Origin of the sequence: Anaerosporobacter mobilis DSM 15930, assembly GCF_900142955.1 — a bacterium.
Lineage (GTDB): Bacteria > Bacillota > Clostridia > Lachnospirales > Lachnospiraceae > Anaerosporobacter > Anaerosporobacter mobilis.
In genome coordinates, this window is the sequence record NZ_FRCP01000018.1 from 115344 (window position 1) to 160500 (window position 45157).

The following is a 45157-nucleotide window of genomic DNA, read 5'->3' on the forward strand; positions in this document are numbered from 1 at the left end:
GGAGATAAACTACCAAAACTTTATTTACCACAACCAGATAAAGAAACAGGAATTATTCCTCAATTTGATGGATACTTTGACCTGAAATATATTGACCTTACTAAATACAAACAGTCTTCTATTGTTGGTACTATCTACAATGACTATAACATGGAACAGATTAATGAGTTCCAAGTATTAAAACAAGGTGACTTAGTAGTTCTTCTTTACTTATTAGATGATTTGTTTGATGCAGAAACAAAGAGAAAAAACTATATGTATTATGAAGAGAGAACATTACATGATTCTTCTTTAAGTAAATCAACTCACAGTGTATTGGCTAATGATTTAGGATTACATGAAGATGCTTATCACTTTTTTGTAGGGGCTTCTAGTATTGACCTTGGAGAAGAAATGAAATCTTCTGATGCTGGTATTCATAGTGCATCTATGGGAGGTATCTGGCAGTCAGCAGTATTAGGATTTGGTGGTGTTCGTGTTGTTGGACAACAGTTAAGAATTGCACCATCTCTTCCAAAAGAATGGAATAGTCTAAGCTTTAGAGTTGTTTGGAGAGGAACACCATTAAAAGTTACGGTAACAAAGGAAACTGTAAGCATTACAAATCTTTCACATGCAGTAGAGATATTAGTTTATGATGAAGTTGTAGACCTTGAGAAAAATGCTACCTTTACAACAAAAGTACGAGGTTAATAGCTATTAGGAGATAATGTGAAAGAGAAATCTTTCACGTGGAAATTGGTGTTTACGGCCCCAAGTTCGCAAGTTATGGAAAGGTATGGTTATTCATATGATTAGAAGACTTGTCAGTAATAATTATGATGAATATGGTGTAAAAGAGAGCTATGAGACTATTATAAATGATAGTGAAAATTCTGAGTTACTGGCAGGGTTTCAAATGGAAGTCAACATTCCTTACGAATCCAAACTTACCTTGGTCACCTATTATAAAGGTGGCTGGGGTAATGAGTTTGGTAAGTGTAACTTTAACATAGATAAAGAGAAGGAAGATTTCTATATTGAGAATACGAGAGGACGCTCAAGTCACGACTACCATCCTTTTCTAATCCTTGAATTTGAGGATGGCAATAAGGCTCTCTTGGGATATGCATGGTCAGGAAACTGGTATTTTCATATAAGTAAACAGGGAAGAATTCTTGTTGGACAAACAAAGAAAATGTTTACGAAGATGTTAGAACCTAAGCAAGAGCTTAAAACACCATCTGTTCTAATCGCATTTTGTAACAAGGAAGAAAAAAGATCTTTGGTTTCACATCTTCATCAGTTTTTAAGAAGATATTGGATTCCTAAGAATTCTGCCTCAAGAGAACTAATGGTAGAATGGAATCATTGGTGGACTTATGAAGATGTCGAAATCAATGAAGAAGTTTTTCTAAGAAACGTTGATGTGGCACACGAACTAGGCATTGAACTATGCACGTTAGATGCTGGTTGGTACGGTGATACAAAAACCCACTGGAGTAAACAACAAGGAGATTGGAAACTAGTTAACAAAGAAAAGTTTCCTAATGGACTTAGATATCTAGCAGATTATGTTTATGACAGGGGAATGAAATTTGGTATTTGGCTGGAGCCAGAGGCATTAGGATTCTATTCAAAGCTTCGAAAGGACAATCAAGTGATCGAAGCTCTCATAGATGGAAACGCCTATGAAAGTCCATATATCTGTCTTGGTAATCCAGATGGAGCAAGGTTAATTTATAAGTTCATAACAGAATTGGTTGAGGAAACAAATGCTGATTTTATAAAACTAGACTTTAATTTAGACCCCGAATATGGTTGTAACCGAATCGATCATGGACATGGGCAAGGAGATGGATTATTCCAGCATTATCGGGAGTACTATCGCATTTTGGATGCAGTTAGAGAACGTTTTCCTAATTTAATTATAGAGAATTGTGCTTCCGGTGGCCTCCGATGTGACTTTGGTATGCTACAACATGTACATACCACCTTTTTAAGCGATGTCGATGTTACGAAACATAGCCTTGAGTCATTCTATGAGTTATCTCATTTCGTACCGCCAACTGCCATACTACACTTCGCTTGGTCAGAAACGAGAGAGTATGAGGATGGAACGTATGTATTCCCTAGCTTTGTGCTTAAGGAAGGTACAGATGAGAATGCTATTAGATACACATTAAGGGCTGCTATGCTTCATCAAATGGGCATTTGCAGGAATTTACCGGATATGCAGGAAGAGTATAGGGATATTTTTAAAGAACAGATTGCGTTTTATAAATCAGAGGTTAGGCAGTATTTGTTAGAAGGTCAATTATTTCATCTAGTTAGAAAGGATGGAATGATATGTATTCAACTACAGTTGAAGGATAAGTCACTTGTATTCTGCTTCTATTATGGGGAGAATCCGATGAAACCATTCTGGTTAAAGCTTGTCGCACTGGATGAATCAGAACACTTTTGTTTAACCTTCACAGATAAGGGAAGTTCCATGTCAGGAAAAGGAAAACAATTTATGGAGCAAGGGGTTTACCTTGATGGATTCAGGGGGTTAACTTCTGAAATACTTGTTATCGAAAGGAAGAAAGGTTGAAAGAAGTTATGAAGAAAGGGAAAGCAGACTGCTCAATCTTTCAACCTATTTATTTGAGCAGTATTGCAAACAAGTTTGCAATATGCATGGGTATAAAGATGAAAGAATATAAAGGTATCATATTTGATTTAGATGGAGTTATCTGTTTTACAGATCATTTTCATTATTTAGCATGGAAGAAAATCGCTGACAAACTTGGCGTTTACTTTGATGAAGTAATCAACAATCGACTTCGTGGAGTAAGCCGTATGGAGAGTCTTGAAATTGTACTTGAAAATTATGATAAGCCACTTACAGAGGAAGAAAAAGTTAAACTTGCTGAAGAAAAGAACGATTACTATAAAGAACTTTTAAAGGATATGACTACAGCTGATTTATCAGAAGAAGTAAAGGAGACATTAGTTAAGCTTCGTGAAAAGGGATTAAAATTATCCATCGGTTCTTCCAGCAAGAATACCAAGTTTATTCTTGAAAGAATAGGGTTATCAGATTTCTTTGATGCAATTTCTGATGGTAATAATATCACAAAATCTAAGCCAGACCCAGAAGTTTTCCTAAAAGCAGCAGAATATCTTAACTTAAAACCGGAAGAATGCCTGGTAGTGGAAGATGCTTTTGCAGGTGTTGATGGAGCGATTGCAGGTGATTTTGATTGTGCAGCTCTTGGTGATGCTGCAAGATATGAAAAGGCAACTTACAAGTTAAACGGTTTTGATGATTTATTAACGGTTTGCTAAGAGGGGAATCAAATGTTAAAATATGAAATTAAAGACTTCCCTTTGGATCAAGATAACTTAATGTTAGCGGAAACGTTGTTCCATAATGCCAATGGTTATCTTGGAGTACGCTCGAACTTTGAGGAGGGGTACCCTAAGAACATGGACTCCATTCGCGGGGAATATATCAATGGATTTTATGATTTTGCTTCGTCACCTCAGGCAGAGAAATTATGTGGCCTTGTAGAAGAAAAACAGACCATGTTAAATGTCGCCGATACACAAGGTATAGAGATATATATTGAAGGTGAGCGTTTCTCAATGTTTGAGGGAGAAGTTCTAGGGCGAACTAGAACTCTTGACATGGAAGCAGGCACTACCCTAAGAGAGGTATTATGGAGATCACCGAAAGGGAAAACGGTCCGTATTGAAATTAAAAGAATGGCCTCCTTTGCACTGTTACCATTTTTCTTGATCGAATATAAAGTGACACCAGTTGATTTTTCAGGAGAAGTAAAGATTTGTTCGACACATATCGGTAAAGTGATGAACTACTTTAATCCTAATGACCCAAGGGTTGCGGGCGAGTCTTTCGAACATCTACTTGTCGAGAGTATAGAAGTTAATAATGATGTATCGTATATCTCTTCAAAGACTTCAAAATCTGACTTGTGTGTGTGTTCTGCTGTAAAGAATGTGTTTTCGAAAGAAGGAAAAACTGAAATAGTAAAGGAAGATGGAGCAGTCAAAGAAGAATATATAGGATTCATCTCGCAAGGGGAGGTGCTTACGCTTTATAAATATACAATTCTATGTGATAGTGTAAGATACCCTAATCTTTCTAATGAAACTAAAGAAAACATGGAACAGGCATTATCCACTGACATAAATGAGTGGTATGAGAAACAGAAAGCATATTTAGCAAGTTTTTGGGAAAACTGTGCAATTGATATTGTTGGTAAAAAAGATTTGAATGAAGCGGTTCATTATAATCTATATCAATTGATTCAATCAGTTGGTAAGGATCCATTTAGCAATATTACAGCGAAAGGACTTAGTGGTGAAGGCTATGAAGGACATTATTTTTGGGATACAGAGATGTACATGCAACCATTCTTTACGCTTACTGCGAGAGATATAGCAAAGAATCTTATTCGTTATCGATATACAATACTAGAGTATGCGAAAGAGAATGCTAGAATCTTAGGGCATAAAAAAGGAGCAGCTTATCCATGGAGAACCATAATGGGTAAGGAATGTTCTGGATTCTTCCCAGCTGGTTCCGCACAGTATCATATCAGCGGTGATGTTGCGTACTCCATCGTTTCTTATTATTTGGCTACAAAGGATTTGGAGCTTCTTAGAGGATGCGGTGCACAGGTATTAATAGAAACAGCAAGACTGTGGATGGATCTGGGTAATTATTATAGAGGTAAATTCCATATTAATGAAGTTACAGGTCCAGATGAATATACTTGTCTTGTAAATAACAACTATTATACCAACGTACTTGCTCAGTATAACTTAAGATGGGCGGTTAAGAGTTTTCACTTACTAAAAGAAGCTGGTCTTATAAGTGATTTGATAGAGAAGACACAGATTACAGAAGAAGAACTTAAAGAATTTGAAGAAGCCGCAGATAAGATGTATCTTCCATATGATGAAGAAACAGGAATCAATCCTCAAGATGACTCTTTCCTTCAAAAGAAGGTATGGGATCTAACGACTATACCAGAGGACAAAAAACCATTACTTCTGCATTATCATCCGATGTATATATATCGATACCAGGTTTGTAAGCAAGCAGATACGGTACTTGCGCATTTCATCTTAGAGGATGCGCAGGACCTTGAAACAATTCGTAAATCGTTTGCTTATTATGAAAAGGTTACAACGCATGACTCATCCCTTTCTACTTGTATCTATAGTATTGTTGCTTCAAGGCTTGGACTGGAAGACAAAGCCTATGAATATTTCGGTGAGTCTGCTAAGTTAGATCTATTCAATACACATAAGAATACGAAGGATGGTATTCATACGGCTAATATGGGTGGAACTTATATGGCAATCGTATATGGTTTTGGTGGACTTCGTATTAAAGAAGAAGGACTATTCTTAAATCCACATTTACCAAAACAATGGGAAGGATATCAATTCCGTATCTTATTCGAAGATGCTAAAATTAACGTAAAGCGCACGCAAGCAGAATGTAGAATTACACTCTTAGAAGGAAGTAAAAAGAACATTCATGTTTATGGAAAAGAATATTGTTTAGAGAAGGAATTAGTTATTTACTAAAACCGCACACGTAGTCATCACAGTTAACTTATTGTTTTATTAAATAGTCCGAGGAATCTATAGCTAGTAAACACTAGTAAGATTCTTCGGACTTTCGTTGTTCGAGATAGTATGGCGTTTAATAAATAAGTTAGTTGTTAATGGTTATCTGTAACTTGAAAATAAACGGTATAAGGTTCAAATCCGATTTGATACAGCGGTTTAAAACGAAAACCGGTTGGCTGATTAATAGTACGGTACGTATCTTGCCAGCTACACCAGATACGTTCATCATCTACAGTAAGCATTGTTTCAGGATGATTAAGATCACCGTAAAGCAAACGTTCTTCCCCCACTAATCCGGCCAGAGCTATTGGTCCATCTAGGAATGCAACGGTATCTGGTCTATCAGGGAGAGGATATGTAGTTAGTTTTTTTGGTAGTTTAATGATGATTGTATCTGTTGACCATACTCTAGTAATGGAACAGAATCCATTACCAGAATCAATTACTTCAATTTCATTACCGTTTATTGTGATTTCTGCTTTTTTAGCTAACCAGTTAGGTAAACGAAGTTGTAGTGTGAATTCACAAGGTTCACAGGTAATTTTAATATGGGATTCCATATGGTTCGGGCGTTCCTCATGTTTAATAGATTCTGGTTGAATACGGATAGTTTCACCTGTAGGTTCTCCAATGGTTTGTTCTAGGAAGACCTTTTTATTATCTATGTTAAATTCAGTTGTGGAAGGAAGATACTGTGCCACGTAGACACTGTTGTTCTCTTCGTTCCTATAATAAATCTGTGTATGATGGATGGCATTTGCTTGTAGTAAAGTACAATGACAACACCAAAAATCATCAGTCTTAGATCCCCATTTCTTAATAGAGCCGGCGGATAGTGGAAGGTAATATGTAACAAGACCACTCTGTGGTTCAACACCATCCAAACACTGAAAGATATTACGAGATTCATAATAGCCTTGTGCAAAGATACCATTATAGAGATTTTTCTCAATATAATCAGCATATTTACTATCTGTAGTAAAACGGAATAAAAAGTCTGCAAGTTGCATCATATGATAGACTACGCAGTGTTCTTGTGTCATCTTACCAATTCTTGCAGATTGCTTTAACATCGGTGTATAAACCTCGCCACTTCTTTGCCCACCAGTAACAAAAGAGCCTCGTTTGGTTACTGCAAGATCCCAATAATTCTTCACTATCGTAAGGTAGCGATCTTCGCCAGTGACTTCATAAGCTCGTGCAGCTCCAAGTATTTCAGATATGGTTGTGTTAACATGCATGTTCGTAAGAACATCTTCACCACGAGTGAGTGGCTCGAACAAAAGGGGGCGCTCATAGCGTCTCATCAGTTCTAAGTGCTTGTCTTCTTTCGTAACGGCATAAAGATTTGCAAAGTGCTGCATCATAGCGCCTGTTTCTTGTTTCTCCATCATTTCATCCATGACTTCTCTTGTGATATCATTCGTAAAGTTATAGAACCAGTCTGCGCATTTTAGCACAATATCCAGTGCTTCTTCATTACCTGTATTCACGTACATATCGAAAAGTCCCATCATATTTTTATGACAAACATATTGAGGTGCCCATGTGGATTTCCCATTTTTCAACCAATATAAATATTTTTCAGGTATTGGAAATGCCCATAAACCACCATTTTCTCTTTGACATTTAGCAATCTCCGATACAATAGTATCGGCTTTGTGCTTTAGGAGTGGGTCTTTGGTTTCAACATAAAGATTGGAGGCAGCACTTAACCAATGTCCCACGAATGTTCCACGAATCTCACTTAAAGGAGAATCCCACCCCCAGTGAATATCCTTAGGCTGATAAGGGAAAGATTTTAACCCTGCCTCAAAGTAATGAGATAACAATAAATTATCAATTTTTAGACTCATCATGTAATCTTTGTTACGGTTTCTTCGTAGTGCCTGTTCACCATCTAATAGGTGGGTAGATTTTTCTAATTTAGTAAGCATATCATAACCTCCAAAGTAATTTGCAAAAACGTTTTCGTTAGTTTAATTATATAGAATAAACTTGGATTAATCAATAGAAAACGTTTTTACTTTTGATGATGCAATTGCTATGTAATCTAGTGGAAGAAGAGGAAACGGAAATAGAAATAGAAACAAATCATCTTTCATTTACAATACAACCATATGAAATCAAGACATTTAAGATTAGACGCTAAAACAACGTAAACGAAAAATCCCAAAGAGGTTCACTCTTTGGGATTTTTTGATTCATAACAACGAATGTTCTTATGATTAAGCTCTTTTATAAGAAAGAGCTAATACTCTACAGGTAGAGGAAAATATTCAATAATAATAGAAAATTCGACAAAATAGTAGATAATACTACAATGAAATAGTAAAATAAGATTAAACGTATTTACATTTATCGAACAATCTCATCCTCTGGTAGTTCAATTTGTGATGAGCTAGCGTCTTCATCTAAAGAATCTTCATCAAGATTTGCTTCATAGCATTTAAATACTTTAACAAATTGAAAAGAGTTTAGGTAAGCAAAGAACGCGAAACCAAATAAAACAAAGAATATACCAGAGATTGGTAAAAAATAAGCCACAAGTACGATTAAAATATTTGTTATAGTTATAATTAGTGTTTGTTTTAGATTCTGTAAGGAGATGAAGAATGCATTCTTTATGGTTTGTTTTACTGTATTATCGAATCTGGATAAGAGGGGGAATACGTAAAATAGAGTAAATAAATATAGGAGCAATGCTACAGATACCAAAGTACCAAGTACATTTCCTATTGTTGATTTCATAGTAAACCAAAAGGAAACATTAAAAGTTAGTACAGCGCCGAGGAAAAACATAATCAACCATATAATAGTAGATTGTTTGAAGTTCTCCTTGAAGGAACGAAAGAAGCTCCTAGCTATATAGCCGTGTTCTTCTCTAGCTGTTTGCATGGTTACGTAGTATAGAGCAGTTGTTGAGGCTCCAATAGTAACAATTGGTATACAGCAGATTAACCATAAGAAGTTAAGCAAGATATATTCCGCTAAAGTATTCATGAATTGAAAAAAAGGACTGTTTATGTTTAGTTTCACTAAAGTACCTCCTGAAAATGAAATGTTAATATTATACAATTAAGTATGCAATCTTCATTTGTAATATCTATATAATAATCGAAAAAGTGCAATAATACAACTAGCATATACAGCTAAATTATACAGTAGAAATTAGAGGATTGAATTAGAATACAACTAATTAGTCTTGTATATTATGCACAAGAGAATTCCGCCAATGCTGAGAAAGCCTATGTTTATAGCAATAATATACGAATAACCACCTGACACATCTTATTTCTATTAGTAATTGTGATGTAAAATTTAGAAGTCTAATTTTTAATATAGTGCATCTTGAATTGTGATGGTATCAAGTTGCACAACTAAATGATAGAATCTAATCACAAGTTAATCATAATTACTGATGTGATTAAGACATTTACAGGGAGGCATGGACATGGGAAACACAGGGAAGTCCAGTACAGCAGTAGCAGTAGGGCAAAAGAAAAAAGCAGCAATACCAATGGGTGTAAAACTATTCCTTTTAGTATTACCATTCTTAGTACTAGTATTTTTGTTTTCATATTATCCACTTAATGGTTGGAGATATGCATTTTATGATTACAGAGCGCCACTAGATTTATCACAATGTGAATTTGTTGGATTTAAATGGTTCAAATTCTTATTCCAAAATCCAACACAGGTATCTCAATTGCTTAAAGTATTAAGAAATACATTCGCGATGAGTGCACTTACAATAGTAACTTCGTTCTTACCAGTTATATTTGCGATTTTCTTGAATGAAATTAAATGCAAATGGTTCAAAACTTTAGTACAAACATTAACAACCTTACCTAACTTCATCAGCTGGGTTTTAGTTTACTCAGTAGCATTTGCTTTATTCTCAGATACAGGTATGGTTAATACAGTACTTCAAAACATTGGAATCACAACAGATGTTGTAAAATTCCTTGATAGTGACGCACACACTTGGTTATGGATGCTTGCATGGTCAACTTGGAAAGGCTTAGGTTGGGGGTCAATCATGTATCTTGCGGGAATCGCTGGTACGGACCAAGAATTATATGAAGCAGCAAGAGTAGATGGTGCGGGAAGATTTAAATTAATGAGACATATTACATTGCCAGCATTAATGCCAACATTCTTTGTATTATTAATGATGTCATTGGCAAACTTCTTAACAAACGGTTTGGATCAATACTTCGTATTCAGTAACTCATTCAATATGGAACATATTCAAGTGCTAGATTTATATGTATACAAGTTAGGTATGAGTTCTAACTCCATTCCATTAGCAACAGCAGTTGGCATGCTTAAGAGTTTAATTAGTGTAATACTATTCTGTGTAGTAAACTTTGTATCTAAGAAAACTCGTGGCGAGTCAATTATGTAGTGAAAGGAGAGAGCAATTATGTCAACAAAGAAAGAAATGAAGAAAAAGAAGAGATTAACTAAGGGAGATGTAACGTTTCATGTTTTAAATTATGCAGTATTCCTTATATTAACTATAATTTGCGCGTATCCTTTCTATTATCTAATCATTAATACAATTAGTTCGAATGACTTATCCGCAAATGGATTTATAAACTTTTTACCAAAGCAAATCCATTTTGAGAACTATGTACAAGTAATCAAATTAAGAGGTCTTTCAACAGCAGTATTCGTGTCAATCGGTAGAGTGGTAATCGGTACAGCAGCAACCGTTTTAGCGTCAGCATTCTTAGGGTTTATGTTTACGCAAGAAAAGATGTGGGGAAGAAAATTCTGGTATAGATTTATTGTTATTACAATGTATTTCAACGCAGGTTTAATTCCAATGTACTTAACCATGCAGAACTTACATTTAACGAATTCATTCTGGGTTTATGTTATTCCAGGTATTGTTCAACCATTTAATATTATTCTTGTTAAAACATATGTTGAATCCATACCAAAATCATTACAAGAGGCAGCAGAAATTGATGGAGCTGGTGTATTAAAGATATTTAGAAGAGTAATCTTACCTACTTCAACACCAATTTTAGCAACCGTAGCAATTTTCTCAGCGGTTGGTCACTGGAATTCATTCCAAGATACATTAATGTATATTACTGACCAAAGCCTATGGACATTACAATATCTATTATATTCTTATATAAATCAAGCAAGTTCTCTTGCAATGTTAATTAAGAATAGTTTGGGTTCAGCACAGAATATGATGGCTCTTGCAACACAACAAACATCAACATCTGTACGTATGACAGTTTCAGTAATTGTAGTTTTACCAATCTTATGTATTTACCCTATGTTCCAAAAATACTTCGTAAAAGGTATTATGATTGGTTCAGTAAAAGGGTAAGGGGTTACAACAGCATTCATGGATAGTAGCAAAGATTGTTTTCTCTTGATATATAAGCAATTTACATTAGAGGAAACAATCCTGCACTAACCTTGAGTATATATTGTCTGGCAACACAGACAGTCACAAAAAAAGGAGGATATAGGTATGAAGAAAAAGGTAGCAAGAGTCTTATCGCTTGCATTAGTTGTAGCAATGCTTGGTACAACAATGGTTGGATGTGGTAAGAAAGACAACAAAAAAAATGATACGACAACAGGCAATGCAACAGAAACAACTGACAGCACAGGGGATACTGCTGGTACAGATTCTACTGCAGACGCAGATAAGAAATATGATAAATTCTTAACAGTTGACGTATTTGCAACACAAGCAAACTATCAAGGTATTCAATCTGGTTGGTTTGCAAAAGTAGTTAAAGAAAAATTCAACATGGAACTTAATATCATTGCTCCAAACGTAGCTGGTGGTGGAGATACTTTATTCCAAACACGTTCTGCAGCTGGTAACTTAGGAGATCTTATATTAATGGGATCTGAAAATGGTAGATTAGCTGATACTGCTGAGGCAGGTCTGTTAGTAGATATGACAGATATGGTAGCTAATACAAAATATGTATCACAATTCACTGGTGCTATTGATGTAGCTAAAGGACTTTCAAACGATGGTAAATTATATGGAATTCCTTCATCAGTATCTTCTCAGCCAGCAACGAATCCATCAGAAGGTCTTGATTTAACTTTCGGAACATATCTTCGTTGGGATTATTACAAAGAATTAGGATACCCAAAAGTTGGTACACTTGAAGATTTATTACCAATCTTAAAACAAATGCAAGATGCTCACCCAACTTCAGATTCAGGAAAGCAAACATATGCAATTTCCTTATTTAAGGATTGGGATGGTAACATGATGTGTATGGGTAAACAACCAGCGACAATCTACGGATTCGATGAACTTGGTTTCGTTTTCTCTAAAGCAGATGGTTCAGAAAATCAAAGTATTATAGATGATAATTCAGAATATATCAGAGTATTAAAATGGTACTTCGATGCAAATCAAATGGGATTAGTTGATCCAGAATCAACAACTCAAAACTATGATACAATGTATGCAAAATATCAAGACGGTGCTGTATTATATTCTCCATGGCCATGGTTAGGTCAAGCAGCTTATAACACAGTAGAACATAAAGAAGCAGGTAATGGATTTATGTTCGTACCAGTAGAAGATGAATCAGTATTCTCATATGGTGCTACACCAAACGGTTTAGCTAAATATGTTGTTGGTATTGGCTCTAAAGCACAAGATCCACAAAGAATGATGGATTTCATTGATTGGTTATATTCACCAGAAGGTGTTATGTATTCATGTGCACAAACAGCAAGTACTTGTGGTCCAGAAGGTTTAACTTGGGAAATGGTAGATGGTAGACCAGAATTAACTGAGTTCGGTAAAGAAGCTTTATTAAATGGTGATGGAACAGTACCAGAAGAATGGGGCGGTGGATCTTGGAAAGATGGTGTTTCACAACTTAACTTCCAAACTGTACTTGCATCTGATGAAAATCCAGAAACAGGATTCCCTTTCAACTATACATTATGGGAATCAGTAATTGAATTAAATTCAACTCCACTTGATAAAGATTGGCAAGAAACTAATGATGCGTTATCAACTGTTGAATACTTACAGAAGAACAATCAAATTCTTGTTGCTCCTGGTACTGACTTTGTTAGTCCACAAGAATCTTCAGAAATCACTACTTTACGTAGCCAATGTAAAGCAATCATCATTGAAAACTCTTGGAAGATGGTATTCGCTAAAGATGAAGCAGAATTCTATAGCATATTAAAGAATATGCAAGATACTGTAAAAGGTCTTGGTTATGATGATGTATTAGCTTTTGACCTTGATTGTGCTAAGCAACTAAACGAAATGCGTGACGCTGCTAGACAATAATAAGAAGATAAAATCGTTAGATAATTAAATCTTTTAACTTAGAGTCCTAGATGATTGATTCACACTTTGAGATAGCATATGTTATTTTTGTTAGTGTTGAATAAATCATCTGGGATTTTTACTGTGTTAGAGTTAGTACAGAAGGTTACATTAAGATATTTGATTTGTGAATAATTGCTATTTTTTGTCCGATTTGGTTGTAAATACTGGGAAAATATAATAAAATATATATAGATTGAATGCTTGTTAATAGTAACGGTAATGTAGTGATACAATCGAGTCTAACATGAATAAAGAGGGATCTGATGGTACGAAAAAAAATAAGGTACTTTCTAGGAGGTCGAAAGTATGAAAATTAAAAAAACAACCGAAATGGGAAAATTAACAAAGAAAAAAGCGAAGAATAGTAAAGAATTACAAACGGTTGACTTACAAAATGTAACAAAAAAAGTGATTTACGATACAAAACAAGCTAAGAAAGACGCAAAAAAAGAAGCAGAACGATTAAAGCGAGAAGCAAAAGCTTATAAAAGTGAAACAAAAGATATGAAGAAAAAATCAAGTATCGGTTTTAAATTAATAGTTGGTTTTTTAGTTCCAGTATTATTTGTAATCGCCTTAGGTGTTATTTCGTATAGGAAAGCATCAGATGGCATTATTACTAATTATGAAAATGCCAGTAAGCAGACGTTAGATTTAACAACACAATATATAGAGTTTGGTTTGAATTCTATTGAGTCGGCTGCAATTCAATTCGAATTTGAAGATACTACTACAAAGTATTTCTTAAATTATGTTGGAGCAGAGAAGGCTGAAATTCAGAGCATCTACACTACATTATTTAATCAAATGCATTCAAAGAAGGTATCTGATGAGTTTATTCAAGATATACATATGGTATCTGATGTTGTAACACCTATATCATCATCAGGTATAAAGGCTACAGACAGTTATTCGAATCTAATGAACTCTGAAGAAGGAAAACAGATGATGGAATCAACTCAAAAGAGTGGTTGGTTTGGATACTGTGATGGAATTGATACTACGTTTAAGATAAATAAAGATAATTATGCGATGCGATATATACGTAAATTTTCAACAGCAAATGCCGCAATTGTAATAGATGTAAAGGCAGATACAATTGATAGTATCTTGGGGAATCTTGATTTTGGCAAGGGTTCCTATGTAGCGTTGGTAACAGGAGATGGAAGAGAGATTCATCTTGATGATTCCATTACCGAGCCTGTATTTTTATATGAACAATTCTTTATTGATAACTTGGAATCAGGTGAGGTATCTGGCAATGAATATGTTACATTAAATGATGAAGAGTATATGTATATGTATTCTAAGATAGGAGAAACTGGTGCAACCATTTGTGCATTAATGCCAAAGCGTGTTATTACGGCACAAGCTGAGGGAATTAAGGATATTACAGTTGTTATTGTAGTTATCTCTTGTATTGTTGCATTGAGCCTTGGTTTACTTATAACATTAGGGATTAGTAAAGAAATTGCTAATATCATTAAGAATCTTAAATTAGTAGCGTCAGGTGATCTAACTGTAAAATTCCGTACAAGACGTAAAGACGAATTCTTGATTCTTGCAAAGAATATTCAAGAGATGACAGATAGTATGAAAGGTTTAATAAACAAAACGAAAGACCTAAGTACTACAGTTTCAGAGTCCTCTATGCAAGTAACAACTTCGGCAAATACATTCACGGAAGCAACAAGAGAAATATCTGCTGCTATTGATGAAATCGAACAAGGTGTTAACCAACAAGCGAATGATTCAGAGAATTGTCTTCAACAGATGGATAAATTATCGCAGAAAATTGAGAATGTTAGTCAGAATACACTTGAGATGGAAACAATCGCACAGGATACAAAAGTTGCAGTTGTATCAGGTGCTGATAAGATGAAAGAACTTGAAATTAAGACAGATTCAACGGATACTGTTATTAATCAGGTTGTAGAAGAGATTGTTACATTAGAGAAAAAATCAATAGCGATCGGTAATATCGTATCTGTTATTAATGATATTGCAGAGCAGACAAATCTATTGTCATTGAATGCTTCCATAGAAGCAGCTAGAGCAGGTGATGCAGGACGAGGATTTGCGGTTGTAGCCGACGAGATTCGTAAGTTAGCGGATCAATCTGCTAATTCTGTAGCTCAGATTCATAATATTATAAGTGAGATTCAAAACAGTGTTAAGACAACAGTACAACATGTACATGCTGCTGGTGAGAATATGAAGCAACAGAAGGTAGCTGTAGATGACACAGAGAAAACATTCGAGGATATCAATCATCGTGTGGAACAACTTGTTAATAATATTAAGACAATCACAATGAGTATAGCAGAGATAGAAGGAGCAAGAATTAATACATTACTTGCTATTGAAAGCATCTCAGCTGTTTCCGAAGAGAATGCAGCGGCATCAACTGCAGTTAATGAAACCTCTAAGGATCAGTTAAAACAAGTAGATATGCTTGATCAAGCGGCCAAAGCTCTTGACTGCAATGCCAAAGAGTTAGTGGATGCTGTACAACAATTTAGGGTAAACTAGTGTGAGTTGATAGTGAATTAGAGCTGCCGCATGAAGAAGGTTTCTAGTGGCAGCTTTATCTAACACTAAGAAGTTTTAAAGTGTTAGGCTATAAAAAGTTTTGTAGTAGGAAAGGAGTTAGTTACTTATATGGAAGAACAATTAAAGAAAATTGATGAAGTTATAGCAAAAGGAAGATTTAAAGAAAACTGGGATACGTTAATGGACTTTGAGGTACCTACGTGGTTTAAGAAGGCCAAGTTTGGTATATTCATTCACTGGGGGCTATACAGTGTTCCAGCGAATTCCAATGAATGGTATTCAAGAAACATGTATATCAAGGGAATGCCAGCATATGAACATCATGTAAAGACATATGGGCCACAGAACGAATTCGGTTATAAAGATTTCATTCCTATGTTTAAGGCTGAAAAGTTTGATCCAGATGAGTGGGCAAAGATCTTTAAAGACGCAGGAGCTAAATATATATTCCCTGTGGCAGAACATCATGATGGTTTCCAGATGTATAAGAGTGAGATATCACACTATAATTCATACGAGATGGGACCGAAGAGAGATATATTAGGAGAATTAAAGGAATCCTTTGAAAAAGAGGGACTTACGTTCTGTACTTCTTCTCACCGTGCGGAGCATTGGTTCTTCATGGGACATGGGAAAGAGTTTGATAGTGATATTAAAGATCCAATGGTTCGCGGGGATTTTTATTGGCCAGCAATGCCAGAACCAGATAATCAAGATTTATTCAGTACGCCTTATCCAACGAAGGAATTCCTTGATGATTGGTTAATTCGTACTTGCGAGATTATTGATAACTATAAACCAAAAGTATTGTACTTTGATTGGTGGATTCAACACGAATCCTTCAAGCCATATCTTAGAAAATTAGCAGCATATTATTATAACCGCGGTGAGGAATGGGATGAAGAAGTTGCTATTACTTACAAGCACGATGCTTTCATGTTTGGAAGTGGAATTGTAGAGATAGAAAGAGGAAAATTTGCAGATCAGAAACCATACTATTGGCAAACTGATACCGCTGTTGCTAGAAACACTTGGTGCTACACAGAAGAGAATGATTATAAGAGCTCTAGAGAAATCATTACGGACCTAGTTGATGTAGTTAGTAAGAATGGTAATATGCTACTCAACATTGGACCAAAAGCAGATGGAACAATTCCTGAAGGAGATGCTAAGATCCTTAGGGAAGTAGGTTCATGGCTAAAAGTTAATGGTGAAGCAATCTACGAAAGTAAAGTATGGAGAAAAGCGGGAGAAGGTCCTACAAGAGAAGAGGAAGGCCAATTCCAAGATGCGAATGTAACGGAATTCACGAAAGAAGATATTCGCTTTACTGTAAAGGGTGGTGCTCTCTATGCAACTTTTCTAAACTATCCAGATGATGGAGAAGTAATCATTCACTCTTTAGCAGAAGCGAAAGATCAAAACAAACCAGAATTTCATGGCATTATTCGTAATGTTGAAGTTTTGGGATTTGATGAAAAACCAGAATGGTCAGTTGATGAAAACGGTTTATCAATTAAGACTACAAATGTTCATAGTGAATATCCAGTTGTAGTTAAGATTATATTAGATTAAGATAAGAGCTCAAAAGTTCGTTTAATTTGATAACCATTTAGGGGCTTTTGACATCTAAACTAGAATAAAGAATTGTGAAACTATAACGGAAAAAACAACTTAAAAGACAATCCTCTTGGTTTGTATCAGGAGCCACAGATATACATATCTGTGACTCCACATACAACTTTGAAGATTGTCTTTTACTGTGCGTGAATACTTAGTTAATTACTCTTCATCTTTTATGTTATGGTGATTTCTATATTCAGCAGGGCTAATGCCAACATATTTTTTGAATTTCTTGTGGAAATAATCAACATTCTTATACCCAACATTCTTACTAATCTCATATACTTTTAGATTATCTTGCAATAACATTTCTTTGGCTTGTGCAATTCGAATCTGGTCAACGTAGGAGTTAAAGTTAGAACCTACTTTCTTGCTGAATACTTTACCAAGATAAGAGCTATTATAGCCAAACATAGGTGCTAGGGTATCCAATTTCAAATTGCTCTTATAATTATAACGAATATAATACAAGATATCATCGATTACACTATCGCTTGACGAATTACCGATTAATTTAATTACTTGGTCAAATTGTTCGTTAAAGTAATTAATAATCTCATATAGATAGCGAGCATGATGAATGAATTCAATAATCTCGGAATTACTTTGTAATTCAATGTCCTTATCATTATAGTTTTGTTCGATAAGGTGTTTCAGGTGAAGGAAGATCCCTGTTAAAAAGGATCGAATGGAATCAATAGATTCCTTTGAGTAGAAGAGATTGTTCTTCAATTCTTCAAGTGAAATCTCAATACCTTTACGATTATATGTCTGAATATATTGGTAGAAGATATTACAATAATGTTTGGAGTCATCTTCCGTGATTGCATAGGTTAATTGTTCAGCATTGGGCAGTTGTGTAGGTAATAGCATATGTTGATGCTTATCACAGAAGAATCTTCTGTTTAATAATGTCAAAGCATCATGATAGGAGAAGTAGATATCATTAATATTCGCTGTGATTCGTCCTGCTGCAATGAACAGATTGGAGAATTCAGGGGCTTTTGGATTTATCTCCATATTCGTTAGTACGGTTTCAAATTGTTTAAGAAGCATTTCTCCTTTAATTATAACTACATCTTGTCCTGTTATGCTTACCCGTTCAACGTTACGGCTCTTGACTGGAGATACACGCAACAGTTTACAGAAAGTATTGTAAAAATCCGTATCGCTTGGATAGTAACCATCAAGAATAACAGCACGATAACTGTCTGCAACTAAATTTAAGTCAGCCAGATTTAGATCAGTAGATTCCCGGCCAGAGGTATTTGAGGAAGTAGGAGTCTTGCCATCTCGAATCATATCACGTAATATGGTAGTTTTGGCTTTTTCGCGATATGTTTCCATATTAGAGGTACGTTGTCTTTCTTTCATTATAGTTGTCTGAATTGATTTAACCGCATCAAGAAGTTCGTCTTCATCAACGGGTTTTGTTAAGTAGAAGTCAACACCACAACGGATGGCTTCTTGTGCGTATTTAAAATCAGAATATCCACTAAGAATGATAAATCTACCTTGAAATCCTTCTTCTCTTGCACGACGGGCCACTTCTGTACCATGCATCTTAGGCATTCGTATGTCTAATAAAACTAAATCGGGATTATGTGCTAGAATGCCTTCTAAGGTATTGATACCATTAGTACCTTCGCCGCATAGATAAAAACCGAGGCTTTCCCAATCAAGAATATTCTTAAGGCCCTCTCTAACGGTAATTTCATCATCAGCTATAAAAAGTTTAAGCATGTTATAAGTCCTCCCACTTGTAATGTAAAGGTAATATAATACTCACGGTAGTGCCTTTATCTGGAACACTTGTTATAGTAAGACCATACTCTGTCCCGTAACATAGCTGTATACGTTGATAGATATTAAATAGTCCAATACTTGAATTTGGCCTTTTTTCGCGTGAGTGTATTTTATCTAATAATTTATCGTGTTCTTCTTCAGTAAGTCCGACGCCATTATCAGATACAGCAATAATAACAGTGTCGTTGGTGGAATCAGTTGAGACATTAATATGAATCATTCCATTGGATTCGATTTCTTCAAGCCCATGTATAATGGAATTTTCAACAATAGGCTGAATCAGTAGTGATAAAATATAATAATTGCTTGTACTGAATCCTGGTTCAATAGAGATTGCAAAGTTAATCTTATCTCCAAATCGTAATTTCTGAATGGTTAGATAGATTTCAATATATTCTAATTCTGTACGTAGGCTGATAGTAATACCAGTACTTTCTAAGTTGTGACGCATGTATTTGCCCAGTAATTTTACAGCAGTAGCAACGTCTTTATCTTGATTTGATAATGCTTTCATACGAATAGTTTCTAAGGTATTATATAAGAAATGAGGATTAATCTGACTTGAGAGCATTTCAAATTCTATCTTTTGTTGATGGTTTTTTAATCTTTGTTGATTGATTTTACCTTCATAAATCTCCTTATCCATCTCTTTAATACTGGTAATCATCGTAGTTAAATCTGAGTATACTTCACTTAATTCATCGTTACCAGTGAATCCATGTATAATGTTGTAATCGCCCTTACTAACCTTATGCATCTCTGAACGAAGGGTATTGATACGATTAGAAAAGTGGTTCGCGTAGAAGATTACAATTAGCAATGGTACAAAGACACTAAATAATAGTGTTCCTACGCAAATTAGTATGATTTGTTTGGTATCTTTCAAAGCTTCTGTATCAATTGTCACTATATATAATTTGTCTTGACTTTGTATAGGTATTAGTGTGGATAACTCTACAAGGGCTTCTTCTTCATTATAAAAGGCACTTCCTGAGTAAGTAAAATATTTTTGATCATAATCAATAGGAAGAGCAAGTGTTTCGGTTAATTTCTTTTCGTTACCATAGAAGATGAAATCTTTGTTTACCGTAATTATGGTTTTGAATGTATTATTATTAATGCGAGATCTCAAATAATTATTACTAATGTTCATAACAAGTAAAGCATAATCGCCCCTTTGCGTTATTGGGATTCGATAGGAAAAAGTCAATTCATTGGCGGGGTTAATTCCTTTGGAATCGGTTACAGTTCTTGTGTGCCAGAGATATCTGGCTGTATTAGAAGCTTCTTTATACCATTCCGTTCGTTGTATTTCAGGTGTGATTTTTTTGAAATTAGTATAATCTTGTATGGTATCATTCATGGTATATATTGTAATATTTGCTATTTCAGCATATCGTGATAAATATTTTTTGAATTTATCATAACTACCGATAGCTGCATTCGCTTCCTGCTTGGAACCATAGGTTGTTGATAGAATCTCCTGCAATTGATTATCCGAGAAAATCTCATCTGCTATGTTCTTAACGGAAGTAGTGACATCGAGAATAATACTTCGAACACGTATATTGTCAGAATTAATCTGAGCAGTATGATGCTTAATTAATAAGGAGCGTGTATTCAGTATTAAGTAGCAACCTACTATGGTAACAGGAATCAGAATTCCTAGTAAGTATACAGTGTATAGCTGGTTTTTAATTTTTAAAGTTATCTTTTTTTTAAAATTAACATGAAATGATAGCACGTATTAATCTCCTTATAGGCTCCTGTAGGTTAATCGTATAAGTAAAATATACCAAAAAAAGATGAATTGTAAAATTCATACCATATTAATAGAGGTTTTTTTAGTATATGTTATCTTAATTATACATAATTATTATACATTCAACATAATATTTTGTCAATTTTAGTGCTCGTTCTCTAAAAAAAAAGACAATTATATGGAATAATGATAGTATTTTTATATACAGGTATCATGTATGATACTTAAGTAAAAGTTTCGTAATTATATTTATAATAGCAACTATAGATATGGCTACATAAAAAACTCTGATTGAATTATATAAAGAAAAGGAATGCATACTATGAAAAAACTATCAATAGAACAGGAACATCACGTAAAATCACTGTTGGAACAATTAACACTAGAAGAAAAAATCGGAATGATTCATGGAAATGGTTTATTCAAAACAGCTGGGGTAGAGCGTCTTGGGATTCCAGCACTTAAGTTCGCTGATGGGCCTATGGGTGTCCGTAATGATTTTGAGAACGCCAAATGGAAAACAATTGGTCTATCCTATGACTTTGTATCCTATTTACCTAGTAATACATCTATAGCATCTACATGGAATAAAGAGGTAGCTTATCAAGTAGGACAAGTGTTAGGGGAAGAAGCAAGAGGACGTGGCAAGGACATGATCTTAGCACCTGGGATTAATGTGAAACGTAGTCCGCTATGTGGTAGGAATTTTGAATATATGAGTGAAGATCCATATCTAATCAAGGAATTAGCGGTTCCATTAATTAAAGGGGTGCAAGAAGCTGATGTAGCTGCCTGTGTGAAACATTTCGCCGCAAATAGTCAAGAAACAAAGCGACTTGAAGTAGAAGCTATCATTGATGACCGTGCTTTTCGTGAGTTATATCTTCCTGCCTTCAAAGCGGCGGTAGAAGAAGGTGAGTCCTATTCTATTATGGGAGCGTATAACCGCTATAAGGGTGAGCACTGTTGTCATAGCAAATGTTTGCTTGACGATATTCTTAGAGAAGAGTGGGATTATGATGGTGTGGTCATCTCTGATTGGGGCGGTGCACATGACACGGAACAAGCAGCCAATACAAGTCTTGATATTGAGATGTCGGTAACGGATAATTTTGATGAATATTTTATGGCAAATCCTTTAATAGAGGCAGTAAAGAGTGGTAAGGTTTTAGAAGAGCAGATAGATAAAAAGGTACGCAGAATTCTTACTATGATGGAACGTCTACACATGTTTAGCGAAGAGAGAAAATCGGGTTCTTATAATACGCCTGAACATAGGGCGGTGATTCGTAAAGCTTCGGAAGAGGGAGTTGTATTACTTAAGAATGAGGAGAATCGACTTCCGCTTAGTAAGAAAGTTAAAAAGCTTGCAGTCATTGGGCAGAACGGAGATATGATCCATAGTAATGGTGGTGGAAGTGCGGAAATCAAAGCACTTTATGAAATCTCACCATTATTAGGAATCAATATGTTACTTGGTGGTAACACAAAAATCCAGTACGCACCCGGGTACTATATTGAGCCTAAGAAGGAAGAAAGTGATGTGAATTGGCAGGAAAGTAGTCTTGAGGATATTGTAAATCGTAGTGGTAGCTCAGAAGGAGTTACACCTGAGAATACGAAGGATAATCAAGTCGATGAACATCTGATTGTAGAGCAGAAGAAACGTAAGGAATTACGAGAAGAAGCAGTCAAAGTGGCAAAAGAAGCAGACGAAGTTATTATAATCGGGGGATTAAACCACGATTACGATACGGAGGGAGCTGATCGTAATGATTTAATTCTTCCTTATGAGCAAGATGAATTGATTAAAGCAGTGTTAGAAGTGAAACCGGAAGCAGTTATTGTTATCATTTCTGGTTCACCTGTTGAGATGAGACAGTGGGAGAAGAATGCAAAGGCAATTGTTTGGACGTCTTATGCTGGTATGGAAGGGGGAACTGGGCTTGCTAGGGTATTGTTTGGTGATGTGAATCCTTCAGGTAAATTACCGGAGTCTTTCCCGATTACGATTACGGATTCGCCAGCACATTGCATCGGTGAATTCCCAGGAGATTTAGAGGTACATCATTCAGAAGGTATTAACATAGGATATCGATATTATAGTACCAAGAAGGTACCTACCCAGTTCTGCTTTGGTCATGGGTTATCATATACTACATTTGCATATGAGGATTTAGTAATTGACAATTCTTTAGTTGGTAGGATAGATGATAATACAGTGATAGATAGTGTGAAAATAACAGGTCAAGTACGTATTACCAATATTGGAAATCAAAGAGGTGCAGAAGTTGTTCAGATCTATGTATCACCTGTAGAAAGTAAGGTTGAACGTCCAGAAATTGAGATAAAAGGATTTGAAAAAGTTTCTCTTGAACCAGGTGAATCTAAGATTGTAACATTTTCACTTGATAGTAGTGCATTCTCCTACTATGACGCAGAAGAAAAAGCGTTCGTTGTAGAACCAGGAAAATATACGATACGTGTTGGTAGTTCCTGTGAAGATATTCGTGTAGAAGCAGATGTTATACTGTAGAGAATTATAGAAACGCGATAGAATTGTTTGTACTTCTTTTGTTTAGTTATAAATAACATAAGTAATTCTAAAGTATCATTACCCCTTAAATCCTTGACTGCGCTTTCTGGCAATAGTACAATTATCGTTAGAATAAAGAAGTCGATTACGTGGACTTTTATGACGTCTTAAGAGTTAATAAGTCGGAATATTGAATAGATACGATAAGGAAAGGCACAGGGATAAGTATGCATAGAATAGGTATAATTGGTGGCGGACAACTAGGTAAGATGATGATTCTTGATGCGAAGAGATTGGATTACTATTTCGTGATTCTAGATCCAACGAAGAATTGCCCTGCGGATAGCATTGCAGATGAACATATCGTTGCTAGCTTTGATGATGTTGAGGCAATTAAGCAATTGGCAGAATGTGTAGATGTAGTAACCTATGAATTTGAACATATTAATGCGAAAGCTTTGCAATTATTAGAAGAGCAAGGACACAAAGTCTATCCATCAAGTGAAACGTTACTTCATATTCAGAATAAACTGAATCAAAAGGATTGGCTACGTAAACATAAGATACCTGTACCAGATTATTTGGACGTTAATGGAATAGAGGAAATCCTACAAGCTGGAGATAAGTATGGATATCCAATAATCTTAAAGACATGTACCGGTGGCTATGATGGTAAGGGTAATGCAATCATCAGGGCACGGGAAGAAGTAGAAACTGCATATGACTGCCTTGGAGCAGGCAAATTTCCATTAATGGTAGAAGAATTCGTACCATTTCAGAAAGAAGTGTCGATTTTTGTATGTAGAAGTGCAAATGGAGATATTAAGGTATTCCCTGTTGCGGAGAATGTGCATGTGAATAGTATTCTTGATGAAACAACAGTTCCAGCTGTAATCTCTAAGGAGAGCACAGACGAGGCAATGGAGATTGCTAAGAAGACAATTGAAGTATTTGGTTGTTGTGGCATGCTTTGTATTGAATTGTTTGTCAAGAAAGATGGACATATCCTTGTTAATGAACTAGCACCAAGACCACATAACTCTGGTCATTATACAATCGAAGGTTGTTATACGTCGCAATATGAAAATCATATTCGTGCGATTCTTTCTCAACCACTTGGGGACACTTCTCTTATTCGTCCGACGGCTATGAAGAATATAATAGGACAGACAAATGGAGACGCTAACGTTCAAGGTCTTGAAGAGGCATATCAAAAACCAGGTGTGAAGATTCATCTATATGGTAAGGATAAGGTTGCCGTTGGTCGTAAGATGGGACATATAACAGCAACAGCAACAACGATAGAGGAAGCCTTAGAAGCTGTTCGCTTTGCACATGAGAAGATTAGTTTTTAATAATAAATAATAACGAAATGAGGATGATGGCATGGCTAAGATAGGTATTATCATGGGGAGTGATTCTGATCTTCCAGTAATGAGCAAGGCAGCAGAGATATTAGATGAGTTAAAGGTAGAATATGAATTAACAATTGTATCTGCACATCGTACTCCAGATCGTCTGTATGATTATGCAAAGAATGCGGAAGGAAGAGGAATTGAAGTAATTATAGCGGGTGCAGGTGGAGCAGCGCATCTACCAGGTATGACTGCCGCTATGACAGTTCTTCCTGTTATTGGTGTTCCTGTTCAGACAAAAGCTCTTGGTGGAGTAGATAGTTTATATTCAATCTGCCAGATGCCACCAGGTATTCCGGTTGCAACCGTTGCAATTAATGGAGCTTTGAATGCGGGATTATTAGCAGCGAAGATCCTTGCTACCACAGATTTAGATTTAAGAGAACGTTTGAAAACATATGCGAATGGATTGAATGATATGGTTCTTGAAAAGGCAGAAAAACTTGAGACGATTAAGTATCAAGCATATTTGAATCAATAGAGATTTAGGAAGGTTATAAAGTTGGTATCAATTTTGTAACCTTCCTATTATTTATGTGTGGATTTAAAAGTATTATCTAGTTTGATAGTTTAAATAGTCTGGTGTCAGTTTTTACGTATTCGGTATAGCTTAGCACCATGAGTAGGAACCGTTACAGTAGGAGTTGTACTATCGGAGAGAGAATTGAATTCTAGTATTTCATTTGACCATAATTCTGTAAACTCTACCGCTTCTAAGGATTCAAGATTTAACCATTCTGGTTGTAGTTCAATGTCTCCTTCTTCCTCTAGATTGAAGATAGCTAGGTATTGTACATCTTCATGTAGATCTTCAGAATACCAAACAGCTTGTTTATCGCTTCGCATAATTTGTCTTGCATTATGATTACCTGTTAATAGATGCAACACATTCCTGTTTGTAATAAGGTTTAGTGTCCATTCATCAAGTTTTGGAAGTTCTGCACCTAACATCATAGGAGAGCGGAATATGGACCAAAGTGTCATCATTGTAATCTGTTCTTCTTTGGTAAAGTTAGTCAATCGTTCTGCATGGAATCCCTTACCAACAAAGCCAACAGGTAACATATCACAATCAGGATAGCAACCAGTAGAGACATGGTTTTGCCAATGTTCACAACGTTCGAACATATTTAATAGAAGAGGCCAAGTATCCCAGAAATCATCTGTAATTCTCCACATGTTGGCATAACGTTCATAATGCCAAGCTTCCTCTAATTTAGCTGGCCCAGGGGATAGGCTTAATACCATCGGACGATTACAATTATTAATTGCCTCATGCAACATAACGATTTCTTCTTTGGCAGAAGCTGCGTCCATACGACAAATATCGTCACATTTGATAAAATCAACTCCCCACTCCGAGTATAGTTCAAAAATAGAATTGTAGTATTCCTTTGAACCAGATTTACTTGGAAATACTCCATACATGTCTGGATTCCAAGAACAGATGGAACTAGGATCAGCAATTTCATTTGCTGTTATAGTTGTCCCCTTAATTGGCGTATGCATATGTGCTGCTATACGAGGAATTCCTCTCATAATATGAATACCGAATTTGAGACCTAAACTATGGATATAGTCTGCTAATGGTTTGAAGCCATTTCCATTAGAAGCAGAGGGAAAACGGTCGGGACATGGAAGAAGGCGAGAGTATTCGTCCATGGCTACCTTTTCGAAGGGAATATACTGATATTGATCTCTTTTCGTACCTACGTTATAAGCGTACCACTGAATATCTACCACAACATATTCAAAACCATAAGGCTTAAGGTATTTCGCCATATAGTCGGCATTTCTTTTGATATCTTCCTCTGTAACGGAGGTGTCGTAATAATCATAACTGTTCCACCCCATCGGTGGAGTTGGTGCGAATGTGTTTTTATCCATAATATGTACTCCTTTATATATTTACTGTTTATAGTCAAATGACTAACTACTGTTTATTTCATTATACATATGGTACTCTTATATAGAAAAGAGGACTAATACTGCATAAGGGGGTAATATTTTGATATACGGTAATTATGGGTTTGCTAACATAGATTCATTTACTACGAACTTGCTACATATCTATGATTTTGGGGTGGAACATCGTAAAGATGAAAACTATGATTATAATAATGCAAAGCGAAAGGATTATGATGGTTATCTTCTACAATATACGTTAGGAGGCAAAGGATATATCGAGATGGATGGAATGACTACAGAATTAACATCTGGGAAAGCATTCTTGATACCATTTCCTCATGACAGTAGATATTATCTTGGCAAAGAAGAAGGTGAGGAATGGAGCTTTTGTTATGTTCATTTCAATGGTTTAATTGCGGACACGTATTATGATCACATAAGTAAAATGCAAGGAAATATAGTATCAGTAAGTGAGAATAGTCAATCGATTCAAACATTTATGAAAGAGTATCAAGCGGTACAAAACGGAAAGCAATATGGTCAATATAACAATAGCATCTTCTTGTACCAATTTTTGATGCTGTTATTGCAAGATATAGAAACTCCTACACACAGTATAAGAATCGGTTGTGTTGACAAAGCGGTAGATTGGATGGCACAGAATTTCTCTACTCAAAAGAACCTTTCGGAGATGTGTATGGAGATCGGAGTATCCTTAGCGCATCTAACAAGGCAATTTCACCAACAAAAGGGAATTACCCCTATGCACCACCTTAGAAACATTCGCTTGGAGCATTCTCTTGTATTATTATCATCCACTGTATTGACAGTAGAAGAAATCGCACAAGAATGCGGATTTTCTAGTGCAAATTATTATGCTAAAGTATTTCGCAAATCTTTTGGATTAACACCTACGGCATATCGAACGGCACATACAATAAGAAGGTAGTTCTTAACAAAAGTTAAAGTAGTTGAACTTATAGATAATTCAAATATTATTAATCACTCTAATAAGTAACATAAGAAATTAATACAGTGCAAAATAAGACAAAGATCGAAAAATGTGGTAAGATAACTTATGTGAAGCAATGATGTTGCTTCTATGGATTACACGAAAACGAGTAACTTTATAAAATCGTTGGAATTAACAGGAGGAAAGTAACATGGATTACAAAAAAGCTGGCGTTGATATTGAAGCAGGATATAAAGCAGTTGAACTTATGAAGAAACATATTGGACAAACAATGAGAAGCGAAGTTCTTACGAACATAGGTGGATTCTCAGGAGCTTTCTCACTTGCTAGTTTTAAAGATATGGAGGAACCAACTTTAGTATCTGGTACAGACGGAGTTGGAACAAAATTAAAACTAGCTTTTATCCTTGATAAACATGATACAATCGGTATTGACTGCGTTGCAATGTGTGTAAACGATATTGCATGTGCAGGTGGTGAACCATTATTCTTCCTTGACTATATAGCATGTGGCAAGAACGAACCAGAAAGGATTGCAACGATCGTTAGCGGTGTTGCTAATGGCTGTGTTCAATCAGGTGCCGCTTTAATCGGTGGTGAAACTGCAGAAATGCCTGGTTTTTATCCTGTTGATGAATATGATCTAGCAGGTTTTGCAGTAGGTATTGTCGATAAGAAAAAATTAATAACAGGACATAACATGAAAGATGGAGATGTTTTAATCGGTATCGCTTCATCTGGTATTCATAGTAACGGATATTCATTAGTAAGAAAAGTATTCAATATGAACCGTGATGCGTTAGAAACTTACTATGAATCACTTGGTGCAACTCTTGGCGAAACTTTATTAACTCCAACAAAGATTTACGTGAAGGCATTACGTTCTCTTAAAGACGGTGGAGTTACAGTGAAAGCTTGTAGCCATATTACTGGTGGTGGTTTCTACGAAAACATTCCAAGAATGCTTCCAGATGGAGTTCACGCATTTGTTAAGAAAAATAGTTATGAAATTCCACCAATCTTTAATATGCTTGCAAAAGATGGCGAAATCGCTGAACAGATGATGTACAACACGTATAACATGGGTCTTGGTATGATGGTTGCAGTTGACCCTACTCAGGTAGATGAAGCAATTCGTCTTATCGAAGCAACTGGTGAGAAAGCATATATTGTTGGTGAAGTTAAGAGTGGAGACAAAGGTGTAACTCTAGAATAGGGAATTCATAATTGACTAGTGATATAAGAATGCATGTAAGGAGAAATCGTATGAAGATTGCAGTTTTGGTTTCTGGAGGAGGTACAAACCTTCAGGCGATTATTGATAAGGTTGAAGATGGTACAATTCGAAATACAAGTATTGAAGTAGTAATAAGTAATAAAAAAGATGCGTATGCATTGACCAGAGCGACCAAGCATGGAATTGCATCGGAATGCATCTCTCCAAAAGATTTTGATAAGAGAGAAGATTTTAATAGGACTTTGGTAGAGAGAATTAATTCATATAAGGTAGATCTAATTGTCTTAGCAGGATATCTAGTTATTCTTCCTGAGATCCTTGTTAAGGAATATCCAAATCGTATTATTAACATACACCCATCATTGATTCCATCTTTTTGTGGGCCAGGAATGTATGGTCTGAAAGTACATGAGGCGGTTCTCGATAGAGGAGCGAAGGTTACTGGTGCAACAGTGCATTATGTAGATGCTGGTGTTGATAGTGGCCCTATTCTATTACAGAAAGCTGTTGAAGTAGAACAAGAGGATACGGCAGAAGTATTGCAACAGAGAGTTATGAAACAAGCTGAGTGGTTGATATTACCCCAGGCGATTGATTTGATTGCGAATGGTAAAGTAGAAATTATAGATAGTAAAGCAGTGATAAAATAAGAGAGGTGACGAAACAATGAAGGTACTTATCGTCGGTAGTGGCGGAAGAGAACATGCAATTGCATATTCCGTATCAAAGAGCAATCATGTAGATAAAATCTATTGTGCTCCAGGTAATGCTGGAATAGCGGGACTTGCAGAATGTGTTACTATATCACCAATGGAATTAGATAAGTTGGCGGATTTTGCTGAAGAAAATAAGATAGATTTAACTATTATCGGTATGGATGATCCACTTGTAGCAGGTGTTGTTGATGTTTTTGAAGCAAGAGGATTACGAGTTTTCGGACCTAGAAAGAATGCAGCAATCATCGAAGGATCGAAAGCATTCTCGAAAGACTTAATGAAGAAATATAATATTCCTACTGCTGCTTATGAAACATTTGACTCCGCTGATGAAGCAATCACGTATTTAGAGACAAGTGCGTATCCAATTGTATTAAAAGCAGATGGATTAGCATTAGGAAAAGGCGTTTTGATCTGTAATACATTCGAAGAAGCTAAAGATGGCGTGAAGTCTATTATGCTTGATAAGCAATTTGGTAGCGCAGGTAACCGTCTCGTAATTGAAGAGTTTATGACAGGAAGAGAAGTATCAGTTCTTGCTTATTGTGATGGAACCCATATCAAACCGATGACAAGTGCACAAGATCACAAACGTGCCAAAGATGGAGATCAAGGTTTGAATACTGGTGGAATGGGTACATTTTCACCAAGTCCATTCTATACCAAAGAAGTAGATGAATTCTGTGAAAAGTACGTATACCAAGCAACAATGGATGCGATGAAAGCAGAAGGAAGAGACTTCACAGGAATCTTGTTCTGTGGATTAATGTTAACAGAAAAGGGTCCAAGAGTATTAGAATATAATGCTAGATTTGGTGATCCAGAAGCACAGGTTGTATTACCTCGAATGAAGAATGATATCATTGAAGTAATGAATGCTTGTATCGATGGAAAACTAGATGATATAGATTTACAATTTGAAGATAATGCGGCCGTTTGTGTAGTTCTTGCATCAGCAGGTTATCCAGAAAAGTATGATAAAGGAATTAAGATTACTGGATTTGAAAACTTTGAAGGAAAAGATGGTTACTATGTATTCCATGCTGGAACGAAAGAGACAGAAGAAGGAATTGTAACCAATGGTGGACGTGTTCTTGGTGTAACAGCTAAGGGTTCAACATTAAAGGAAGCAAGAGCCAATGCTTATGAAGCAACGAAATGGATTGATTTCTCTAACAAATACATGAGAAATGATATTGGTAAGGCAATCGACGAAGCATAAAATTGGAGTTGTTGTATGAGATAGATATCTCGTATAGCAACTCTTTGTAAATTATGTGCAGCCTTATTTGCAGTATGGCACCTACCTTCATATGGAAACAACTTACCACAGGCTCTGATTACTATTATACCAGCTAGATTAGTTCTTAACTATCTATTTAAGAAAACTGATTTAATTTGGGTAACTTGGGTTGTTCATGTATCATTTGACATTATTAGTTTCCTTCCAATATTGCTTAAATAAAAAGAAGTATTATGTTATTTATGATTTATATGTTACATAATTAATATCAAATAATTTAAGGCCATAATCACATGAACCTAGTGTGATTTGTGGCTTTAATTTATTTTTTGATTTCTCAATGGTCTAACTTTTGTCATGACAATCAATCGAATAATTATCAATTAAATTATCTACTGAAAGTTGAAATGGTAATAGAGTCAACTATAATAATAGATATAGAAAGGGAAAATATAGATAAGTTGAGAATAATTAGAAGGAAAGTGGAAAACCTTATAAGGAATGTGTACTTTAGAATAGGATTCAACTGAAAATACTGAGTAGTTGAATAAATAAAAAAATCTTATAAGGAGTGAAATACGTTGCATCAATTTATAGCAGATTATCTAAGTAAATTTATTCATATTCCTTTTGCAATAAATATGAAGGAAGAGCATCTTAAAGTAGGGGAAGAAGAACCTGAATTCACTGTTACAATTAACGAGGGAATAAGCAAGAAAGAATTATTAACAAGTACATCGTTAGCTCTGGGGGAAGGATACATGAAGGGAATTATTGAGGTGGACCGCGACTTGTACGATGTCTTAAATCTCTTCCTAGGTAATATGGAATCCTTTAATAGAAATAAGTCTGAATTAAAGAAATTGTTCCATCCGAATATGTCTAAGAAACATCAAAAGGAAGAAGTATCCTCTCACTATGATATAGGGAATGATTTTTATTCATTATGGTTAGATGAAACATGGAGCTATTCCTGTGCGTATTTTAAGAAAGATTCGGATACGTTATACGAGGCACAATGTAATAAAGTGCATCATATACTTGAGAAATTACATTTAGAAAAAGGGATGACTTTGCTAGATATCGGTTGTGGTTGGGGCTTCTTGTTAAAAACCGCTGCAAAAGAATATGGAGTGAAAGGGTATGGAATCACACTAAGTACAGAACAGTATGAAAAATGTAAAGCAGATATCGAAAAAGAAGGACTAGAAGATTTAGTGACGGTAGAACTTATGGATTATCGTGATCTTAAAAAGTCTGGACTACAATTCGACAGAGTTGTTAGCGTTGGTATGCTTGAACATGTTGGACGTGGCCAATACGAAGAATACTTAGAGTGTGCTAGTGCAGTAATGAAACCAGGTGCATTATTTTTGTTACATTATATTAGTGGTCATAAGGAACACTGTGGAGACCCTTGGATTAAGAAATATATTTTTCCTGGTGGTATGTTACCTAGTTTTAGAGAGATTATTAGTCTGTTACCAGAGTATCATTTTTATACTCTAGATGTGGAGAGTTTACGTAGACATTATAATAAGACTTTAATATGTTGGAGAAAGAATTATCTTGAACATGCTGAGCAAATTAAAAAGGAAAAGGGAGAGGAATTCTTCCGAATGTGGGATGCGTATCTTGCTTCTTGTGCAGCCACATTTTTGAATGGTGTTATTGATTTACATCAGATTTTAATGTCTAAAGGTGTGAATAATGAATTACCAATGAATCGAGTTGTATAATTAGAGTGAATGCTAACATGAAAGGACAATCCATGAAGATTGTCCTTTTTGTATGCGACGGTATGGTTAATCCAATTATGTGTAAATAACCATTTCCATAGATGCGTATTCGTATTATATTCCTTCTTAATGTGACAAAATGCCATGAAAATGCCATAGATATTCAGTATTTTTTATTATATAAGGTGGAATTAAGTTGCAAGGTTGGAAATTATACACAAAAAAGAATTGTGTGAAATAAAATAAGGTATGTTAAGAACAGGAATGAGTTGAGTTTGAGGAAAGATGATTTCATGCCTTAGCTACGAATTCTCACTTGTCTCATGAATTTAATAGAGGTATAAAGGGTAGGCCGATGCTATCGACCTAGGTCGTTTAACTGACCTAAAACATGGAAGATAAGAACAGAGTAGAATAATACTCTATGGCATTAAGAAAGGAGTTATTTATGAATAGGAAAGGATGGCATAAGGTATTAATCCTGCTATTGTGTATTGTGATGGCATGTCCGTCTACTATTTTGTTATCGAAAGAGGAGAAAGCGCAGGCGGCGACAGCTACACTCAATTTACCTGCAAGTATCACAGCCACGAAGTTGAATGTTAGAACGAAAGCATCTCGTACGGCAACACAGTTAACGGCATCAAAAACCAAGGTATCATTACTACAAGGAACTAAGGTTACAATCTTATCAGAAAAGATGGTTAATAAAGAAAAATGGTATTATATCTCCTTCAAGTGGGAAGGTAAGACTACGAAGGGTTACGTATTAAGTGATTATGTGAAGTTAACACTAAAAGATTCCGTAGCGGCCAAAGTAAATAGTAGTACTAAAGTTAAAATAAGAAAAGCTGCGGGTAGTACAACGTATCTGAAAGTATCGAATAAAACGATATCATTAGCTAATAAAACAAAATTAACAATTACGAAAGAAGTAACGAAAAAGGATGTTAAGTATTTCTGTGTGGAATTTACATATAGTAAGAAAAAACATACAGGTTATATTGAAGCCAATAAGGTGTTGTTCACTCCTCCCGTTGCTGAGCCTGAGAGAAAACCGATTGATACTGGTAAAGTAACAACGAATAATCTAAGAGTTAGAGTAGGAGCGGGAACAACGAAAGAACAAATGGTTGATTCGTCTGGTGCGAAGGTTTATCTCTCAACTGGCGCTAAAGTAACCATCTATTCTGTTACAGAGGTATCAGGAATGGTTTGGTATGAAGTTGATTTTACTCACAATGATAAAGTTGTGACAGGATTTATCTCAGGTGATTATGTTAAGTTGGATTCAGAAGAAGGTACCGATGAGGATACCCCGAAAGACGACCCATCTACGGAAAACCCTCCAAAAGAAGATCCGAAACCGGACGACAATAATCCTGGTGGTGACACTCCGGGAGACGATAGCTCTACAGAAACACCTACAGAACCATTATCGGATGCACAATTTGAGCAAATGATGGTAACACAGGGATTTCCAGAAAGTTATAAGCCATATTTAAGATCATTACACAGTCAGTATCCACATTGGCAGTTTGAGGCTTATCATACTGGACTTGATTGGAATACAGCAGTTACTAAGGAAAGTGTGGTTGGTAAGAACCTAATTCCAAACAGTAAGAACATTTCATGGAAATCCATGGAGTCAGGTGCGTATAAGTGGGCTACGGACAGTTTCGTAGTATTCGATGGTTCTACTTGGGTAACGGCGTCAAAAGATATTATCGCATATTATATGGATCCAAGAAACTTCTTAAATCCACAAGGAGTTTTTCAGTTTGAATTGCTGTCATATCAAGAGCAGTATCAGACTCTAAACGGTCTTGAGAATATATTAAGTGGAACACCAATGGCTGGGACAAATTATACGTATGTAGATGAGGAGGGTGTAACACAGACGAAGACGTATGCGCAGACGTTTATAGATGCAGCAAAATATTCGGGGGTTAGCCCATATCATTTGGCTTCACGAGTAAAACAAGAAGTTGTTACATCGAGTAAGACATTTAGTACAAGTGCTACAGGAACTGTGAGTGGATATGAAGGGTTATATAATTTCTATAACATAGGAGCAACCCATAGTACAGTAGCGGGTGGAGCGGTTGCTAATGGATTGAGATACGCAAAGAATGGAACCACGAATGCAGCCAATAATGCCTTGTATCTCATTCCGTGGACAAGCCCATATCGTTCCATTGTAGGTGGTTCTTATGTTATTGGTTCTACCTATATCAAAAGAGGACAGAATACAATATATCTTGAGAAATTTAACATGACGCCAACGTCAACATATTCACATCAATATATGGCCAATGTTCAAGCCGCTTGGTCAGAAGCAACAAAAACATTCGCTGCATATAGTAGTATGGACAGTGTACCAATTGTATTCTCAATTCCAGTATTCCTTAACATGCCGGATGTACCAGCTACATTACCAGCAGATAAGCTTAATCCAAACAACTGGCTTAAGACATTAAAAGTAGAAGGATTTGCAATTACTCCATCATTTGATGCTTCAATTGAACAGACATATGGCTTAATTGTTGATGCTAGTACAGATTCTATTGTTATTAATGCAACAGCAGCGAGTAAAAAAGCAACTGTTAACGGCGTGGGCAGAGTATCACTTAATGTGGGAAGCAACGAAGTTGTAATATCAGTAATTGCTGAGAATGGAGATAAACGAGAGTATAAGCTTAACGTAATTCGTTTATCGGAATAAAAGGGGTAAGGTTGAATGAAGCAAAAGAAGAATGCATTACTAATATATATTCTATTGATAAGTTTATTCGTAAACTTGATACCAAGTATAGCGGTGAAAGCAGCAAGTGCTACAGTTTCGATTACGTTAAAGGACACGGAGATAAAACTGAATGATACGTTCAATGTCATCGTTAAAGTTGAGGCAACGGATACAATTGGAGGATTTGAAACATTTCTTACGTATGATGAAAGCAAAATGGAATTCATTAGCGGTGGAAGCTTGGTAAGCGGAGGAGATGGAATTCTTCGTGTTTCTGATATGAATCCTGAGAATATTGCTAAGAGTCGTAAGTATATATTGCAATTTAAGGCCGTTGAACAAGGAAATGCACAGATTGAGACGATGGATCAAGCCTATGTATACACGTATGAAGATTCTGCGGAGATGTCAGTTTCAAGTAATCGTTTATCCATTAGTATTGGAACGGATGAGAAAGTTTCGAACAATGCAAAGTTATATTCTTTACGAATCAGTCCAGGTGTATTATCGCCTGAATTTGCTGACAACACAACAAAGTACACTGCAGAAGTTGAGAGTGATGTTAATGAACTTGTAATAAGTGCCATGGCTCAAGATGGGGACGCGAAAGTAAAGACAAAAGGTAATAAAAGTTTGCATGCAGGTCCAAACGAAGTGAATATAATAGTAACAGCACCTTCTGGTGATCAAAAAACCTACACAATTGTGGTTACGAAGCAAGAAGATCCTACTAGTCAGAATGGACAGACGGAAGGTGAGGGAGAAGATACTCCTGATGAAACAGAAGATGAAATTACAGAAGATGATATCACAGAGGCAGATCAAGAAACACTAGAATCAGAAGGGTATCTAGTAACAGAAGAGGGTGAGAGTATAACACTACATTTTTCTTCTGCATATGATATTGTACCATTAGAAGATTCTAGTATGATTCCAAGTGGCTATGAAGAAACAACGATGAAATTACAAGGAGTTGCAGTAACTGTATATGAGCCAATAGGTGGAGAATTTGTTGACTATGTGTTATTGTATATGAAAAAAGGTGATAGCGAGCCACAATTCTATCGCTATGATAAGACCGAGAATACAGTACAAAGATATGAGGAATCCTATGATCAACCAACTACAACAACCACAAGTAAGGTAACAAAAGATGAATATGCGAAGAAACTAGCGAACATGAAAATCTTAGTAGCTGTTAGTTGTGTAATTGCATTAATAGCCACACTAGTAGTAATTAGACTTTTAGTTAAATTACGTGGTGTAAAGGATGATGAATTTTTCTAAATTATTCTGCTTGGCTCTGAACAGTTACAAGATGTGAATGATTAGAATGTGATAAATTGAGTGTTTATAATTTAGAGCAGAGTAGTATACTTATGATAGAGTATACTACTCTGTGTTTATATACCACTTGACAAAGACTTTATATTTGTTATACTAATCGTATAACAGATATAACTAAAAGAAGGTGATACATGTGATTGTACGTATTGATTTTAATAGCGATGAAGCGATATATATTCAGTTAAGAAATCAGATTATACTAGGAATAGCAAATTCTGAATTCAAAGAGGGTGATAACCTACCATCTGTTAGAGAATTAGCAGAAAATATAGGAATTAACATGCACACCGTTAATAAAGCATATACTATATTAAAACAGGAAGGCTATCTAAAACTAGATCGAAGAAAAGGTGCTGTTATTTCAGTGGAAGCGGACAGATGCAAGGCAATGATGGATATGATGAATGTTTTGCAGGTGGTTTTAGCGGAAGCATATTGTAAGGACATTACCAGAGAAGAGGTTCATGAAGCGGTAGATAATATTTTTAATGAATTTCTTTAATGAAGTAACAGGATTGTTCGTCTTGTATTTGAAGTGTCGCATCAAGGAGGCAATAGTATGTTATGTAATAGATGTAAGAAGAGAGATGCGAAGATTTATTATACAGAAGTAGTTAATGGTGAGATGAAAGAACAACACTTGTGTGAGGAATGTGCTGCAGAATGTACTAGGTTTCACATGAGTTCTACATTTGTTAATAAAAATGTTTCTGTTGGAGATATCTTAGCAAGTATACTTGGAAATTATAGAGGCGCATCTAATTCTAAAGCGAATGAAAAAGCAGATAAGAAAGCGGATACACAAGGAGAAGAAGAGAAGAAAGATGATGCATTACGTTGTGAGCATTGTGGAATGACGTATGAACAATTCTTACAACAAGGAATGGTTGGTTGTGCTAAATGCTATGAATATTTTAATAAGGTATTGTCTAGAAGCATAAAGAGTCTTCATGGTACAGATGTCCATGTTGGAAAGCAGCCAAAAGGTTATGTATCATGGATGAGCAAGATTGTTAATGAATTATCTGAGATAGAGAAGAAAAGCATTCTTTTACAAGAAGCGATAGAGAAAGAGGAATTCGAAGAAGCAGCAAAATTACGAGATGAGATTCGAAGGTTGAAAGAGCGAGAGAGAAATACCACAAAAAAAACTGGTATTGGTAAGGAAGAATCTAATAGGGAGGAAATCAACAATGCCTAAATGGTATGAAGAACAGAGTAAACAAAGCGATGTTGTGATTTCTAGTAGAATACGGCTTGCAAGGAATTTTGCGAAATATCCATTCTCTCCAAAACTCACCTTAGAACAGGCAGAACTGCTATGTGAAGAAATTCATAATCACTTAGAAGAAAAGAAGACAAAGCTTGAAGAAATAGTTGGAAAGTATTATTATTATAATGTAATAAAAGCTAGTGAAATTGAAAAGGAAGCTTTGGTTGAGAGACATATTATAACGAAGAAATTAGCACAGAAGAAGCAACCTACAGGAGTCATTATGACAGAAGATGAAAGTGTAAGTCTTATGTTGAATGAAGAGGACCATATACGCATACAAGCAATAAGTAGTGGCATGAATTTGCTACCATTACTAGAGAAAGCCAATGCAATTGATGATTTCATCTCAGAATCATTACAGTATGCATTTGATGATAAATTAGGATATCTAACAAGTAGTCCTACGAATATTGGAACAGGATTACGTGCATCTATAATGGTTTATCTTCCGGCACTTGGAATATCTGGTAAGATGGATAAATTAATAGATGAAGTAAGTCAACAGGATGTATCCATTCGTGGAGTATATGGTGAGGGTAATAAAAGTCTCGCATATATCTATCAGATATCAAATTGCAAGACCATCGGTATGTCAGAATGTGATATCATACAAAATCTGATTACGATTGTAGATCAAATTATTAAACAGGAACGGAATCGAAGAGAATATCTATTAGATTCTAATTTTGATAAGTATGAAGATCAAGTATATCGTTCCTATGGAGTTTTACGTTATGCAAAGCAGATATCAACTGCGGATGCAATGACGTTACTAGCGCAGATTAAATTTGGCTATGATTCAAAAATTATAGCAAGCGAAGAAACACCATCTTTTTATAAATTAATGATGGCCATCCAGCCTGCTAACTTGCAGAAAATATTAGGTAAGAATGCAGGAGTGAAAGAAAGAGAAAGAGCAAGAGCGAAGTTCTTGAATGAAAGTTTGCCTGAATTAATTCATTTGTAATAAAAACACTTTGTAAATCATGGCTGAACTATAGCTAACAAATCACAGCGAAAGGGAGTGTACAAAATGAACGATCGATTCACAATAAATGCGAAAGAAGCATTACAGGTAGCAGCAGATTCTGCCTATCGATTAATGCATAGTTATATAGGAACAGAACACCTTCTAATAGGTCTCATTAATGCCGAGGGTGTAGCGTCTAAGGTATTAGAAGAGAATGGGGTAGACGAAGGGAAAATAATAGATTTAGTAAATCAATTAATTGCTCCGAATTCTAATGTAGAGGTATTAGAAGCTGGAAGTTTTACTCCTAGAGCAAGACGTATTATAGACCAAAGTTATAGGGAAGCGGTTCGTCTTAAGTCTCAAACAGTAGGAACAGAACACCTATTAATAGCTCTACTCAAAGAGTCGGATTGTATTGCAGTCCGTCTTATGAATACATTAGGTGTGAACATTCAAAAGTTATACATCGACCTATTAACTGCTATTGGTCAGGATAGTAATGCTGCTAAGAGTGAATATACCTCTAACAAGAATAAAACTAAGGGTAAATCCTCTACACAGACATTAGATCAATATAGTCGCGACCTAACGGCTTATGCAAGAGAAGGAAAATTAGATCCTGTCATTGGTAGAGAAGACGAGATCCAAAGAGTTGTTCAGATTCTTAGTAGAAGAACAAAGAATAATCCATGTTTAGTTGGTGAACCAGGCGTAGGTAAAACAGCCATTGCAGAAGGTTTAGCACAAAAGATAGTAGAAGGAAACATTCCAGAGACAATTAAAGACAAGAGAGTACTAACACTTGATTTAAGTGGTATGGTTGCCGGTTCTAAGTACCGTGGTGAATTCGAGGAGAGAATTAAGAAGGTTATCCAAGAAGTAATGAATGATGGAAACATTCTATTATTTATTGATGAGATTCATACGATAATTGGTGCTGGTGGAGCAGAAGGTGCAATCGATGCATCGAATATCTTGAAACCATCATTAGCTAGGGGTGAGATTCAATTAATTGGTGCCACTACTAGAGAAGAGTATCGTAAATATATTGAAAAAGATGCGGCCTTAGAAAGAAGATTCCAACCAGTAGTTATAGAAGAACCTTCTGAGGAGGAAACGATTCTTATCTTGAAAGGGCTACGGGATCACTATGAGGCTCATCACCAGGTTACCATTACTGATGATGCACTGGTTGCAGCAGTACGTATGTCAAACCGTTATATCAATGATCGTTATCTTCCAGATAAGGCAATTGATGTAATAGATGAGGCTTCATCAAGAGTACGATTAAGTGCATATATGGCTAGTCCTGATATTAAGAGACTTGAACAAGAGAATGAGCGTTTAGAAGAAGAAAAGGAACAAGCTATTAAGAATGAAGCGTATGAGAAAGCTGGAGAGATTAAGAAACAACAAACAAAAAATGTTGAAGAATTAAATAGACTTCGTGCGCAACAAGAAAAAGAGAAAACGGAGAAGGAGATGGTAGTATCTCCTAGTGAAATTGCTGATATAATCTCTGGATGGACGAAGATACCAGTTAGTAAATTAGAAGAAGAAGAAAGCAATCGTCTACGTAATCTTGAGAAGATTCTACATGAGAGGGTAATTGGTCAAGAGGAAGCAGTTGCCGCTGTTTCAAAGGCAATACGTAGAGGACGTGTGGGACTTAAAGATCCGAATCGACCAATTGGTTCTTTCTTATTCTTAGGACCAACAGGTGTAGGTAAGACGGAATTGTCAAAAGCGTTATCAGAGGCGATGTTTGGCAATGAGAATGCTATGATTCGTGTTGATATGTCTGAATACATGGAGAAACATAGTGTGTCTAAGCTTATAGGTTCTCCACCAGGATATGTAGGTTATGATGAAGGCGGTCAGTTAAGTGAGAAAGTACGTCAAAATCCGTACAGCGTAATTCTTTTTGATGAGATTGAAAAAGCCCATCCGGATGTGTTTAATATCTTATTACAAGTGTTAGATGATGGTCATATCACTGATGCACAAGGAAGAAAAGTAAGCTTTAAGAATACGATTATCATTATGACTTCAAACGCTGGTGCAAGTCGTATCATTGCTCCAAAACAACTTGGATTCACAACACAAGTGGATGAAAAAGAAAATTATAAGAAGATGAAAGAAGGGGTTATGGAGGAAGTTAAGAGACTCTTTAAACCAGAATTCATTAACCGTATCGACGAAATTATCGTATTCCATTCACTAACAAAAGAAAATATAAAAGATATTGTTCGTATCATGTTGCAAGTTATTGCAAAACGTACGAAAGTACAACTTGATATAGAACTTGAATTCACGGAAGCTACCATTGAGTTTATAGCAGACGCTGGATTTGATAAAAGCTATGGAGCTCGTCCACTTAGAAGATCGATACAGACGAATATTGAAGACAAGCTAGCGGAAGAGATATTAGATCAAAAAGTAGGGATTGGAAGTCGTGTTTGTATTGATACCATCGATAAGAAAGTAGTATTTCAGATGCAGTAAGGAATAGAAAAACTATATTAATAGATATTTAATAAAAATCACGAAAGATTCACTAGTAAAAAGCTGTCGATTATTATATAATGTGATTATATTAAAGAATAAAAAGTAACTATTCGTAACTATGTTCTTCATGTGATGATTGTAAGGGATTTCATTAATGAATATTGAAACCTGCAAAACCGAGTGCATTTATGTAATACGGACTTAATATATCTTTCATGAAGACACATTGGGGGACATTAGTTTGAATATCTTTAATAACAGTACAAACGATACTTTGTGGTGTGTATGCCATTATAGAGGATTACAAGTCAAGAAGAGATAGAAATGATGTGCTGTATAAAAATGGAGGGTTCTGTAATGACAGTAGTTGAAGAATTAATTCGCAAAGAGAATAATGGAGCAATTAGCTTTGGTAACTATACATTAGACCAAAAGTCTAAAGTTTCAGATTTTGAGCATAATGGAGATTTGTATAAAGTAAAAACGTTTAAAGAGATTACGAAACTTGAGAAAAATGGAATGTTTGTTTATGAGTCAGTACCTGGTACTTCTGTATTCTCATTTAATGCAACGGATAAGGATATTCAATTTGTTGTTGAAGGCTCTGAAGATGTACAAATTACTTTAGAATTAGAACCTGAGAAAGAATACAAAGTATTCGTTGATGATACAAACGTTGGTAAGATGAAAACAAATTTAGGTGGTAAATTAGTTGTAAGTGTAGAGTTAAGTAACGGAAAACAATCAAAAGTTAAGGTTGTTAAACTATAGACGTAACTATTTAGTTACCCACAGCCGCAGCGTATAACGTGAATTAATAAGAGGTAGCTTGATATCCAATACATAGGAAGTTGAGCACCTCTTATTTTTTATTGGATAACATAGTGTATCAAATTTTGTGGTTGTAGTTTATTGTTATAAAGCAGGAAGGATTAAAAAAAGGACTGTAGGAATGGCGAAAGCAAAGAACGTATTTTATTGTAAAGAATGTGGATACGAATCAGCAAAATGGGTCGGTCAATGCCCGGGTTGTAAGGGATGGAATACATTCGTTGAAGAACCAGTGGTAAAGAGAGCAATAGCAGGAGCGAATAAGGATCGTAGAATACAAATCGAACCAACTAAGCTTAGTAATGTTAATTGTGATACGGATGAACGATTTAGTACAAGTTTTGGTGAACTAGATCGTGTTCTTGGCGGAGGTATTGTTGTTGGATCATTGGTATTAGTTGGTGGAGATCCCGGTATAGGGAAATCCACGTTGTTATTACAGATGTGTAAGGAATTAGCATCTAGACATAAGAATATACTATATATCTCTGGCGAGGAATCTTTAAAGCAAATCAAGATGCGTGCAAGTAGACTAAGTTATTCGGAAGGTGATTTACTTCTATTAAGTGAAACTAACCTTGACTTAATCGAAGATGCAATTAAGAAAATAAATCCAGATGTAGTAATTATTGATTCGATACAGACTATGTTTCGAGAGGATATCGGATCTGCACCAGGAAGTGTAAGCCAAGTAAGAGAAACTACACATAGTTTAATGCAGATAGCTAAGGGGATGGGGATCTCCATCTTTATCGTTGGTCATGTAACAAAAGAAGGAGTTGTGGCTGGACCAAGAGTACTTGAACATATGGTAGATACTGTGCTATACTTTGAGGGAGACAACCATGCTTCCTATCGTATATTAAGAGCAGTTAAGAATCGTTTTGGATCAACGAATGAAATTGGTGTTTTTGAGATGCGCAATGTCGGACTTGTAGAGGTTACGAACCCTTCTGAATATATGTTACAAGGTAGACCAGAAGGAGAATCGGGTTCCATTGTAACATGTGCGATGGAAGGAACAAGACCAATTATGGTTGAGGTACAAGCTTTAGTTTGTCAGACGAATTTTAATATGCCTAGAAGAACAGCAGCAGGTACCGATTATAATCGTGTTAATCTTCTATTAGCAGTAGTTGAGAAACGTCTAGGGTTACAACTTGCTAGTTGTGATGCGTATATTAATGTTGCTGGAGGAATGAAAATCAACGAGCCAGCATTAGATATGTCAATTATATTAGCTGTTATGTCTAGTTACAAAAATCGTCCGCTTGACGGAAAAACAATTGCGTTTGGTGAAGTTGGCTTAACAGGTGAAGTACGAAGCGTAAATCAAGCCGAACAACGAGTGATTGAAGCAATGAAGATGGGATATGAGACCTGTATTCTTCCTCAAGTTAACAAAGAAGTAATTGATATCAAGGGCATAAAACTCATTGGTATTAAGACATTGCGGGATTTATCACAGTTTTTATAATAAATAAAGTAGTAAGCAATTGCGAAACTCTTGGTAGTAGGCAGCCTTAAAATACAGATATGTTGTCGACATGGAAAAGAGTTTTGCAATTTCCTAAATAGAGAGTGAAAGTGCGAAGGGAGATAAAGATTATGGGTGATAATCAAAATCTTGAGATTGTTGAGGAATTAAAAGAAATAACAAGTAAGCAAGGTACTTATCTAGACAATATGGTGATGGTGATGAATAATCTATATGCATCACAACAAAAGGTAGAGCAAAACGCGTTTGATTCTATCAACAGTGCGGATACTTCTTTAAACTTAGTAAAAGAAGGTATGGAAAGTATAAAAGAATTATCAGAAAAGATTACATTATTAACAGCAGCAGTTTCTGCGGCAACTAAGAACATGGAAGACTTGGAGAAGATGACTTCTATGATTATGGGATTTGCGAATGTAATTGCAGGTATTTCTAATAAAACGAATATGCTATCGTTAAATGCTTCTATTGAAGCAGCACGTGCGGGAGAACATGGACGTGGTTTTGCAGTAGTTGCAAATCAAGTAAATCAATTAGCTTCACAATCCGCAAAAGCATCGAAAGAAATCTCTGATACAATGAAGTCAGTTGTTTCCTTTAATGAAAGTATGGGAAATGATATGAATAAAATTCTAGAAATCGTAGATATACAGAATACGATGGCTGATAGCGTTGATGAAGTATTCAAGAAGATTCTTGACGCTGCATATGCTTCAAATGATGCTGCGCATAGCGTAGAACATGAAGTAGCATATCAAAGAGATATAACAGAAGATGCTAAGAAATCCGTAGAAACATTATCAGCAACATTAGATCAAGTACATAATGTATTAATATAATTTTGAGAGGTTGTTACACGAAGAAAGTGTGTAACAACCTTTTTAGGTGCATATATCATATAGCATTTTACCTTTTAATACTATATTTCTAATATAATTGAAAATAAAATGTATAAATAGAATTATATAACTTATACTAGACATGGAGTTAAGAATTTGTTTGAATAAAGTAATAAAAAACACTTTACAAATGATTTCAACTCTGTTATACTAGACCAAGTCAGCTAATGAGTTGTAGAAAATGAACAAACAATTCTGAAAAAAGTAAGAATTAAAACAACTCAGAAAATAATGAAAAAACTTGTTGACAAACGTCGAAAGATGTTGTAAGATATAACAGTCGCTTCTGACAAGAACAGAAAACAAAGATTTGAAATGAAAAATGTTTGAAAAAAGTGCTTGACAACAAGGAAGCAACATGATAAACTAGATAAGCTGTCGCAAACGACTGAGAGATGTCGAAAAGCGGTACAACTTATAGAAACATTAGAAAACAAGATTTCAATGTATTGAAATTTGTTGAAAATGTAAAGTGATGAACATTGAAAATTGAACAGTGAAACAACCCTGAAAATTCTAATCGTATTCACAAGTTTTACTTGATAGAATGCGAAAAAAGATTTTCAAAAAATAAACG

At 35.5% G+C, this 45157-nt stretch carries 33 protein-coding genes (1 of these 33 running past the window's edge); 28 read left to right on the top strand and 5 right to left on the bottom strand.

All coding sequences use genetic code 11. The annotated features are described in order from the left end of the window. The 4 genes from BUB90_RS17240 to BUB90_RS17255 form a co-directional block, all read left to right on the top strand. Nucleotides 1-693, top strand: the 3' portion of a protein-coding gene (locus BUB90_RS17240) for a glycoside hydrolase family 65 protein (protein WP_073289690.1). 1665 nt of this gene lie to the left of the window's left edge; the window shows 693 of its 2358 coding nt (coding positions 1666-2358); its start codon lies off the left edge, out of view; its stop codon occupies nucleotides 691-693. Between the two features lie 97 nt (nucleotides 694-790). Next, entirely contained in the window at nucleotides 791-2575 is a 1785-nt protein-coding gene (locus BUB90_RS17245) for an alpha-galactosidase (RefSeq protein WP_170865526.1), read from the top strand. 98 nt (nucleotides 2576-2673) lie between these two features. Further along, nucleotides 2674-3312: a beta-phosphoglucomutase gene (pgmB, locus tag BUB90_RS17250; RefSeq protein ID WP_073289724.1), complete on the top strand. Its 639-nt coding sequence runs from the start codon at nucleotides 2674-2676 to the stop codon at nucleotides 3310-3312. Between the two features lie 12 nt (nucleotides 3313-3324). Further along, nucleotides 3325-5589 carry a glycoside hydrolase family 65 protein gene (locus BUB90_RS17255; protein WP_073289692.1) on the top strand — a complete coding sequence of 755 codons (2265 nt, stop codon included), beginning with the start codon at nucleotides 3325-3327 and terminating at the stop codon, nucleotides 5587-5589. 137 nt (nucleotides 5590-5726) lie between these two features. Here the strand turns inward: BUB90_RS17255 and BUB90_RS17260 are convergent, their stop codons facing one another. Then, nucleotides 5727-7571: a beta-L-arabinofuranosidase domain-containing protein gene (locus tag BUB90_RS17260; protein ID WP_073289693.1), complete on the bottom strand. Its 1845-nt coding sequence runs from the start codon at nucleotides 7569-7571 to the stop codon at nucleotides 5727-5729. A 98-nt stretch (nucleotides 7572-7669) separates the two neighbouring features. Here BUB90_RS17260 and BUB90_RS24445 point away from each other — a divergent pair, with 98 nt between their 5' ends. Next, nucleotides 7670-7786 carry a glycosyl hydrolase-related protein gene (locus BUB90_RS24445; RefSeq protein ID WP_408605955.1) on the top strand — a complete coding sequence of 39 codons (117 nt, stop codon included), beginning with the start codon at nucleotides 7670-7672 and terminating at the stop codon, nucleotides 7784-7786. A gap of 206 nt (nucleotides 7787-7992) precedes the next feature. On the opposite strand, the gene BUB90_RS17265 is transcribed toward BUB90_RS24445, so the two are convergent. Then, nucleotides 7993-8673, bottom strand: coding sequence for a YesL family protein (locus BUB90_RS17265; RefSeq protein WP_084139344.1), 681 nt, complete (start codon nucleotides 8671-8673; stop codon nucleotides 7993-7995). Nucleotides 8674-9088: 415 nt separating this feature from the next. Between BUB90_RS17265 and BUB90_RS17270 the strand changes: the two genes are divergently transcribed. The 5 genes from BUB90_RS17270 to BUB90_RS17290 all read left to right on the top strand — a co-directional run bounded on the left by BUB90_RS17270 (nucleotide 9089) and on the right by BUB90_RS17290 (nucleotide 17119). Next, the gene (locus tag BUB90_RS17270) at nucleotides 9089-10045 is read left to right on the top strand and encodes an ABC transporter permease subunit (RefSeq protein ID WP_073289694.1); all 957 of its coding nucleotides are present in this window, start codon (nucleotides 9089-9091) and stop codon (nucleotides 10043-10045) included. Nucleotides 10046-10063: 18 nt separating this feature from the next. Further along, a complete protein-coding gene (locus BUB90_RS17275) occupies nucleotides 10064-10990 on the top strand; it encodes a carbohydrate ABC transporter permease (RefSeq protein ID WP_073289695.1) in 927 nt (308 codons plus the stop codon). 147 nt (nucleotides 10991-11137) lie between these two features. Continuing rightward, the gene (locus BUB90_RS17280; protein ID WP_073289696.1) at nucleotides 11138-12949 is read left to right on the top strand and encodes an extracellular solute-binding protein; all 1812 of its coding nucleotides are present in this window, start codon (nucleotides 11138-11140) and stop codon (nucleotides 12947-12949) included. A 348-nt stretch (nucleotides 12950-13297) separates the two neighbouring features. After that, a complete protein-coding gene (locus BUB90_RS17285) occupies nucleotides 13298-15523 on the top strand; it encodes a methyl-accepting chemotaxis protein (protein ID WP_073289697.1) in 2226 nt (741 codons plus the stop codon). 129 nt (nucleotides 15524-15652) lie between these two features. Further along, on the top strand, nucleotides 15653-17119 hold the full coding sequence (locus BUB90_RS17290; RefSeq protein WP_073289698.1) for an alpha-L-fucosidase: 1467 nt from the start codon (nucleotides 15653-15655) through the stop codon (nucleotides 17117-17119). Nucleotides 17120-17326: 207 nt separating this feature from the next. Here the strand turns inward: BUB90_RS17290 and BUB90_RS17295 are convergent, their stop codons facing one another. Further along, on the bottom strand, nucleotides 17327-18910 hold the full coding sequence (locus BUB90_RS17295) for a response regulator transcription factor (protein WP_073289699.1): 1584 nt from the start codon (nucleotides 18908-18910) through the stop codon (nucleotides 17327-17329). A 1-nt stretch (nucleotide 18911) separates the two neighbouring features. Further along, entirely contained in the window at nucleotides 18912-20717 is a 1806-nt protein-coding gene (locus BUB90_RS17300) for a sensor histidine kinase (RefSeq protein ID WP_073289700.1), read from the bottom strand. Nucleotides 20718-21057: 340 nt separating this feature from the next. Here BUB90_RS17300 and BUB90_RS17305 point away from each other — a divergent pair, with 340 nt between their 5' ends. The 3 genes from BUB90_RS17305 to purE all read left to right on the top strand — a co-directional run bounded on the left by BUB90_RS17305 (nucleotide 21058) and on the right by purE (nucleotide 25167). Beyond that, nucleotides 21058-23271, top strand: a complete 2214-nt coding sequence (locus tag BUB90_RS17305; RefSeq protein ID WP_073289701.1) for a beta-glucosidase — start codon at nucleotides 21058-21060, stop codon at nucleotides 23269-23271. 227 nt (nucleotides 23272-23498) lie between these two features. Further along, the gene (gene purK / locus BUB90_RS17310; protein ID WP_073289702.1) at nucleotides 23499-24626 is read left to right on the top strand and encodes a 5-(carboxyamino)imidazole ribonucleotide synthase; all 1128 of its coding nucleotides are present in this window, start codon (nucleotides 23499-23501) and stop codon (nucleotides 24624-24626) included. 31 nt (nucleotides 24627-24657) lie between these two features. Further along, on the top strand, nucleotides 24658-25167 hold the full coding sequence (gene purE / locus BUB90_RS17315; protein WP_073289703.1) for a 5-(carboxyamino)imidazole ribonucleotide mutase: 510 nt from the start codon (nucleotides 24658-24660) through the stop codon (nucleotides 25165-25167). A gap of 104 nt (nucleotides 25168-25271) precedes the next feature. Here purE and BUB90_RS17320 read toward each other — a convergent pair whose 3' ends face one another. Then, entirely contained in the window at nucleotides 25272-26573 is a 1302-nt protein-coding gene (locus tag BUB90_RS17320) for a glycoside hydrolase family 27 protein (RefSeq protein WP_073289704.1), read from the bottom strand. 121 nt (nucleotides 26574-26694) lie between these two features. Between BUB90_RS17320 and BUB90_RS17325 the strand changes: the two genes are divergently transcribed. The 15 genes from BUB90_RS17325 to BUB90_RS17395 all read left to right on the top strand — a co-directional run bounded on the left by BUB90_RS17325 (nucleotide 26695) and on the right by BUB90_RS17395 (nucleotide 44520). Beyond that, nucleotides 26695-27543, top strand: coding sequence for an AraC family transcriptional regulator (locus BUB90_RS17325; RefSeq protein WP_073289705.1), 849 nt, complete (start codon nucleotides 26695-26697; stop codon nucleotides 27541-27543). 214 nt (nucleotides 27544-27757) lie between these two features. Continuing rightward, entirely contained in the window at nucleotides 27758-28783 is a 1026-nt protein-coding gene (purM, locus tag BUB90_RS17330) for a phosphoribosylformylglycinamidine cyclo-ligase (RefSeq protein ID WP_073289706.1), read from the top strand. Nucleotides 28784-28833: 50 nt separating this feature from the next. Beyond that, nucleotides 28834-29454 (top strand): phosphoribosylglycinamide formyltransferase, encoded by a 621-nt coding sequence (purN, locus tag BUB90_RS17335; RefSeq protein ID WP_073289707.1) that lies wholly within the window; start codon nucleotides 28834-28836, stop codon nucleotides 29452-29454. Between the two features lie 16 nt (nucleotides 29455-29470). Then, entirely contained in the window at nucleotides 29471-30742 is a 1272-nt protein-coding gene (gene purD, locus BUB90_RS17340) for a phosphoribosylamine--glycine ligase (protein WP_073289708.1), read from the top strand. Between the two features lie 33 nt (nucleotides 30743-30775). Next, nucleotides 30776-30985: a CPBP family intramembrane glutamic endopeptidase gene (locus BUB90_RS24450; protein WP_408605956.1), complete on the top strand. Its 210-nt coding sequence runs from the start codon at nucleotides 30776-30778 to the stop codon at nucleotides 30983-30985. A gap of 359 nt (nucleotides 30986-31344) precedes the next feature. Continuing rightward, complete coding sequence (locus BUB90_RS17350; RefSeq protein WP_073289709.1) at nucleotides 31345-32502, top strand: SAM-dependent methyltransferase; 1158 nt, start codon at nucleotides 31345-31347, stop codon at nucleotides 32500-32502. A 448-nt stretch (nucleotides 32503-32950) separates the two neighbouring features. Then, nucleotides 32951-35227 carry a cadherin-like beta sandwich domain-containing protein gene (locus BUB90_RS17355; protein WP_073289710.1) on the top strand — a complete coding sequence of 759 codons (2277 nt, stop codon included), beginning with the start codon at nucleotides 32951-32953 and terminating at the stop codon, nucleotides 35225-35227. Between the two features lie 15 nt (nucleotides 35228-35242). Further along, nucleotides 35243-36535 carry a cohesin domain-containing protein gene (locus tag BUB90_RS17360; RefSeq protein WP_073289711.1) on the top strand — a complete coding sequence of 431 codons (1293 nt, stop codon included), beginning with the start codon at nucleotides 35243-35245 and terminating at the stop codon, nucleotides 36533-36535. Nucleotides 36536-36728: 193 nt separating this feature from the next. Further along, complete coding sequence (locus BUB90_RS17365; RefSeq protein WP_073289712.1) at nucleotides 36729-37097, top strand: GntR family transcriptional regulator; 369 nt, start codon at nucleotides 36729-36731, stop codon at nucleotides 37095-37097. A gap of 57 nt (nucleotides 37098-37154) precedes the next feature. Next, entirely contained in the window at nucleotides 37155-37796 is a 642-nt protein-coding gene (locus tag BUB90_RS17370; RefSeq protein WP_073289713.1) for a UvrB/UvrC motif-containing protein, read from the top strand. Beyond that, nucleotides 37789-38838 carry a protein arginine kinase gene (locus BUB90_RS17375; protein ID WP_073289714.1) on the top strand — a complete coding sequence of 350 codons (1050 nt, stop codon included), beginning with the start codon at nucleotides 37789-37791 and terminating at the stop codon, nucleotides 38836-38838. The genes BUB90_RS17370 and BUB90_RS17375 overlap by 8 nt, the downstream gene beginning before the upstream one ends. Before the next feature lie 66 nt (nucleotides 38839-38904). Then, nucleotides 38905-41349, top strand: a complete 2445-nt coding sequence (locus BUB90_RS17380; protein ID WP_073289715.1) for an ATP-dependent Clp protease ATP-binding subunit — start codon at nucleotides 38905-38907, stop codon at nucleotides 41347-41349. 360 nt (nucleotides 41350-41709) lie between these two features. Further along, nucleotides 41710-42123, top strand: a complete 414-nt coding sequence (locus BUB90_RS17385; protein ID WP_073289716.1) for an endosialidase — start codon at nucleotides 41710-41712, stop codon at nucleotides 42121-42123. Between the two features lie 181 nt (nucleotides 42124-42304). Continuing rightward, nucleotides 42305-43660 carry a DNA repair protein RadA gene (gene radA, locus BUB90_RS17390; protein WP_073289717.1) on the top strand — a complete coding sequence of 452 codons (1356 nt, stop codon included), beginning with the start codon at nucleotides 42305-42307 and terminating at the stop codon, nucleotides 43658-43660. Nucleotides 43661-43791: 131 nt separating this feature from the next. After that, nucleotides 43792-44520: a methyl-accepting chemotaxis protein gene (locus BUB90_RS17395; protein ID WP_084139346.1), complete on the top strand. Its 729-nt coding sequence runs from the start codon at nucleotides 43792-43794 to the stop codon at nucleotides 44518-44520. Nucleotides 44521-45157: the final 637 nt, after the last annotated feature.

Coding starts and splice junctions, on each gene's coding strand:
- BUB90_RS17245 (WP_170865526.1), top strand. CDS start 791: ATGATTAGAAGACTTGTCAGTAATAATTATGATGAATATGGTGTAAAA.
- pgmB (WP_073289724.1), top strand. CDS start 2,674: ATGAAAGAATATAAAGGTATCATATTTGATTTAGATGGAGTTATCTGT.
- BUB90_RS17255 (WP_073289692.1), top strand. CDS start 3,325: ATGTTAAAATATGAAATTAAAGACTTCCCTTTGGATCAAGATAACTTA.
- BUB90_RS17260 (WP_073289693.1), bottom strand. CDS start 7,571: ATGCTTACTAAATTAGAAAAATCTACCCACCTATTAGATGGTGAACAG.
- BUB90_RS24445 (WP_408605955.1), top strand. CDS start 7,670: ATGCAATTGCTATGTAATCTAGTGGAAGAAGAGGAAACGGAAATAGAA.
- BUB90_RS17270 (WP_073289694.1), top strand. CDS start 9,089: ATGGGAAACACAGGGAAGTCCAGTACAGCAGTAGCAGTAGGGCAAAAG.
- BUB90_RS17275 (WP_073289695.1), top strand. CDS start 10,064: ATGTCAACAAAGAAAGAAATGAAGAAAAAGAAGAGATTAACTAAGGGA.
- BUB90_RS17280 (WP_073289696.1), top strand. CDS start 11,138: ATGAAGAAAAAGGTAGCAAGAGTCTTATCGCTTGCATTAGTTGTAGCA.
- BUB90_RS17285 (WP_073289697.1), top strand. CDS start 13,298: ATGAAAATTAAAAAAACAACCGAAATGGGAAAATTAACAAAGAAAAAA.
- BUB90_RS17290 (WP_073289698.1), top strand. CDS start 15,653: ATGGAAGAACAATTAAAGAAAATTGATGAAGTTATAGCAAAAGGAAGA.
- BUB90_RS17295 (WP_073289699.1), bottom strand. CDS start 18,910: ATGCTTAAACTTTTTATAGCTGATGATGAAATTACCGTTAGAGAGGGC.
- BUB90_RS17305 (WP_073289701.1), top strand. CDS start 21,058: ATGAAAAAACTATCAATAGAACAGGAACATCACGTAAAATCACTGTTG.
- purK (WP_073289702.1), top strand. CDS start 23,499: ATGCATAGAATAGGTATAATTGGTGGCGGACAACTAGGTAAGATGATG.
- purE (WP_073289703.1), top strand. CDS start 24,658: ATGGCTAAGATAGGTATTATCATGGGGAGTGATTCTGATCTTCCAGTA.
- BUB90_RS17320 (WP_073289704.1), bottom strand. CDS start 26,573: ATGGATAAAAACACATTCGCACCAACTCCACCGATGGGGTGGAACAGT.
- purM (WP_073289706.1), top strand. CDS start 27,758: ATGGATTACAAAAAAGCTGGCGTTGATATTGAAGCAGGATATAAAGCA.
- purN (WP_073289707.1), top strand. CDS start 28,834: ATGAAGATTGCAGTTTTGGTTTCTGGAGGAGGTACAAACCTTCAGGCG.
- purD (WP_073289708.1), top strand. CDS start 29,471: ATGAAGGTACTTATCGTCGGTAGTGGCGGAAGAGAACATGCAATTGCA.
- BUB90_RS17355 (WP_073289710.1), top strand. CDS start 32,951: ATGAATAGGAAAGGATGGCATAAGGTATTAATCCTGCTATTGTGTATT.
- BUB90_RS17360 (WP_073289711.1), top strand. CDS start 35,243: ATGAAGCAAAAGAAGAATGCATTACTAATATATATTCTATTGATAAGT.
- BUB90_RS17370 (WP_073289713.1), top strand. CDS start 37,155: ATGTTATGTAATAGATGTAAGAAGAGAGATGCGAAGATTTATTATACA.
- BUB90_RS17375 (WP_073289714.1), top strand. CDS start 37,789: ATGCCTAAATGGTATGAAGAACAGAGTAAACAAAGCGATGTTGTGATT.
- BUB90_RS17380 (WP_073289715.1), top strand. CDS start 38,905: ATGAACGATCGATTCACAATAAATGCGAAAGAAGCATTACAGGTAGCA.
- BUB90_RS17385 (WP_073289716.1), top strand. CDS start 41,710: ATGACAGTAGTTGAAGAATTAATTCGCAAAGAGAATAATGGAGCAATT.
- radA (WP_073289717.1), top strand. CDS start 42,305: ATGGCGAAAGCAAAGAACGTATTTTATTGTAAAGAATGTGGATACGAA.
- BUB90_RS17395 (WP_084139346.1), top strand. CDS start 43,792: ATGGGTGATAATCAAAATCTTGAGATTGTTGAGGAATTAAAAGAAATA.